Raw genomic sequence first — 56,625 nt, 5'->3', positions numbered from 1 at the left:
CCTGGTGGCGACCCTGTTCCTGGTGAACGCGCACACCTGGTCGGTGTGGCCGGCCACGGTCGCCCTGTCCCTGGCGAGCATGTGCCACCTGGGCGCGATCGTCTCGTACGGGCTCACCGTCACCTCCGGCGTCCCGGACGCGGAACAGGGCCTGGCCACGGGTCTGGTGACCTCGACCCAGCAGGTCGGCCTGACGGTCGGCATCCCGCTGCTGGGCGTGCTGGCCACCACCTCCGGCGACCTGCTGGCCGGGGCGCGCACGGTCATGGCCGCGGACGCGGCCGTCGTCCTCGGCGCCGCCGTCCTGATCGGTCTGGGCCTCAGGTCACGGGCGGTCGAGCCGCAGCCGCTGGGCGCGCGGTAGCCCGGCGACGACCAGGTCGTAGGAGTCCTCGACCAGCTCCCGGACCAGCCGGTCCGGGAGCCGCGCGTCGGCCGTCACGGTGTTCCAGTGCCGCTTGTTCATGTGCCAGCCGGGGACGACGAGCCCCTCGTGCTCGCCGCGCAGCCGGACCGCGTCGTCCGGATCGCACTTGAGGTTGACGGTCAGGGGCCGCGCACCGAGGTTCGTCAGCGCGAACATCCTGCCCAGCACCTTGAAGACCGAGGTCTCCGGGTTGAACGGGAAGTCCTCGACGGCCGCGTTGAACGACAGGCAGAAGGCGCGCAGCTCCTGGGGGGTCACTCCGGCTCGCTCTCCTCGGCGACGGGCACGGGGACCGGCTCCACCAGCACCGTGACGATCTTGTTCCGGCGGCCGGCGGCGGCCTCCGCCGTCAGCCGCAGGCGGCGTCCGTCGGGCAGGTCGACCGGGGCCGAGGCGCCGGCGATGGGGACCCGGCCGAGCGCCTTGGCGAGCAGCCCGCCGACGGTCTCCACGTCCTCGTCGTCGTACTCCTCCAGGCCGTACAGCTCGCCGAGGTCGGTGATGTCCAGACGGGCCGTGACCCGGAAGGAGCCGCCGCCGAGGTCCTCCACGGGCGGCAGTTCCCGGTCGTACTCGTCGGTGATCTCGCCGACGATCTCCTCCAGGATGTCCTCGATGGTGACGATGCCCGCGGTGCCGCCGTACTCGTCGATGACGACGGCGACGTGGTTGCGCTCCTTCTGCATCTCGCGCAGCAGGTCGCCGGCGTTCTTGGTGTCGGGCACGAAGACGGCCGGGCGCATGGCCGTGGACACAAGGTCGCCCTCCGCGTCCCGGCTGATGTGGGTCTTGCGGACCAGGTCCTTCAGGTACACGATCCCGACGATGTCGTCCTCGCTCTCGCCGGTGACCGGGATCCGGGAGAACCCGGAGCGCAGGGCGAGGGTGAGGGCCTGCCGGATGGTCTTGAAGCGCTCGATGGTGACCAGGTCGGTGCGCGGCACCATCACCTCGCGCACCAGGGTGTCGCCGAGTTCGAAGACCGAGTGCACCATGCGGCGCTCCTCGTCCTCGATCAGCGACTCCTTCTCGGCGAGGTCCACAAGGGCGCGCAGCTCCGCCTCGGAGGCGAAGGGGCCGCGCCGGAAGCCCTTGCCGGGCGTCAGCGCGTTGCCGATCAGGATCAGCAGGGACGGGACGGGCCCCATGATCCGGGCGAGCGGCAGCAGCACGTACGCCGCCGCGGTCGCCGTGTTGAGGGGGTGCTGGCGGCCGATGGTGCGCGGCGAGACGCCGACGGCGACGTACGAGACGAGCACCATGACGCCGATGGCGACCAGCAGCGCCTGCCAGGTGGCGGTGAACGCCTGGAGGCAGGCGTAGGTGACCAGCGCGGCGGCGGCCATCTCGCAGGCCACGCGGACCAGCAGGGCCAGGTTCAGGTAACGGGTGGGGTCGGCGGCGAGCTGGGCGAGCCGGGCGCCGCCCCGCCGCCCGGACTTCACGGCCTCCTCGGCGCGGAAGCTGGAGACGCGCGCGAGGCCCGCCTCCGCACAGGCGGCGAGCCAGGCCACGACGACCAGCGCGATCGCGCCGACCACGATCTGCATCGACATCGGCCCGCTACGAGACGGTCGGTGCCGGGGACGGCCCGGTCAGGCCGCGCTCGGCCCGCCACCCGTCCACGATGGCGGCCTGAAGGCCGAACATCTCGGCCTTCTCGTCGGGCTCCTCGTGGTCGTACCCGAGCAGGTGCAGCACGCCGTGGACGGTGAGCAGCTGGAGCTCCTCGTCCATGGAGTGCTGCGTGGGCGCCTCGGCCCCCTGCCGGGCTGCGACCTCGGGGCACAGCACGATGTCGCCGAGCAGCCCCTGCGGCGGCTCCTCGTCGTCCTTCGACGGCGGCCGCAGCTCGTCCATCGGGAAGGACATGACATCGGTGGGCCCCGGCAGGTCCATCCACTGGATGTGGAGCTGCTCCATGGCGTCGGCGTCCACGACGATCACCGAGAGCTCGGAGAGCGGGTGGATGCGCATCCGCGCGAGCGCGTAGCGGGCGATGTCGAGGACCGCCTGCTCGTCTACCTCGGTGCCGGACTCGTTGTTGACGTCGATCGACATGGTCGTGCTGGTCTACTTCCCCTTGGAGCCCTTGGCGCCGGACGTGCCGCGGCCGCCCCTGGGGGCGCCGTTCTCGGTGCCGTTCTTGCTGTCGTACTTCTCGTACGCGTCGACGATACGGCCCACCAGCCGGTGCCGTACGACATCCTGGGACGACAGCCGGGAGAAGTGGACGTCCTCGACACCCTCCAGGATCTCCTGCACCTGCCGCAGACCCGACTTGGTGCCGTTGGGCAGGTCGACCTGCGTCACGTCACCGGTAATCACGATCTTCGAGTCGAAGCCGAGGCGGGTGAGGAACATCTTCATCTGCTCGGGGCTGGTGTTCTGGGCCTCGTCCAGGATGATGAAGGCGTCGTTGAGCGTCCGGCCGCGCATGTAGGCGAGCGGCGCGACCTCGATCGTCCCGGCGGCCATCAGCCGCGGGATGGAGTCGGGGTCGAGCATGTCGTGCAGCGCGTCGTACAGCGGGCGCAGGTAGGGGTCGATCTTCTCGTAGAGCGTGCCGGGCAGGAAGCCCAGCCGCTCGCCGGCCTCGACCGCGGGACGGGTCAGGATGATCCGGTTGACCTGCTTGGACTGCAGGGCCTGCACGGCCTTGGCCATGGCCAGGTAGGTCTTGCCGGTGCCCGCGGGGCCGATGCCGAAGACGATCGTGTGCTTGTCGATCGCGTCGACGTACCGCTTCTGGTTGAGCGTCTTGGGACGGATCGTGCGGCCACGCGAGGACAGGATGTTCTGCGTCAGTACCTCGGCCGGGGTCTCCGGCCCGTCGCTCGTCCCGTTCTCGCTCGCCTTGAGCATGGCGATCGAGCGTTCCACTGCGTCCTCCGTCATCGGCTGCCCGGTGCGGAGCACCAGCATCATCTCGTCGAACACGCGCGCGATGAGGGCGACGTCCGAAGGGTCGCCCACCGCGCTGATCTCATTGCCCCGGACGTGGATGTCGGCCGCCGGGAAGGCCCTCTCGATCACACGCAGGAGGGAGTCGCCGGAACCCAGCACGGTCACCATGGGGTGCTGGGCGGGGACGGTGAACTGCGCTCTCGCCTGCTCCTGCGCGGGGGTGTGAGCTGTGGGTGTCTGTGTCATGGGCCGGCGCTGAAGGCCTGCGCTTCCTCCTCGTCACGGCCGCGCGCTGAGGGCGGCCTCGCACTGTCCAGAGTACGACGGGGGGCCGACAACATCGTAGGAGTTTTCGACGGGCCCCGCGCCGGTGGTCAGCCGGCCCGGCCGAAGCCGACGGTCGGCACCGCCCGCCGCAGCGGCCAGGGCCGGTCCAGCCGCTCCGGCACCAGCCCGTCCAGGAAGGCGTAGCGCCGCAGCGCCTTGCGGTCCTGGCCGGGCAGCGACTGCACGCGCCGCCACCACGCCCCGATCTCCGACCAGCCCGGCGCCGACAGCGACCCCCCGAACTCCTGCACCGACAGCGCGGCCGTCAGCCCCGCGAAGGCCAGCCGGTCCGCCAGCGGCCACCCGGCCAGCGAACCGGTCACGAACCCGGCGACGAACACGTCCCCGGCCCCGGTCGGGTCCAGCGCCTCCACGGCGATCGCCGGCACCTCGGCCGCCTCCCCGGTGCGCCGGTCCACCGCGTAGGCGCCCTCCTCGCCGAGGGTCACCACGGCCACCGGCACGTACTCGCTCAGGGCGTGCGCGGCCCGCCGCGGGCAGTCGGCGCCGGTGTACCGCTTGGCCTCCTCGGCGTTGGGCAGGAACGCCTCGCAGTGCTCCAGGTCGGCCAGGCCGGACAGGTCCCAGGCGCCCGTCTCGTCCCAGCCGACGTCGGCGAAGATGCGGGTGCCCGCGCGGGCGGCGTCGGCGATCCAGGGCGCGCTGCGCCCCGGGGTGAGGGAGGCGACGGCGGCCCGGGCGCGCGGCGGCCGGGCCGGGCCGCCGCCTTGGAGGAACGCGGTCCGGGGCGGCGGCTCGTGCCCGTGGGAGACCATGGTCCGCTCGCCCTCGTAGGCCATGGAGACGGTGACCGGGGAGTGCCAGCCGGGCACGGTCCGCGAGGCCGAGAGGTCGATGCCCTCCCCCTGCTCCAGCGCGTCCCAGCAGTACTCGCCGTAGTGGTCGTCGCCGAAGGCCGCGGCGAGGGCGGTGCGCAGGCCGAGCCGGGCCAGGGCGGCGGCCATGTTGGCGACGCCGCCGGGGCTGGAGCCCATGCCCCGGGCCCAGGACTCGGTGCCGCGGACCGGCGCCGAGTCCAGGCCGGTGAAGATGATGTCGAGGAAGACCGTGCCGGTGAGGTAGACGTCCCAGGGCGGATCGCCCGGGACGCGCAGCGCGGCGAGCGGATCGACCTGGGTCTGGCGGCGCCCTGCCCGCGTGAGGTGTTCCGGTTCCTCTCCGGTGAGGGTGTGCGACGACGTCACGGTGCGCTCCCTGGCGTGGTGCGGTTCCGGCCAGTGTGCACCAGGCCGGGCGCCGGGGCGCCGGGTGACGAGCCGTTCGTTCCGGCGGAGGGGGCGGCTCCGGAACCTGGTGGCCGAATCCGCTACCCGGCCCCGCCGGACGCAAACGCACACGTGATCCAGATCACCGTTCCCGATCTTCTGCCCGAACCCCGTGCTTGATACAACTTGCTCGCGCGTTCCCGTCCGTCGACGGCCGTCGCCCCTCCCCCCTTTCCGAGCCGCTCCTCGCGCCTGCCCTGGGAACGCCCGTGCCCGCCGTCCGCACCCTGCCCTGGCCCCTCGTCGCCCTCTTCACGGCCGGCTATCTCGCCCCGTACCTGCTGCCGACCACCGTCGGCCGGCTCGACAGCGGACTCCCGCTCACCGCCACCCAGGCCGGCGCCGTCGGCAGCGCCCTGCTGCTGGGGTCGGCGGCCGCGGGCTTCCTGCTGGCCTCCCGGGTCGACCGGATCGGCCCCCGGGTGCTGGCCCGTGCCGGGCTCGCGCTCGCCGCCCTCGGCTACGGCGGCGCGGCCCTCACCGGCTCCGTGCCGGCCGTCGTCGCGGGCGCGGTCGCCGGCGGCCTCGGCTCCGGCACGGTCACGGCGGTCGCCGCGAGCGGCATCGCCGCCCTGGGCGCGCCGTCGGCCCGGACGGCGCCGGGGACGCGGAGCTGGGACCCGCACCGGGTCACCACGCTCGGTCTGCTCGGCGTCTCCGCCCTCGCGGGCGCCCTGTACCTGACGATCCCCCACCTCGGTCCCGGTCACGGTCTCCCGCTGGCCGCCGTCGCGGCGACCGCGCTCGCCGTCTGGCCGTTCACCGGCCGGCTGCCGGGCCGTGCGGCACCGGTCCGCGCGGCGGCCGCGCACGACGGCCGGCTCCCGCACCGCGGGGCCGGGCTGCTGCTGGCCGCCGCGATGCCCTGCTGGTCGCTGGCGCAGAACGCCCTCTGGGGGGTCAGCGGCCGGATCGGGCTGGAGCAGGCCCGGCTCTCCGAGGTCACCGTGGGCGCGGTGTTCGCGCTCGCGCTCGGCGCCGGGCTCGTCGGGGTCGTCGGGGCGGGCGCGCTCGGGCAGCGGCTCGGCCGGGCGAGGCCGATCGGCGCCGGCACGGCGCTCATCGCGGGCTGCATCGCGCTCAGCGCCTCGGCGCGGGGCCTGCCGGCCTTCGCGGCGGGCGAGATCTCCTGGAACCTGCTGTACCCGGTCGTGCTGTCGTACGTCATCGGTCTCGCCGCCTCCCTCGACCCGCGCGGCCGCTGGGCGGTCCTGGTGGGCTCGGCGTCCTCGCTGGGGACGGCGGCGGGACCGCTGACGGGCAGCGTGCTGGCGGCGGGAGCGGGCTTCCCGGCCATGGGCCGGGTGCTCGGCGCCGGGCTGCTGCTGATCGCCGTGCCGATGACGGCGGTGGCGCTGCGGGCCGGCCGGGGCCACCCCTCCGCCGCGGACGTCCCCGTCGTGGAGATCTCCGTCGTGGAGATCCCCGTCGCCCGGGTCCCCGCCGCCGGGGCCGCCGGTGCGGAGGTCGCGGTCGCGGAACTCCCGGTCGTGGCGGTCCCGGTGGAGTCGCCGGCCGTGCCCGTCCGGCACGCCTACGACACGGCGTCCCCGAACACGTAGGCGTCGACCTCGGCGAGGTACCGGGCCCTGCGCTCCTCGTCGTCCTCCAGGAAGGAGGCGAGGAAGGAGTTGCGGGCCAGCTCGCGCAGCCGGTCCTCGTCCAGGCCCAGGGTGTCCCGCACCGCCCGGAAGTTGTCCCCCGCGTACCCGCCGAAGTAGGCCGGGTCGTCGGAGTTGACCGTGCACAGCAGGCCCGCGTCGAGCATCCCCGGCAGCGGATGGTCGGCCAGGGTCTCCACGGCCCGCAGCCGGACGTTGGACAGCGGGCACAGGGTGAGCGGGATACGCTCCCGCACCAGCCGCTCGACCAGCGCCGGGTCCTCCATGCAGCGCAGCCCGTGGTCGACCCGCTCCACACCGAGCACGTCGAGCGCCTCGGTGATGTACGCCGGCGGCCCCTCCTCGCCCGCGTGCGCGACCCGGCGCAGCCCGAGCGCGGCCGCGGCCTCGTACACCTCGCGGAACTTCGCCGGCGGGTGCCCGACCTCGGCGGAGTCCAGGCCGATCCCGGTGATCCGGTCCAGGTACGGCGCCGCGGCCTGGAGCGTCTCCAGCGCCGAGTCGGCGGACTCGTCGCGCAGGAAGCACATGATGAGCCGGGTGGAGACGCCGTGGTTCCGCTCGCTGTCGCCGAGCGCCCGCCACAGCCCCTCCACGACCGTACCCAGGCTCAGGCCCCGGGCGATGTGGGCCTGCGGGTCGAAGAAGATCTCCGCGTGCCGCACGCCCTGCGCGGCGGCCCGGGCGAGGTAGGCGTCGGCGAGGTCGGCGAAGTCCTGCTCGGTGCGCAGGACGGTCATCAGCTCGTAGTACAGGTTCAGGAAGGACTGGAGGTCCTCGAACCGGTAGGCCGTGCGGAGTTCCCCGGTGTCCGCGTACGGGAGGGTCACGCCGTTGCGGGCGGCCAGCTCGAAGGCCAGCTCCGGCTCCAGGGTGCCTTCGATGTGGAGGTGCAGTTCAGCTTTCGGGAGGGACATCACGGCATCGTACGGCGCTTTCACCGACGTTTCGGAAGCGGCACCCGCAGCAGGTCGTACGCGACGGTCAGCTCCCCCTCGAACCCGGCCGCCCGCGCCTGCCGCTCGAACTCCTCGGGATCGGTGTAGCGCTGGCTGAAGTGGGTGAGGACCAGGTGCCGCACACCCGCGTCCCGGGCCGCGGCGGCGGCCTGACCTGCCGTCAGGTGGCCGTGCTCGACGGCCAGTCCGATGTCGTCGTCGAGGAAGGTGGACTCGATGACGAGCAGGTCGCAGCCCTCCGCGAGCGCGTGCACGCCGTCGCAGAGCCGGGTGTCCATGACGAACGCGAACCGCTGCCCGCGCCGCACCTCGCTGACGTCCTCCAGCGTCACGTCCCCGAGCCGGCCCTCGCGCTGGAGGCGGCCCACGTCCGGGCCCGCGATGCCGTGCGCGGCGAGCCGGTCGGGCAGCATCCGGCGGCCGTCCGGTTCGGTCATCCGGTAGCCGAAGGACTCGACCGGGTGGGACAGCCTGCGGGCCTCCAGGGTGTACGACGGGGTCACCGCGAGGGGGCCGTCGGCGTCGACCGGCGCCTCGGTGATGCCGACCGTCTCCCGGTAGGCGGTCGCGTGGCGCAGCCGCTCGAAGAAGTGCCGCCCGGAGCGCGGGTAGTGCGCGGTGACCGGGTGCGGCACCTGGTCGAGGTTGATCCGCTGGATGACGCCCGCGAGGCCGAGGCAGTGGTCGCCGTGGAAGTGGGTGACGCAGATCCGGTTCAGGTCGTGGGCGGCGACCCCGGCGCGCAGCATCTGCCGCTGCGTGCCCTCGCCGGGGTCGAACAGGATGCCCTCGCCGTCCCACCGCAGCAGGTAGCCGTTGTGGTTGCGGTGCCGGGTCGGGACCTGGCTGGCGGTGCCGAGGACCACCAGTTCACGGACGGACACGGCCGGTTATCCGGGCGGCCACTGCAGGCCCCGGCCGCCGAGCACGTGGGCGTGCGCGTGCCAGACGGTCTGGCCGGCGCCGCTGCCGGTGTTGAAGACGAGCCGGTAGCTGTCCAGCTTCTCCTCGTCGGCGACGGCCCTGGTCTCCGCGAGGACGTCGGCTGCCAGCTCGGGCGCCCCGGCGGCGAGCTCCGCGGCGTTCTCGTAGTGGGCCTTGGGGATCACCAGGACGTGGGTGGGGGCCTGGGGGTTTATGTCCCGGAAGGCCACGGTCGTCTCCGTCTCGCGGACGATCGTCGCCGGGACCTCGCCCGACACGATCTTGCAGAACAGGCAGTCGTCCTGCGGTTCGCCGGCCATACGCTGCGCTCGCTTTCGCCGAAGATCGGTACGGGGGCATCGTAGTCGTTCGACCGCGCCCCGGTGGGGGGTTGGCGGCGGTGCCCCGCGGGGCCGCACGCCGGTGCGGCCCCGCGCCGGTCAGCCGGGCAGCGGCGGCGGCGTCCTGGCGGGGTCGCGCTCCAGCTCGCGCAGCGCGAGCGCGATCGCCGCGTCCAGCTGGGCGTCGGTGCCCGAGGCCCAGTCCTGGGGCCGCTGCACGACCTCCACGTCCGGGTCCACGCCGTGGTTCTCCACGTCCCAGCCCTGCCCCTCCAGCCAGATCGCGTACTTCGGCTGCGTGACCAGGGTGCCGTCGACCAGGCGGTAGCGGCTGTCGATGCCGACCACGCCGCCCCAGGTGCGGGTGCCGACGACCGGGCCGATGCCGAGGGCCCGGATCGCCGCGTTGACGATGTCGCCGTCGGACCCGGAGAACTCGTTGGCCACGGCGACGACCGGGCCGCGGGGCGCGTCCAGCGGGTAGCTGGTGGGGCGCATGCCGCGCGCGACGTCCCAGCCGATGATCCGGCGGGCCAGCTTCTCGACCACGAGCTGGGAGGTGTGCCCGCCGCGGTTCTCGCGGACGTCGACCACCAGCCCCTCCCGGGCCACCTCCACGCGCAGGTCGCGGTGGATCTGGGCCCAGCCGGGGGCCTGCATGTCGGGGACGTGCAGGTAGCCGAGCCGGCCCGCGGAGGCCGCGTGGACGTGGGCGCGGCGTTCGGCGACCCAGGCGTGGTAGCGCAGGGGTTCCTCGTCGGCGACGGGAACGACGACCGTGTGGCGCACCTCGCCGCCGGCGGCCGGGGAGACGGTCAGCTCGACGGGGTGGCCGGCCGTGCCGGCGAACAGCGGGCCCGGTCCGGTCACCGGGTCGACCTGGTGGCCGGCCACGGCGACGACCGCGTCGCCGGGGCGCACGGCGACCCCGGGCGCGGCGAGCGGGGAGCGGGCGTCCGGGTCGGACGTCTCCGACGGCAGGATCCGGTCGACGCGCCAACTTCCGTCCGGGTGCCGGGAGATGTCGGCGCCGAGCAGACCGTGCCGGGCGCCGCCGGCACCGCCGGGCGGGCTGACGTAGGCGTGCGAGGTGCCGAGTTCGCCGTGCACCTCCCAGAGCAGGTCGACGAGGTCGCTGTGGGTGGCGAGGCGGCCCAGGAGGGGGCGGTAGCGGTCGAGGACGGCCGTCCAGTCGACACCGCCGAGGTCGGGCCGCCAGAAGTGGTCGCGCATGAGCCGGCCGGTCTCGTCGTACATCTGCCGCCACTCGGCGGCCGGGTCGACGGTCTGGCGGACCCGTCCGAGGTCGACGGTGACGCTGGTGTCGCCGTCGTCGTCGGCGCCGGTGCGCCGGTCGGCGGGCACCACCCGGAGCCGGCCGTCGCTCCACAGCAGGACGCGCCGGCCGTCGCCGCTGACCTCGAAGTGGCCGGCGTCGGAGGCGAGGTGGTCCAGGCGGCGCCGGACGAGGTCGAACCGCTCCAGCTCGGTGTGCGGGTCGGGGTCCCCGGGGTGCGCGCGGGAGGTGCCGAGGACGCCCCGCACGGGGTGGCGCAGCCAGAGGACGCCGTCCCGGGCGGCGCGCAGGCCGGAGTAGCGGCCGGCCTCCACCGGGAAGGGCACGATCCGGTCGGCGAGCCCCTCGGGGTCGACGCGGGTGGTAGGGGTGCCCTCGCTGTCGGGGGTCTCGTCCTTGTCGGGCGCCTCCACGGGGCGGCCGTGGCGCTGCGGGCCGAACGGCGAGGGGGTGGTGGCGGCCAGTGTGATCAGGTGCGGGCGGGCGCCGGCCACGAAGGCGAGGTCGAAGACGTGCTCGTCGTAGACCGGGTCGAAGGCGCGGTGGGAGAGGAACGCGAGGTGCCGGCCGTCGAGGGTGAAGGCGGGCGCGTAGTCCTGGAAGCGCAGCGGGGTCGCCTCGACGACCGACAGGTCGGTGGTGTGGGCGATGCGCAGCTGGGAGAGCGGGCGCGGGCCGGGGTGGGCCCAGGCCAGCCAGGCGGAGTCGGGGGAGAAGGCGAGGCCGGAGACCTCGCCGTCGTCGCTGCGGTCCACCTCGCGGACCTCGCCGGTCTCCCGCTCGACCAGGAGCAGCCGGCCGTCGTGCGCGGCGACGGCGGCCCGGCTGCCGTCGGGGGCCACGGCCAGCTCCAGCACGCGGCCGAGCAGGCCCGCGCCCAGGCGGCGCGGGGGCGCGCCGGGCACGGTGCCGGTCGCGGGGGCGAACTCCAGGGAGTCGTCGCCCTCGGCGTCCGTCACCCACACCGCCCACTCCTCGCCCTCGGCGCGGAAGGCGCGCGGCAACCGGGCGCGCACGCCGGGGGTGGCGGCCAGGGCGCGGGCCGGGCCGGCGCGGTGGGTGACCCAGTGGACGCCGCCGCGCACGCAGACGGCGCTGCCGCGCCCGGTGTGGTCGGGGGACGCCTCGCCGAGCCAGCGGGCGGCGTCGAGCGGGTACGGCCGCAGGTCGACCCGGGGCCCGCCGAGCCGGATGTCCAGGCGGCGCGGCTCGGCGCCCTCCAGGTCGTCCAGCAGCCAGAGTTCACCGGCCACCGCGTAGACGACCCGGGTGCCGTCGCCGGCCGCGTGCCGGGCGTAGAAGCCCGGGCCGCTCCCGCCGAGGGGGGTGTGGCGGCGCAGGCCGGAACCGTCGGCGAGGGAGGAGTACAGCGCCCCGGTGCCCTCGTGGTCGCTGAGGAAGGCGATCCGGTCGCCGGCCCACACCGGGCACTCGATGTTGCCGTCGAGCCCCGCGTGCAGCCGGACGAACTCCCCGTCGCCGTCGCGGTCGATCCACAGCTTGCCGGCCGTGCCGCCCCGGTAGCGCTTCCAGTAGGCGGCCTCGCGGCCCATCGGCGCGGACAGCAGCACGGTGGCCGGTCCCGGGGCCACGCCGCCGACGGGGCCGTACGGCAGGGTCTCGGCCGGTCCGCCGTCCAGCGGGACGGCGTGCGCCCAGGTGTGCCGGGAGCTGGGCCGGCCGTGCGCGCCGAGCGCGAGCACCCGTCCGTCCGGGGTCCAGCCCCGCACCTCCGTGCGGTGGTGGCCCCAGTGGGTCAGGCGCCGGGCGGGGCCGCCGTCGACCGGGGCGACGTGCACCTCGGGGGCGCCGTCGCTGGTGGAGGTCCAGGCGAGGTGTCCGCCGTCCGGGGATATCCGGGGATGGGTCACCGGTGTGTTGTCGGCGCTGACCCGCCAGGCCCGGCCGCCGTCGAGCGGCGCGAGCCACACGTCGTCCTCGGCGACGAAGGTCACCAAGTCGCCGTGCAGATGCGGGAAGCGGAGGTATGCGGAGCTTTCCGTGGCTCCCGTCGAGGCACCCTGAGTCACGCGGTCACTCTACGCAGCGGCCGGGGCGGCCGCCCCGGTTTTTCGGTCACTTGCCCTGCACGGGCCAGACGGTCCGGGTGACGGTGACGGTCACGGTGGGCCGCGGCTGTCCCGTGGGCAGGCGGTACGTCGGCCCCGGCTTCGCCGAGCAGTCGCCGAGCCCGCTCACCCGGAACACCTGTCTGCCGCCGACCTCGGCCTTCAGGTCCCCGCGCACGCAGGCGCCGTCGACGGCCCGGGTCACCAGGCCGGTGACGGTGATCTTCCGGCCGTCGTCCGTCTCGCCCCGGCAGTCGACCGAGACGAGGGCGGTCTCGCCCGACGAGGGTGTGTCACCGCCGTCCTTGTCGCGGTAACTCCCCGTGCAGGTGAGCCACTTGACGTTCACGTCCCGGCGTTCCAGCGCGTCGGTCGCGGTCCGGTCGGTGGTGTACGCGACGGTCGCGGACCCGAGGCCGCCCGGTTCGCACGCCACCACGGCGCCTGCGCCCAGCACGGCGAGGCCCGCCACGGCCACCGCCCGCGGCCCGCGCCGTGTCCCTCTTCTCCATGCCCCCATGCCTGGCAGCGTGCCACCGGCCCGGACGGGACGGAAGGCCGGAAACGGCCACTCACCCGTTCGGGCGGACGGCGGGGGGCGGCGGAGGTCTGCCGCGCCGTCGGCCGTCAGCCGCGCAGCAGCAGCCATTCCTGGAGTTCGACCAGGTTGCCCTCGGGGTCCTTGAGGTGGGCCACGCGCATGCGGTCGGTCATGGCGGCCGGCCCGTGCAGCAGGCCGGCGCCGCGCGCGGCGATCTCCGCGCAGTAGGCGTCCAGGTCGTCGACGCGCAGCACGACCAGGGAGCGGTGACCGGTGGCGGTCCCGCCCAGCTCGTCCAGGATCCGGGCCATCATCGCGCGGTCCTGGAGCGCGATCCCGGCGGAGCCCGCGTGCGGGCTGAACTTCTCGTACGGGCCCTCGCTCGCGCCGGACTGCGGCCGGAGCCCGAGGACGTCGGCGTAGAAGCGGTAACAGGCGGCGAAGTCGGTGACCAGGAGCCGGACTTGGGCGAGTTCCACGGTGTCCCCCGGGTGCGGTGTCGTCAGGACCAGCGGCCGGTGCGGCCCAGCAGCAGGGCCACGGCGGCGGTGCCGGCGGTGGAGGTGCGCAGCACGGTGGGCCCGAGCACGCACGCCTTGGCGCCGGCCTCCTCGAAGAGGGCCAGCTCGTCCCGCGCGACGCCTCCCTCGGGACCGACGACCAGCACGATCCGTCCGCGGGCGGGCAGTTCGGCCGTCGCCAGCGGCAGGCTCTCGTGCTCGAAGTCGGAGTGCAACACGGCGGCGAAGTCGGCTCCGGCGAGGAGCGCGGCGACCTGCTTGGTGCTCGCGGCGTCCGCGACCTCCGGGAAGCGCAGCCGGCGGGACTGCTTGCCGGCCTCGCGGGCGGTGGCCCGCCACTTCGCGAGCGCCTTCAGTCCCCGCTCGCCCTTCCACTGGGTGATGCAGCGGGCGGCCTGCCAGGGCACGATCGCGTCGACCCCGGTCTCCGTCATGGTCTCCACGGCCAGCTCGCCGCGGTCGCCCTTGGGCAGGGCCTGGACGACGGTGATCCGGGGGCTGGGCTCGGGCTCCACCGGGAACGCGAAGGGCTCGACGACCATGTGGTCCTTGCCCGAGACGCTGACGACGACCCCGGCGGCACCCCGGCCCTCGCCGTCGGTGAGCACCACCTCCTCGCCGGGCCGCATCCGCCGCACGGAGACCGCGTGCCGTCCCTCGGGTCCGTCCACGTCGACGACCGAGCCGGGGCCCACGCCCGCCAGCGAGCCGACGACGAACACCGGCGCGGTCATCGGGCGCCACCCCCGGCCGACAACGCTGTCCTGGCGGTGTCGAGTTCCTCGGCCAGCACCTCCACCAGGCCGCCGGCGGGCAGCTCGCGGGCCAGCCGGTGGCCCTGTCCCGCCCACAGCGCCATGCCCTGGGCGTCCCCCGCCTTGGCGGCGGCCTTGCGCAGCGGCGCGGTGAGGTGGTGGATCTCCGGGTAGGCGGCGGGGGCGTAGGGGCCGTGCTCGCGCAGGAAGCGGTTGACCAGTCCGCGGGCCGGGCGGCCGCTGAAGGCGCGGGTCAGCTCGGTGCGCACGAACAGGGGGTTGGTGAGCGCCTGCTTGTGCTCGGCGCTCGCGCCGGACTCGTGGGCGGCGAGGAAGGCGGTACCGAGCTGGGCCGCATCGGCGCCCGCGGCGAGGACGGCGGCGATCTGGCCGCCGCGCATGATGCCGCCGGCGGCGACGACCGGGACGCGCACGGCCTCCCGGACCTGCGTGACCAGCGACAGCAGTCCGATGCCCGAGCCGTCGTTCTCCGGGATGTCCCGGTGGGTGCCCTGGTGGCCGCCGGCCTCGACGCCCTGGGCGACGACCGCGTCCGCCCCGGCCCGCTCGGCCGCGCGGGCCTCCTCCGCGGTGGTGGCCGTGACCAGGGTGAAGGTGCCGGCCCGGTGCAGCGCGTCGAAGACCTCCCGGTCCGGCACGCCGAAGTGGAAGGAGACCACCGGCACCGGGTTGTCGAGCAGGACGGCGAGCTTGGCGTCGTAGCCGTCGTCCCGGGCGCTGTCCGGGTCCCCCAGCTCGGTCTCGTACCAGGCGGCCTCCCCGGCCAGCTGGTGGGCGTAGACCTCGACGGCGCCGGACTCGGCGTACTCCGGCTGCGGCACGAACACGTTCACGCCGAACGGGCGGCCCGTGAGCGCCCGCAGCTGCTTGATCTCCTGGTACATCCCGTCGGCGGTCTTGTACCCGGCGGCCAGGAATCCGAGGCCGCCGGCCTCGCTGACGGCGGCGGCGAGCTGCGGAAGGGAGGTACCGCCCGCCATCGGGGCCTGCACGATCGGGTGGGGGAAGAGATCGGTCAGCGCGGAGGACATGAGCGCATGGTGTCACGTCCTCCGGACAAGTCCGAATCCGGGCTTCGCCCGCCCCGGACCGGTGGCGCGGGGGTGCCGGAGCACCCCGCGCGAGGCGCCCCGGCGCCCGGGGCGTCTCGCCGCGCGGCGGGGCGCGGCCGGGGGTGCCCCGGGCGGGCGGGCGGCGGGTCAGCGCCCGTTGAACGCGTCCTTCAGCCGGGAGAACAGGCCCTGCTGACCGGGCTGGAACTGGCCCGTCGGGCGCTCCTCGCCGCGGAGCTTGGCCAGCTCGCGCAGCAGCCGCTCCTGCTCGGGGTCGAGCTTGGTCGGCGTGAGGACCTCGACGTGGACGATCAGGTCGCCCCGGCCGCCGCCGCGCAGGTGCGTGACGCCCCGGTTGTGCAGCGGGATCGACTGGCCGGACTGGGTGCCGGGCCGGATGTCGACCTCCTCCATGCCGTCCAGGGTCTCCAGCGGCACCTTCGTGCCGAGCGCCGCCGCCGTCATCGGGATGGTGACCGTGCAGTGCAGGTCGTCGCCGCGCCGCTGGAAGGTCGGGTGCGGCAGCTCGTGGATCTCCACGTACAGGTCGCCGGCGGGGCCGCCGCCGGGGCCGACCTCGCCCTCGCCCGCGAGCTGGATGCGGGTGCCGTTGTCGACACCGGCCGGGATCTTCACGGTGAGCGTGCGGCGGGAGCGGACCCGGCCGTCGCCGGCGCACTCCGGGCACGGCGTCGGCACGACGGTGCCGAAGCCCTGGCACTGCGGGCACGGCCGCGAGGTCATGACCTGGCCCAGGAAGGACCGGGTGACCTGGGAGACCTCACCGCGGCCGCGGCACATGTCGCACGTCTGCGCGGAGGTGCCCGGAGCGGCGCCCTCGCCGTTGCAGGTGTTGCAGACGACCGCGGTGTCGACCTGGATGTCCTTGGTCGTCCCGAAGGCCGCCTCGTCCAGCTCGACCTCGATCCGGATCATCGCGTCCTGGCCGCGCCGGGTGCGCGAGCGCGGCCCGCGCTGCGACGCCGTGCCGAAGAACGCGTCCATGATGTCCGAGAAGTTGCCGAAGCCGCCGGCCCCGAAGCCGCCCGCGCCGGCGCCGCCGGACTGCGAGAGCGGGTCGCCGCCGAGGTCGTAGACCTGCTTCTTCTGCGGGTCCGACAGCACCTCGTAGGCGGCGTTGATCTCCTTGAACCGCTCCTGGGTCTTCGGATCCGGGTTGACGTCCGGGTGCAGCTCGCGCGCGAGCCTGCGGAACGCCTTCTTGATCTCATCCTGCGACGCGTCGCGGCGCACGCCGAGAACGGCGTAGTAGTCCGTGGCCACTTACGACTCCGCCAGGATCTGTCCGACGTACCGTGCCACTGCGCGTACCGCTCCCATCGTTCCCGGGTAGTCCATGCGGGTCGGTCCGACCACGCCGAGCTTGGCAACCGCCTCGCCGCCCGAACCGTAGCCCACCGACACGACGGAGGTTGAGTTGAGTCCCTCATGGGCGTTCTCGTGGCCGATGCGCACGGTCACGCCCGGGTCCTTGGCCTCGCCCAGGAGCTTGAGGAGCACGACCTGCTCCTCCAGGGCCTCCAGGACGGGCCGGATCGTGAGGGGGAAGTCGTGCCCGAAGCGGGTGAGATTGGCGGTGCCGCCGATCATCAGCCGCTCCTCGTTCTCCTCGACGAGTGTCTCCAGAAGGGTGGAGAGCACCGTGCAGACCGTACCCCGGTCCTCGGCCTCGAAGCCTTCCGGCAGGTCCTCGACCAGCTTCGGCACGTCCGCGAACCGGCGGCCCGCCACCCGGCTGTTCAGCCGCGCCCGCAGGTCGGCCAGCGAGGTCTCGCCGAACGGCGCCGGGCAGTCGACCATCCGCTGCTCGACCCGGCCGGTGTCCGTGATCAGCACGAGCATCACGCGCGCGGGGGCGAGCGAGAGCAGCTCCACGTGCCGCACGGTGGACCGGGTCAGCGACGGGTACTGGACGACGGCGACCTGCCGGGTCAGCTGCGCGAGCAGCCGCACGGTCCGCGCCACGACGTCGTCGAGGTCGACGGCGCCCTCCAGGAAGTTCTGGATCGCCCGCCGCTCCGGCGCGGTCATCGGCTTGACGCCGGCGAGCTTGTCCACGAACAGGCGGTAGCCCTTGTCGGTGGGGATGCGCCCGGCGCTGGTGTGCGGCTGGGCGATGTACCCCTCGTCCTCCAGGGCCGCCATGTCGTTGCGGACGGTGGCCGGGGACACGCCGAGGCTGTGCCGCTCGGTCAGCGCCTTGGAGCCGACCGGCTCCTCGGTGCCCACGTAGTCCTGGACGATGGCGCGCAGCACCTGGAGCCTGCGTTCACTCAGCATTCGCGCGCACCTCCAGCACGTCGTCCCCTCGTCATCGCCGTCGTTCTCCTGGCACTCCTCGCGGGCGAGTGCCAGCATTCCCCGGCCAGTGTACGGCCGAGGGGTACGCACTGGGCAAGGTCGGGCCGCGGCACCGGGCCGTACCGCTAGCGTCGCGGTATGACGGTGACTTGGGAAGACCTGGGGTGGGAGCGGCTGGCCGCGGGGGTCGGGCGGCGCCGGCTGCCCGGCTGGGACTGCACGGCCGGCCTGGTGCTCGGCGGGAGTACGACGCTGGTGGTGGACGCCGGTTCGAGCCTGGCCGAGGGGGCGCGGCTGCGCTCCGATGCCCAGCGGCTGGCCGGCGGACGTGTGACCCATCTCGCGCTCACCCATCCCCATTTCGACCACGTCTTCGGGGCCGCGGCGTTCGCCGGGACGGAGGTGTACGCGGCGGTGGGCACCGACTCGGTGTTCGCCCACGAGCGCGGGGCGCTGCGCGCGGACGCGGTGCGGTGCGGTCTGCCGGCGGCGGACGCGGACGAGGCGGTGGACGCGCTGGCGCCGCCCCGGCACCCGGTCTCCGGCGAGTGGACGCTGGACCTCGGCGGCGGCCGGCAGGCGCTGCTGGCCGACGTGGGGCCCGGGCACACCGCCCACGACCTCGTGGTCCTCGTCCCGGGCCCGCCCGAGGTGGTCTTCTGCGGGGACCTGGTCGAGGAGTCCGGCGAGCCGCAGGCGGGTCCGGACGCGGTCCCGTCGCGCTGGCCGGACGCGCTCGACCGGCTGCTGGCGCTCGGCGGCGAGGACGCGTTGTACGTGCCCGGTCACGGAGCGGTGGTGGACGCGGCGTTCGTACGGCGGCAGCGCGACGCCCTGGCGGCGCGCTTCGGCGTGTCGTGAGCGCCGCCGTACGGGTTTCCCTATCGTCATCCGAATGCGCCAGTACTCCGCCGACCTGACCCCGCCGTGGAAGAAGCCGAAAGCGGCGCCGGAGGTGCCTGCGGAGCCGGGCCTGGTGGTCGAGGAGCCCGGCACCGGGTTCTGCGGCGCGGTGATCCGCTGCGAGGCGGGCACGGTGACGCTCGAGGACCGCTTCGGCAGGCACCGGGTGTTCCCGCTGGAGCCGCGCGGCTTCCTGCTGGAGGGCAGGCCGGTGACGCTCGTACGGGCCTCGGCGGCGGCCCCCGCCCGGCCCGCCCGCACCGCGTCCGGTTCGGTCGCCGTGCCGGACGCACGCGCGCGCGTGGCCCGCGCCGGCCGCATCTACGTCGAGGGCCGGCACGACGCCGAGCTGGTCGAGAAGGTGTGGGGCGACGACCTGCGCATCGAGGGCGTCGTCGTGGAGTACCTGGAGGGCGTGGACGACCTGCCCTCCGTCGTCGCCGGTTTCGCCCCGGGCCCGGACGCCCGCCTGGGCGTCCTGGTGGACCACCTGGTGCCGGGCTCGAAGGAGTGGCGCATCGCGGAGTCGGTGACCAGTGAGCACGCGCTGGTGGTCGGCCACCCGTACATCGACGTCTGGCAGGCCGTGAAGCCGTCCGCACTGGGCATCCCGGCCTGGCCGGCGGTGCCGAAGGGGCAGGACTGGAAGACGGGCGTGTGCCGGGCGCTGGGCTGGCCGGCGGAGAACACCGGGGCGGTGTGGCAGGCGATCCTGAAGCGGGTGCACTCCTACAAGGACCTGGAACCGGAGCTGCTGGGCCGCGTGGAGGAACTGATCGACTTCGTCACGGGAGCCGGCGAAGCCTGACCCGGGGGCGGGCGCGGGTGCCGCGGTACCCCCGGCCGGGACCTGCGCCGGCCCGGCCCATGGCGGTTGCCGGACGGGGGCGGGGTCGCGCCCGGGGCAGGGTCGGCGCCCGGGGCGGTGTCCGCACGCCGAGTCGGGTACCGCACCCGCCGGTGACCGCGGACCGGGCAGGGGCGGGAGCCGCACGCGTGTCGGTGCCCGGTCAGCGCCTCCGCTCCGCCCTGGCCGGCGGCGGTCCTCAGACCGCGTGCGGGTGCCCCGGGTGGGGTACCGCGTTCACCGGTGCCCGGTCGGGACCTCCGGCCGCCCGGCCGACGGCGGCCCTCGGCCCGGATGGCGCCCAGGTCGGGGCGGCGCCCGCGGCGCGGATGCCACGTCCGCCGGTGACCCGTCGGTGGCCCTCCGCCCACCCGGCCGGCGGCGGCCCGCGGACCGGGGTCGGCGTCCGAACCGGACTCCCGGAGCGGGTGCCGCATTCGTCGGTGCCCGCTCGGCGCCTTGGCTCCGCCCGACCGACGTCGGCCCTCGACCGGGCCGACTCCGGGACCAGGGGCGGGTCCCGGGCCAGGGTCCCGAGGCCGGGTCCTGGCGGGCCCAGGGGCAGGTCCCGGAGGGCCCGGGGGCCAGGTCACAAGGCCGGGTCACCGAGGGTCCCGGAGGCTGCCCGGTCGTCGGGGGTGGTCAGTCCACCAGGTCTCGTACCACCGCGTCCGCCAGCAGGCGTCCGCGCAGGGTGAGCACCGCCCGGCCCTCCTCGTACGGCTCCTCCTGGAGCAGTCCGTCCGCCCGGGCCCGCCGGGAGGCCGCGAGGCCGTCCTCCTTCAGCAGGGCCAGCGGGACGCCCTCCCGCAGCCGCAGCTCCAGCAGGATCCGCTCCACCCGGCGGTCCTCGTCGGTCAGCAGCTCCCGGCCCGCGCCCGGGGAACGTCCCGAGGCGAGGGCCGCCGCGTACGCGCCGGGGTGCTTCACGTTCCACCAGCGCACCCCGCCCACGTGCGAGTGCGCCCCCGGACCCGCGCCCCACCAGTCGGCGCCCCGCCAGTACAGCTCGTTGTGCAGGCAGCGGCCCGCCTCGGAGGTGGCCCAGTTGGAGACCTCGTACCACTCGAAGCCCGCCCGGCCCAGCGTCTCCTCGGCGATCAGGTAGCGGTCGGCGTGGACGTCGTCGTCGGTCATCGGGACCTCGCCCCGGCGGATCCGGTGGGCGAGCCGGGTGCCCTCCTCGACGATGAGCGCGTAGGCGCTGACGTGGTCGGGGCCGGCGCCGAGGGCGGCCTCCAGGGACGCCCGCCAGTCGTCGTCGCTCTCGCCCGGCGTGCCGTAGATCAGGTCCAGGTTGACGTGCTCGAAGCCCGCCGCCCTGGCCTCCGCCACGCACGCCTCGGGGCGGCCGGGCGTGTGCGTGCGGTCGAGGACGCGCAGCACGTGCCGGCGCGCGCTCTGCATGCCGAAGGAGATCCGGTTGAAGCCGCCCTCGCGGAGGGTGGCGAGGTAGGCGGGGTCGACGGACTCCGGGTTCGCCTCCGTGGTGACCTCCGCGTCCGGGGCGAGCCCGAACTCGTCACGGACCACCCCGAGCATCCGGACCAGGTCGTCGGCGGCCAGCAGGGTCGGCGTGCCGCCGCCCACGAAGACCGTGCGGACCTCGCGCGGGTCGTCGCCCAGCACCTTCCGCGCCAGCCGGACCTCGTCCGCGAGGGTGTCCGCGTAGTTGTCCCGGGAGGCGAGCACGCCGCCGGTGCCGCGCAGCTCGGTCGCGGTGTAGGTGTTGAAGTCGCAGTAGCCGCAGCGGGTCGCGCAGTACGGGACGTGCAGGTAGAAACCGAGCGGGCGGCCGGCGGCCCCGGCGAGCGCGTGCGGGGGCAGCGCGCCGTCGGCGGGGACGGGCTCGCCGTCGGGGAGTGCGGAAGGCATGCCTTCCATTGTCCAGCACCCGGCGCGTCACTCCGCCTGGAGCACCAGCAGGGCCAGGTCGTCCTCGGGCAGGCCGCCGCCGAAGTCGTGGACCAGGGACCGGATCCGGTCCGCGATCCGCTCGGCGCTGAGCCCCGCGCAGCCGGACAGGGCGCGGGCGAGCCCGTCGCCGTCGTCGAACTGGCGGGAGCCGTCGCGCCGCTCGGTGACCCCGTCGGTGACGCAGAGCAGGCTGTCACCGGGCCGCAGCTCCAGGGTCTCGCTGGTGTACGTCTCGTCCTCCACGACGCCGAGCAGGGTCTGCGGGTGGGCGGCGGTGCACACGGTGCCGTCCGGGCCGAGGACGAGCGGCAGCGGGTGGCCTGCGGAGGCGAGGGTGCAGCGGACCCCGGCGCCGTGCGGGACGAGTTCGCCGTAGAGGAGGGACAGGAAGCGGGTCTGCGGGCCGTCGCCGGAGACCAGGGGCCGGCCGCCGGCGGCGACCAGGGCGCGGGCGGCGGCGTCGGCGGCCTCCGTGGCGTCGTCGAGGAGGAGCTGGTTGAGGCGGTCCAGGACGTCGGCGACCCGGTAGCCCTCGCGGGCGAGGAGTCGCAGCCAGGGGCGGGCGAGGCCGATCACCACGGCCGCCTCCGGGCCCTTGCCCTGCACGTCGCCGACGGCGAAGCACCAGCGGCCGTCACCCGCCGGGAAGAGGTCGTAGAAGTCGCCGCTGGGGCCGCCCTTGTCGCAGGGCTCGTAGACGAGCGCGCTGCTCACCCGGGGGATCTCGGCGACCGCGCCGGGCAGCAGGCCGCGCTGCAGGACGGCGCTGATCGTGGCCTGTCGGGCGTACTGGCGGGCCGCGCCGATGGCCAGCGCGACCCGTCGGCCGAGGTCCTCCACCAGCCCCGTGACCTCGTCGGGGAAGCCCGCCGGCCCGCAGCGGCCGATGACGAGCGTGCCGAGCGGCCGGCCGCCGGCGATCAGCCGGTACGACAGCGCCGTCCCGTGGGCGCCCCGCGGGCCGAGCGCGGGGCCGGGCCAGGGATAGGGCTCGGGGCCGGAGCGCAGTCCGTCCGGCGGGCCCGGCGGCTCCTTCTCCAGGGCGCACCGCAGCTCCTCGATGCGGGCCTCGCTGGCGTGCCAGACCCGGGCGGGTCCGCCGCCGGCGCCGCCGCGCACGGTCGCCTCGTCCTCCAGCCAGACGGCGCACCAGTCGGCGAGCCGGGGCACGATCAGCTGGCCGGTGAGCGCGGCGACCAGGTTCTCGTCGAGTTGCCCGGCGAGCAGGTCGGACGCTTCGGCCAGGAAGGACAGGGCGCCCCGGCCGAGCCAGTCCCGGTCGCCCTCCGCACGCTGCGGCTGCGGGGCGAGGTTCTCGGCGACCGCCAGGGCGGGGCCCGGTCCGGGGCCGTCCAGGGCCTCGCTGCCGGCCGGGGGCAGCCGCGCCCACACGGTCTTGGCACCGGCGCGGTAGGTGACGCCCCAGGACTCGGCGAGCGTGGCGACGAGCCGCAGGCCGCGGCCGTACTCGGGGGTGTCGCACGGCACCTCGCCGCCCGTGGCGTCCCGCGGGGCCCGGGAGGGGTGCTGGTCGCGGACCTCGATCACGAAGGCCCCGGTGTCCTCCAGCCGCCAGTCCACCTGGACGTCGGTGCCGGCGTGCACGACGGCGTTGGTGACCAGCTCGCTGACGACGGCCATGGCGTCGTCGACCAGCCGGGGCGCGGCGCCCGGCGGCTCGGTCAGCGCGGCGCGCACCAGCGCGCGGGCCGAGCCGGGGGCGACGGGGCTCCCGGGCAGCGTGGCGCCGCCCTGCCGCTCGCCGGGCCGGGCCCCGCTCTCCCGCTGCGTCGGTATGGCGGCCGTGTCCATGCCGCCAGGGTGACAGACCGGGGGCGTCCATAAGCGCTCGGTTATCGAAGTGGACGGAAAACAGCGGCTTTTGAGCGTCGGTGAGCACGAAGGGGCGCGGGAAGTCCCGTCCGGCCTGGCCGGATGCCCGCGCCGGAGCGCGGGGGCCCCGTCCGGATCAGGCCGGATCGCGACCCGCGCGCCCGGCCGGATACGGCCTGATCCGGTCTGGTGCGGCCGGATCGGACCTGCTCCGGTCCGATCCGGCCGGGAGGCGTCTAGTTCTCCCGGGTCCCGGCGTACATCCCGTCGATGAGGTGCCGGTACTCCCGCTCGACCACCGGCCGCTTCAGCTTCAGGCTCGGTGTGATCTCGCCGTGCTCCACGTCGAGGTCCCGCGGCAGCAGCCGGAACTTCTTGATCGTCTGCCAGCGCTGGAGCCCGGCGTTGAGCTCGCGCACGTAGCCGTCGACCATCTCCACCGTCTGCGGGGCGGCGACGATCTCGGCATAGGGCTTGCCCGCCAGGCCGTTCTCCTTCGCCCACTCCTGGAGCGCGAGCTCGTCCAGGGCGATGAGGGCGGTGCAGTAGTTCCGGTCGGCGCCGTGCACGAGGATGTTGGACACGTACGGACACACGGCCTTGAACTGGCCCTCGACCTCGGCCGGGGCGACGTACTTGCCGCCGGAGGTCTTGATCAGGTCCTTCTTGCGGTCGGTGATGCGCAGGTAGCCGTCGGGCGAGAGTTCACCGATGTCGCCGGTGTGGAACCAGCCGTCGGACTCCAGCACCTCGGCGGTCTTCTCGGGGAGCTGGTGGTAGCCGTCCATGATGCCGGGGCCGCGCAGCAGGATCTCACCGTCGTCGGCGATGCGGACCTCGGTGCCGGGCAGCGGCTTGCCGACGGTGCCGGTGCGGTACGCCTCGCCCGGGTTCACGAAGGAGGCCGCCGAGGTCTCGGTGAGGCCGTAGCCCTCCAGGATGTGGATGCCGGCGCCCGCGAAGAAGTAGCCGATCTCGGGCGCGAGCGCGGAGGCGCCGGAGATGCAGGCGCGCAGCCGGCCGCCGAAGGCCTCGCGGAGCTTGGCGTAGACGAGGGTGTCGGCGACCTTGTGCTTCGCGGCGAGCCCGAGGGGCGCGGAGGCGGTGCCGGTGCGGCGGAAGTTGTCCTGGGTGACCTTGGCGTACTCGCGGGCCACCTCGGCGGCCCACTGGAAGATCTTGTACTTGGCCGCGCCGCCCTCGCGGGCCTTGGCCGCGACCCCGTTGTAGACCTTCTCGAAGATGCGCGGCACGGCCGCCATGTACGTCGGCTGCACCACCGGCAGGTTCTCGATGATCTTGTCGACGCGGCCGTCGACGGCGGTGACGTGCCCGACCTCGATCTGGCCGGAGGTGAGCACCTTGCCGAAGACGTGCGCGAGCGGCAGCCACAGGTACTGCACGTCGTCCATGGTGACCAGGCCGGTCGCGGCGATGGCCTTCGCCATGTACGACCAGTTGTCGTGCGGCAGGCGCACGCCCTTGGGCCGGCCGGTGGTGCCGGAGGTGTAGATGAGGGTGGCGAGCTGGTCGCTGGTGAGTTCGCCGACCCGCTCCTTGATGAGCTGCGGGTGCGTCTCCAGGTGGGCGGCGCCGCGCTCCTCCAGTTCGGCGAGGCTGATCACCCAGTCGTCCGTCTCGACGCCGGCCGGGTCGACGACGACGACCTTGGTGAGGGCGGGCAGCTCGGCGCGCCGCTCCACGGCCTTGGCGACCTGGGCCGCGTCCTCGGCGATCAGCACCCGGCTCTCGGAGTCGGAGAGGATGAACGCGGACTCGTCGGCGTTGGTCTGCGGGTAGACGGTGGTGGTGGCACCGCCGGCGCACATGATGCCGAGGTCGGCGAGGATCCACTCCACGCGGGTGGAGGAGGCGAGCGCCACCCGCTGCTCGGGCTCGATGCCCAGTTCGATGAGACCGGCCGCGATCGCGTACACCCGGTCGGCCGCCTGGGCCCAGCTCAGCGACTTCCAGTCGTCGGGGCCCTCGCCCGCGGCCGGGGGGACCGGGTAGCGGTAGGCCTCGGCGTCCGGTGTGGCCGCCACGCGCTCCAGGAAGAGGGCCGCCACGGACGGCGGACGGTTCTCGATCAGGGTCTGTGTGTCGCTCACGACATCCTCCGGGGGCCCGCGACGGTGCGGCTGACTCGGTGCGGCTGGGTTAACTCACAGTGGGCGTGCGGTCTCTTGTTTAACTCGCGAGTAACTATCGAGCAGGGATCAGGGTAAGGCGCGACCGCCCGCTGCGTAAGGGGCATCGGCCTGTCACTTTCCACGCGGTGCGACGCCACGCGCGCGCGGGGCCCGCCGCGCTTGCGCACGGCGGGCCCCCACATGACCGGTTTGCGGACGTGACCGGTTGTTACCTCCGACTACTTCTTGCCCTTGGCCGATCCCGCGCTGTCATCGCTGGACAGGACGGCGATGAAGGCTTCCTGCGGAACCTCCACGGAACCCACCATCTTCATCCGCTTCTTGCCTTCCTTCTGCTTCTCCAGCAGCTTCCGCTTACGGGAGATGTCACCGCCGTAGCACTTGGCGAGGACGTCCTTGCGGATGGCACGGATGGTCTCGCGGGCGATGACCCGCGAGCCGATGGCGGCCTGCACGGGCACCTCGAAGGCCTGCCGCGGGATCAGCTCCTTGAGCTTGGCGACGAGCCGCACGCCGTACGCGTACGCCTGGTCCTTGTGGGTGATCGCGGAGAACGCGTCGACCTTGTCGCCGTGCAGCAGGATGTCGACCTTGACCAGGGAGCTGGTCTGCTCGCCGATGGGCTCGTAGTCCAGCGAGGCGTAGCCGCGGGTCTTGGACTTCAGCTGGTCGAAGAAGTCGAAGACGATCTCCGCGAGCGGCAGCGTGTAGCGGATCTCGACGCGGTCCTCCGAGAGGTAGTCCATGCCGAGCAGGGTGCCGCGCCGGGTCTGGCACAGCTCCATGATCGAGCCGATGAACTCGGTGGGCGCGAGGATGGTGGCCCGCACGACCGGCTCGAAGACATCGTTGATCTTGCCCTCGGGGAACTCGCTCGGGTTGGTGACCGTGTGCTCGCTGCCGTCCTCCATGACCACGCGGTAGACCACGTTGGGGGCGGTGGCGATCAGGTCGAGGCCGAACTCGCGCTCCAGGCGCTCCCGGATCACGTCCAGGTGCAGCAGGCCGAGGAAGCCGACGCGGAAGCCGAACCCGAGGGCGGCGGAGGTCTCCGGCTCGTAGACCAGCGCGGCGTCGTTGAGCTGGAGCTTGTCCAGGGCCTCGCGCAGCTCCGGGTAGTCGGAGCCGTCCAGCGGGTACAGGCCCGAGAAGACCATCGGCCTCGGGTCCTTGTAGCCGCCGAGCGCCTCGGTGGCGCCCTTGTGCTGGCTGGTGACCGTGTCGCCGACCTTGGACTGCCGGACGTCCTTCACACCGGTGATGAGGTAGCCCACCTCACCGACGCCGAGGCCGTCCGCCGACAGCATCTCCGGCGAGCTGACGCCGATCTCCAGCAGCTCGTGCGTGGCGCCGGTCGACATCATCCTGATGCGCTCGCGCTTGTTGAGCTGACCGTCGATGACACGGACGTACGTCACCACACCGCGGTAGGAGTCGTAGACCGAGTCGAAGATCATCGCGCGGGCGGGCGCGTCGGCGACGCCGACCGGGGCCGGGATCTCCTTGACGACCTTGTCCAGCAGCGCGTCCACGCCGAGGCCGGTCTTGGCGGAGACCTTGAGCACGTCGTCGGGGTCGCAGCCGACCAGGTTCGCCAGCTCCTCGGCGAACTTCTCCGGCTGCGCGGCCGGCAGGTCGATCTTGTTGAGGACCGGGATGATCGTGAGGTCGTTCTCCATCGCCAGGTAGAGGTTGGCGAGGGTCTGTGCCTCGATGCCCTGGGCGGCGTCGACCAGGAGGACGGTCCCCTCGCAGGCGGCCAGCGACCGCGAGACCTCGTAGGTGAAGTCGACGTGCCCCGGGGTGTCGATCATGTTGAGGATGTGCGTCGTGCCCTGGTCGGGGCCCTCCGTGGGGGCCCAGGGCAGACGCACCGCCTGGGACTTGATCGTGATGCCGCGCTCGCGCTCGATGTCCATCCGGTCGAGGTACTGAGCACGCATCTGCCGCTGCTCGACCACACCGGTCAGCTGGAGCATCCGGTCGGCGAGGGTGGACTTGCCGTGGTCGATGTGCGCGATGATGCAGAAGTTGCGGATCAGAGCCGGGGCGGTACGGCTCGGCTCGGGCACATGGTTAGGGGTCGCGGGCACGCAGGGTCCTGTCTCTTGAGGCGCCTTATGCCTCGGGTCGGATCGTTACGTAGTCTCCATGGTCCCACGGGCAGGGACCGGGGGCCGTTTTGGGCCGTCCGGAGGGCCACTGGTACTGTAGATGGCTGTGCCTCATGCCCTCTCAGCGCGAGGCGCGTCAGAGAAATTTTGGATCACCGGTACGGGAGTCTTCCCTGACCGGCACCTGAACCTGAAAAGGCTCCTTCGTGGCGAACATCAAGTCCCAGATCAAGCGGATCAAGACCAACGAGAAGGCCCGGCTGCGCAACAAGGCCGTCAAGTCCTCCCTGAAGACCGCGGTCCGCAAGGCCCGTGAGGCCGCTGCCGCGGGTGACGTCGAGAAGGCCACCGAGCTGCAGCGCGCCGCCGCGCGTGCGCTCGACAAGGCCGTCTCGAAGGGCGTCATCCACAAGAACCAGGCCGCCAACAAGAAGTCGGCGCTTGCTTCCCGGGTCGCGACCCTCAAGGGCTGAACACCTTTCTGATCTGACCGCCGGATGGACCCAGAGCGGGCCCTCTCTCATCCGCTCCCGTCCGGCACCCCGGCCTCGCACGCGGCCTGCGTTCGCCACGCGGGTGCGAGACCAGCAGCTTGAACCGAAAGACCCCGGCGCCTCTCCCTTCCCCAGGGCGAGCGCCGGGGTCTTCGCGTTCCGGTTCCGGGGGGCCTGGGTGCCGGTTCACCTGGCGTACCGGCGCGGGTGCGGCGGGGCGGGCCGGGTGCGCCGGTACGGGCGGGGGCATCGGTACGGGGCGGGCGCGTCGGTACGGGTGCGGGCATCGGTACGGGGCGGGTGCGTCGGTGCGGGTGCGGGCGTCGCCCGTGGACCCCGTCGACCGCCGGAAGCGGTGACCAGGCGGACCACCGCGGCCGTTGGGTGAACGAGGCTGGTGGGTGGAGGCGACGGGGCCTGGGACGAGGATGGAGCCCCCCGGCCGGGACGGTGTCCGGGCCCGGGACGGCGACCTGAGGTCGGCTGTCCGCGAACGGTCCGGGCGCCGGCTGTCCTCGGACGGGGCGGGCGCCGGCTGTCCTCGGACGGGTCGGTGCTTCGGGGGCCGGGACGGCGCCCCGGGACGGCTATCCGCGCCCGCGTGAACGAGCGGCCCGGGAGATCATCACGACGGCCTTCTCCAGGGCGTACCCGGGATCCTCGCCGCCCCCCTTCACCCCCGCGTCGGCCTCGGCGACGGCCCGCATCGCCACCGCCACACCGTCCGGCGTCCAGCCCCGCATCTGCTGCCGCACCCGGTCGATCTTCCAGGGCGGCATGCCCAGTTCGCGGGCCAGATCGGCCGGCCGGCCCCCGCGCGCGGAGGACAGCTTCCCGATCGCCCGCACGCCCTGCGCCAGCGCGCTGGTGATCAGCACCGGCGCCACCCCCGTCGCCAGCGACCACCGCAGCGCCTCCAGCGCCTCGGCCGTACGCCCCTCCACGGCCCGGTCGGCGACCGTGAAGCTCGACGCCTCGGCACGCCCCGTGTAGTACCGCCCGACAACCGCCTCGTCGACGGTCCCCTCCACGTCGGCGACCAGCTGCGAGACCGCCGAGGCCAGCTCCCGCAGGTCGCTCCCGATGGCGTCGCACAGCGCCTGGCACGCCTCCGGTGTGGCGGACCGCCCGGAGGAGCGGAACTCCCCCCGCACGAACGCCAGCCGGTCCGCCGGCTTGGTCATCTTCGGGCAGGCCACCTCCCGCGCCCCGGCCTTCCGCGCGGCGTCCAGCAGCCCCTTGCCCTTGGCCCCGCCGGCGTGCAGCAGCACCAGGGTGATCTCCTCGGCGGGCGAGCCGAGGTACGCCTTCACGTCCTTGACCGTGTCGGCCGACAGGTCCTGCGCGTTGCGCACGACCACGACCTTGCGCTCGGCGAACAGCGACGGGCTGGTCAGCTCGGCGAGGGTGCCGGGCTGGAGCTGGTCCGGGGTCAGGTCGCGTACGTCCGTGTCGGCGTCGGCGGCCCTGGCGGCGGCCACCACCTCCTGCACGGCACGGTCGAGCAGCAGGTCCTCCTGGCCCACGGCGAGGGTCACCGGGGCGAGGGGGTCGTCATTCGCAGTCTTCCTGGCCATCGCTCACAGCATCCCACGCCGCACCGACATCGGACCGGCCGCGGCACCCGGAGCGGTCCCGGAACCGTCCCCGAGGAGGGCTCGGGGTCACGGCTCCTCGCGCCAGCCGTCCCACTCCCCCGCGAACGCGTCCAGCGCGCCGGGGTCCAGCCGGTCGTGCTCGTCCCGCAGCACCACCAGCCACTGGGCGTCCTCGGCGTCGTCCTCACCGGCCAGCGCGTCACGGACGAGCCGGGGCTCCTCGTCGACGCCGAACCGCTCCCCGAGCGCCTCGGCCGCCTCCTCGGCGGCGTCGCGGTCGGGCAGCACCAGCACGTGTCTCACATCGCTCACGGCCCCATTCTCCGGCACCGCCTACACACCCCCGGCACCACGTTCGAGCCCGCGGACCAGGTCGGCCGGGGAGCACCCCGTCGGCCCTTCCGGACGATCCGCACGTCGAGTCCGACCCGGATGCCCGGCCCAACCACCGCGATGCCCCGCGCCGACATGGACTGCCAGCTCACCGTGAAGTCGTCCCGGGCAGTTCGGCCGATCGAGGAGTGCGCGGGCTCGAACTCCCAGTCGCCCGCGCGCGGGCGGCTCCGGCGGCTGCGCCACCTGAGAGGTGCCGCAGCCCAGCGAGGCGAGGGACCCGTCACCGACCAGCACGGTGGCCCGGTACGGCGCATAGCCCTCCGCCGACACCGCCAGCCGGTACTCCCCCGCCGGCAGGGGGCCACGAACGACCCGTAGGGGGCCGTCTCCCCGGCGACCACACGGCGGCCCGCGGCATCGCTGACCGCCGGCTCCGCGCCCATCACCGGCTCGTTGACCGGATCGACCACGCGGCAGCCGAGCGCGCCGCCTCCGGGCGGTGTCCGCACCGCCGCCAGGGGACCCATGCCTTGCGACCAGTTCGTCCGGTCAGCCGGCCAGCGGCCGGACATCCACGACACCCACGACACCTCTGTACGCCTCGACCTCACCGGTTGCCGAAGGTCCGTTCGATCGCCGAGGCGGCTTTCGCCGCGACACGGTCCCACATCGCTGGAATGCGGAGCATGCGCCGGGACTGGGCCGAATCAGTCGCCCGGGTCGGGATTCCGCACGGTCGGCAGGGCCTCCAACTCGATGCCGAAGCAGTTCCGGTAGACCTTCAGCACCTCCTCGTCCGTCGCCAGTTCCCGCGTCTCCTGCGTGCCGTCCGCGGCGGTCGTCTTCAGCTTCCGTCCGCTCAGCGTGATCCGCCCGCCGTCCGCGGTGACGCGCGAGCAGACCAGCGACCGGGTGAAGTGCGACCGCGGCGAGGTGCTGTGCCACCAGGCACCGGCCGCGAAGTCCCCGAGCACCCGGGCCCGGGTCTCCAGCCGGTAGCGCGGCTCGCCGTCCCGTTCGACGTCGAGGTCCCCGGCGTCCGGGCCGCCGGCGCCGGACGCCCCGGCCGGGCCGGCCCCGGCCGGGCCGGCCCCGGCCGCCGCCACCCGGAAGGTGCCGCCGGGGTCGTCCTGCGCACCGCGCTCCGCGTAAGCCAGCGGGTAGTGGCTGTGCGTCCCGAACCCGACGTCGGCGAGCCAGGTGTCCCCCTCCACCGTCCGCACCCGCAGCGCGAGATGGTCGTAGGGGATCCCGAGCCGCCCCTCGTCGTCGTACACCCGTCCCGCGAGCAGTTCCACCTCGTAGCCGAGCGCGGTGAGCAACGTCCCGAACGCGCCGTTCAGTTCGTAGCAGAAGCCGCCGCGCCCACGCCCGGTCACCTTCTCCAGCAGGTCCGTCTCCTCCAGCGTGATCTCCTCCCCGAGGTGGACCGACAGGTTCTCGAAGGGGACGGTGCGCAGGTGGCGCAGGTGCAGCTCGCGCAGCGCCTCGCTGGTGGGCTGCCGCGGACGCGTGCTGCCAAGGGTGCGGAGATAGGCGTCGACCTGTGCTGATGTCATGGCCCCAGTCTCACCCGGCGCATGGGGCCCGCCTGCCCCACACCATCGGCCCAGCCCCGCCGGCCCCAGGCGTCTCCGCGCCGTCCCGCTCCCTTCCGGGCCCGTCTATTTCGCGCGTGTGACGCGTATCTCCCCCTTCCCTCCTCCGGTTCCGGTGATCGCGAGTGCGCCGTCGCGGTCGGTGCGCAGCACCGCGGCCCCTCCGTTCCGCAACGCGGCCACGGTCGGCGGTGCCGGGTGGCCGTACGGGTTACCGGCCCCCGCGGACAGGAGCGCCACCCGGGGCGCGGCCAGCCGTATCAGGTCCGGGTCCTGGTGGGCCGAGCCGTGGTGGGCCACCTTCAGGACGTCGACCCCGACCAGGCCGGCCGCCGCCGGGGACCGCAGCAGCGCCCGCTGCGCCGGTGGTTCGAGGTCTCCGAGCAGGAGCAGCCGGAGCCCGCCCGCGCGTACGAGCAGCACCACGCTGGCGTCGTTCGGTCCGTCCGGCTCGAAGAGGACGCCCGGCCGGGCCGGTTCGAGGAGGCCGCCCGGCCGGGCCGGGAACGCCGGGGTGCCGGCCGGCGGCCATGCCGGGGTGCCGTTCGACGGCCATGGCGGGGTGCTCCGCGCCGGTGGCCACAGGACGCGCCAGCTGAGCGGGCCGGTGCGACGCTCCTCCCCGGCGACGGCCACGGTGACCGGGATGTGCCGTTCGGCTGCCTGTCTCCGGACGAATTCCGCCTGGTCCGGCGGTTCCGCGAACCCCGTTGTCTCGATCGCGGCCACCGAGCGGCCCCGCAGGACACCGGGGAGTCCCGCCACATGGTCGGCGTGGAAGTGCGTGAGGACGAGAAGCGGGACGCGGGTGACGCCCAGCCGTCTCAGGCAGTCGTCGACCAGCGCCGGGTCGGGTCCGGCGTCCACGACCACCCCGGCTCCCGCGCCCGCCGCCAGTACGGTCGCGTCGCCCTGTCCGACATCGCACATCGCGTACCGCCAGCCCGGCGGCGGCCAGCCGGTGATCACCCGGGTCAGCGGCGCCAGCCGGGTCACCAGCAGCACGAGCAACACTGCCAGCAGCCCGCACCAGCCCGGGTGCCGCAGCAGCCGGCGGCCGGCCAGGATCCCGGCCGCGACGAGCCCCGCGAGCGCCAGGGCACCCGGCCAGGTCCCCGGCCAGTCCAGACCCGCACCGGGCAGCGCCGCCCCGGTCCGGGCGACCACGGCGATCCACCGCGCGGGCCAGCTCGCGCACCAGGCCGCCGCCTCGGCCACCGGCATCGCCACCGGCGCCGTCACGAGCGCCATGAACCCCAGCACCGTTGCCGGTGCCACCGCCACCTCGGCCAGCAGGTTGCACGGCACCGCGACCAGGCTCACCCGGGCCGACAGCACCGCCACCACCGGCGCGCAGACCGCCTGTGCCGCGCCGGCCGCCGCCAAGGCCTCGGCGAGCCGCGGAGGCACCCGGTGCCGGCGCAGCGACTCGCTCCAGCCGGGCGCCAGCACCAGCAGCGCGCCGGTGGCCAGCACCGACAGCAGGAATCCGTAACCGCGTGCCAGCCACGGGTCGTACAGCACCAGCAGCAGGACCGCCGTGGCCAGCGCCGGGAGCAGGGATCTGCGGCGCCCGGTGGCCAGGGCGAGCAGCGCGACGGCACCGCAGGCCGCGGCCCGCAGGACACTGGGGTCGGGCCGGCAGACGACCACGAAACCCAGTGTCAGCACCCCCGCGAGCAGGGCCGTCGCCCGCAGCGAGAGTCCCAGGCGCGGGGCCAGGCCACGGCGCTCGGCCCGCCGGGCCAGACCGGGCGGTCCGATGAGCAGGGCGAGCAGGATGGTGAGGTTGCCGCCGGAGACGGCGAGCAGGTGCGTCAGGTCCGTCTCGTCGAAGGCGTGGTCCAGTTCGGGGGTGATCCGGGAGGTGTCCCCGACCACCAGGCCGGGGAGCAGCGCCCGCGCGTCGCCCGGCAGGTCCTCGGTCGCCTCCCGCAGGCCGGCCCTGAGCCGTCCCGCCAGCCGTTGCGGCCCGCTCGGGCCGGCCACGATCCGGGGCTCCGGCCGGGCGCGCACCCGCAGTACGGCCGCTGTCCGGTCACCCCCCGTCAGAGCGGGAGCCAGCCGTCCGCGGACTCGTAACCGCGTGGAGGGCAGCAGCCCGAGCCACGCGTCCCGCCCGCCCGTAGGCCGCCCGGCTCGCAGGCCCTTTCCCGTGCCTCCTCCGCTCCCGGAACCTCTTTCGTCATCGGAGGCGCCGTTCTCCGCACGGCTCCCCGCGCCGGTGCCTCCCGCCCCGGTGACGGTCCCTCCAGGTGCCGGGACGTCCGCGTCGACGACGAGCAGCACGGGTGTCCGGGTCCGCACCCGGCTCCCGTCGGGCTGCTCCACACCGCGCAGTTCGGCCCGTACCAGCACCGCCGCGGGCGCCGCGCGATCACCGCGCACCCGCGGCCTGCTCAGCCAGGGATCGCCGGTCACCTCGGCCTCGGCGGTCACGGTCGCGAACCGCCGGGCCAGCTCGGGTACCGGTCCGCGCCGCACGTCCGCCCCGTGCAGCCCGGCGGAGGCCGCCGCCGCCGCGGCACAGAGCAGCACCGCGGCGCCACCGGCCCGCGCCCAGCGGAACCGGCTAGGCATCCGCCCGGCCCGCCTCGACCACGCGCCCTGCCCGGCCGCGGTGATCCGAGGGGTGCGCGCGAGCCGTCCCGGTCGCCGGACCGTCAGCAGGAGGAGCCCGCCGAGCAGGCAGACGACGGCGGTCGTCACGGTCCAGGCCACCGGCGCGTCCACGGTCAGGGCCGCCGTGCCCCAGGCCGCGAGTGCCGGCGGTACCAGGCGCAGGTCCATGGGGCCCGTCCGCTCGGGGGCCGTGCTTCCGCCTTCCCCGGGCTCGGTTCGTGCGGCCTGGAGCCGCACGATGGTCATGGCCGCACCAGGTCGCGCAGGTCGGTGAACCGGCGATCACCGATGCCCTCGACCTCGCGCAGTTCGTCCACCGAGCGGAAACCGCCCTGCCGGGTGCGGTAGTCGATGATGTGCCGGGCCAGCACCGGGCCCACCCCGGGCAGGGTGTCGAGCTGGTCCGCGGTGGCCGTGTTGAGGGAGACGGGTGCCGCCGGGCCCGTGCCGGTGGCACCGGTGGAAGCGGAGAGCGGGCCGCCCGCCGGATCCGGCACGGCGGCGGGACCGGCGGGACCCGCGGGAGCACCGACGACGATCTGTTCGCCGTCGACCAGGAAGCGGGCGCGGTTGAGCCCTTCCGCGCTCACGCCGGGCCGGATCCCGCCCGCGGCGCGCAACGCGTCGGCCACCCGGGCGCCCGCGGGCAGCCGCCGGATCCCGGGTTCGCGGACCTTGCCGCTGACGTCCACGACGATCTCCGCGCCGGGTGTCGCCGAGGCGCCCACGACCGCGCGGGCCGCGGCTCCCCCCGCCGTCCCGGCGAAAGGCGCCCCGGAGTGGACCACTCGGGGAGCGCTCACGGACTGGGGCCAGCCCGACCAGAAGTGGTGCACGGCGAAGACGGCGGCGGCCACCAGCACCACGGAGAGCGCCACGACCCCGCGCCGGTCCACCGCGCACCGTTCCTGGAGCCACAGCGGCATCCGCTCCCGCAGCGCCAGTCCGGCCCGTGCCCGCCAGTCGGGGCGCACGGCGTCCTCCGGCCCCGCCGGCTCCCGCGAGGACTCCGGCGTCGACCGCTCCGTGGGCGCCGGCGCCGGCACCGGTTCAGCGGTGGCGTCCTTCCTCCTCGCCGCGCGCAGACCGGGCGCCGTGCCCCCGACCGTCGCTGTCGCCCCCGCTGTCTTCCTGGCTGCCGTCTCGGCTGTCGCCAAGCTCACCGGTGACGCCGTCCCCACCGTCACCGACGACGGCGGCAGGGACGGGGACGGCGATGCGCCGGCGGACCCCTCCGGGTCCGGCGGGGCGTTCCCCGACTCCCGCCACAGCTCGGCCCGTTCACCGAAGAGGAGTTCCGCTCGACGGCGCAGCTCCTCCTCGGGCGCCGACGGACGGCGGTGAGCCCGGCGATGTCCGAAGGTCCGGCGCTGTCCGGCGGCTTGACGGTGCCGCATGCGGCCGTCGGAGGCGGGGCCCCGGCCGGGGCCGCTGGTCGGAGTCACGGTTCGTGGACGGGATCGAAGTGCCATGCGACGAGGATGGGGCAATCCGCCGGACTTTGGTGATCTTGGTGAATTTCCGGGGATCACCGCCTACTTGTGGACAACTCCGTCACCCGAACGAGCGACACCTGCCGGCCCCGGCGGATCAAGTGGCAGTGAACGCGCGGAAGTCGCGAGGTCGGCAGAACCGGCGAAGCCAGCGAGGTCAGCGAGGTCAGCGAGGCGAGACGACCGTGCCGAGCAGCCCGGGCCCGGTGTGCGCGCCGATCACCGCTCCGACCTCGCTGACGTGCAGGTCCGCCAGGCCCGGGACGCGTGCCCGCAGCCGGCCGGCGAGTGCCGCGGCACGGTCGGGCGCGGCCAGGTGGTGGACGGCGACATCGACCTCGGCGTTGCCCGCGCGCTCGGCGGCTAGCTCCTCCAGGCGCGCGATGGCCCTGGACGCCGTACGGACCTTTTCAAGCAGCTCGATGCGGCCGCCGTCCAGCTGGAGCAGGGGCTTGACGGCGAGGGCGGACCCCAGCAGCGCCTGTGCGGCACCGATGCGGCCGCCGCGGCGCAGATAGTCGAGGGTGTCGACGTAGAAGTAGGCGGACGTGCCCGATGCCCGTTTCTCGGCGGCCGTGACGGCTTCGTCGATCGTGCCGCCCGCCTCCGCGGTCTCGGCGGCGGCGACCGCGCAGAAGCCGAGCGCCATCGCCACCATGCCGGTGTCCACGACCCGCACGGGCACCGGCGACTCGCGCGCCGCGAGAACCGCGGCGTCGTGGGTGCCGGACAGTTCGGCGGACAGGTGCAGGGAGACGATGCCGGTCGCGCCGGACTCGGCGACCTTGCGGTAGGTCTCGGCGAACACCTGGGGGCTGGGCCGCGACGTGGTGACCGGGCGCCGCTTCTGCAGCGCCTGGGCCAGGGAGCGGGTGGAGATCTCGGTGCCCTCTTCGAGGGCCCGGTCGCCGAGGACCACGGTCAGCGGAACCGCGGTGATGCCGTGGCGCTCCATCGTCCGGTGCGGCAGGTAGGCCGTGGAATCGGTGACGATCGCGACATGGCGGGACATGAGCTGGAGGTTACCTGGCGTAGTGCCCGCACGGCAGCCCGGCCCCTGCGGCGGGGGCCCGGAGCGGCTCGCTCATGTGGTGCTCTCGGGGCGGGGTTTCTTCTGCCACGGGTAGGCGGGGCGCCAGGTCGGCGGGGCGATCGCGTCGGGGGCGGCACCGGAGGCGGTGCGTGACCCCGCCGGGCCCGGCCCCGTACGCCCCTCGGCGTCGGCGGGGGCGGCCGGCTCGGGCCACTCCTGGGCGGCATGTCCGGGCTCGCCGCGCGTCCAGTGGCGCAGCGCTCCCGCTTCGATGTCGATCTGGGCGCTGAGGCTGTCCAGGTCGTCGTCCGCGAAGCGCCGGGCCCGGTCTCGGGCGGCCCAGCGCAGGGACTCGGCGGACTTGGTGATGCGCTCGGTACGGAGGCGCAGTTCGGGCAGCCGGGCGGCGAGCGTTTCCCGGTCCGGGTCGCTCTCCAGACGCTTGAGGTCGTCGTCCAGCTCGTGCCCGTGCACGCTGAGCCGCTCGAAGAGACCGAGGGACTCCTTCAGCGATGCGTCCTCGGCCACGCCCGCGTGCAGCGCGTCCTGTGTGGCGCGCATGGAGGTGCGCAGCGCGAGCCGCAGCTGGGCGATCTCGCCGGCCGGCCCGGGCTGGGCGAAGGACTTGGCGCGCAGCGTGTGGTCCTCGACCGTGCGGCGGGCCTGCGCGATCGTGCGGTCCACACCGCGCTTGGCGGCACCGACCGCTCTGACGGTGGCGTAGGCGCCCAGGCCGACGAAGACCAGGAAGAGCAGGGCGAACACGGTCAGCACTACGTCCATGGCGCTCCTTCTCCGGCCGACGGCACGAAACCGCTGTCCTCTCCACGGTAAACGCAGCGGGCAAGCCCGGAGTTCCGCACGAACCCCGAACCTGCCCGTAGGGGACCACCCCGAGACCGGCTGCCCCGGCACCGGCCGCCCGTCACATGGCGCCCGGTGCCCGGCCGTCACGCGGGGACGATGTTCACCAGCTTCGGCGCCCGCACGATCACCTTGCGGATGCCCGCGCCGCCCAGTGCCGCGACGACCTTCTCGTCGGCCAGCGCCACCTTCTCCAGTTCCGCCTCGGAGATCGTGGGCGGCACCTCCAGCCGGGCCTTGACCTTGCCCTTGATCTGCACGACGCAGGTCACGCTCTCGTCGACGACGTAGGCCGGGTCGGCGACCGGGAAGTCCCGGTGGACGACCGAGTCGGTGTGCCCCAGCTTGCGCCACAGTTCCTCGGCGACGTGCGGGGCCAGCGGGGCGATCATCAGCACCAGCGGCTCGGCCACCGAGCGCGGCACCGGGCCGCCGGCCTTGGTCAGGTGGTTGTTCAGCTCGGTGACCTTGGCGATGGCGGTGTTGAAGCGCAGCCCCTCCAGGTCCTGGCGGACGCCGTCGATCGCCTTGTGCAGGGCGCGCAGGGTGTCCTCGCCGGCCTTCGTGTCGGTGACGGTGATCTCGCCGGTGTTCTCGTCGACGATGTTGCGCCACAGCCGCTGCAGCAGCCGGAACTGGCCGACCACCGCGCGCGTGTCCCACGGGCGGGAGACGTCCAGCGGGCCCATGGCCATCTCGTACAGGCGCAGCGTGTCGGCGCCGTACTCGGCGGCGATCTCGTCCGGGGTCACCGCGTTCTTCAGGGACTTGCCCATCTTGCCCAGCAGGCGGCTGACCTGCTCGCCCCGGTAGGAGAACGTGCCGTCCTCGCGCTCCTCGACCTCGGCGGCGGGCACCGCGATGCCCCGGCTGTCCCGGTAGACGAACGCCTGGATCATGCCCTGGTTGTACAGCTTGTGGAACGGCTCCGCGGAGGAGACGTGTCCCAGGTCGAACAGGACCTTGGACCAGAAGCGCGCGTACAGCAGGTGCAGCACGGCGTGCTCGGCGCCGCCGACGTACAGGTCGACACCGCCGTGCGGCCGGTCCTCGCGCGGGCCCATCCAGTACCGCTCGATCTCCGGGTCGACCAGCTCGCGGTCGTTGTGCGGGTCCAGGTACCGGAACTCGTACCAGCAGGAGCCGGCCCAGTTGGGCATGGTGTTGGTCTCGCGGCGGTACTTCTTCGGCCCGTCGCCCAGGTCCAGGGTGACGTGGACCCACTCCTCGTTCCGCGACAGCGGCGTCTCGGGCTGGGTGTCGGCGTCGTCCGGGTCGAAGGTGCGCGGGCTGTAGTCCTCGACCTCGGGCAGCTCCAGCGGCAGCATCGACTCGGGCAGCGCGTGCGCGACGCCGTCCTCGTCGTAGACGACCGGGAAGGGCTCGCCCCAGTAGCGCTGGCGGCTGAAGAGCCAGTCCCGCAGCCGGAAGTTGACGGTGCCCTCGCCGATGCCCTCGCGCGTCAGCCACTCGGTGATCCGCGCCTTGGCGTCGGCCACGCCCAGGCCGTTCAGCCGCACGTCGTCACGGTCGGAGTTGACGATCTTCGCGTCGTGCGCGACGAAGGCGTCGTCCCAGGTGGACGGGTCGGTGCCGCGGCCGTCGGTCGGCTCGACCACACAGCGGATCGGCAGCTCGAAGGCGCGCGCGAAGGCGTAGTCACGGGTGTCGTGGCCCGGAACGGCCATGATCGCGCCGGTGCCGTAGCCCATCAGGACGTAGTCGGCGATGAAGACCGGGACCGGCTCGCCGTTGACCGGGTTGGTCGCGTAGGCGCCGGTGAAGACGCCGGTCTTGTCCTTGGCCTCGGCCTGCCGTTCCACGTCGGACTTGGAGGCGGCCTGGGCGCGGTAGGCGGCGACGGCCTCGGCGGGGGTGGCGTGGCCGCCGGTCCACACCTCGTGGGTGCCCTCGGGCCACGCCTGGGGGGTGAACTTCTCGACCAGCGGGTGCTCGGGCGCCAGCACCATGTAGGTGGCGCCGAACAGGGTGTCCGGACGGGTGGTGAAGACCGTGATGCGCTCGCCGTCGATCGGGAAGTCGACGCGGGCGCCCTCGCTGCGGCCGATCCAGTTGCGCTGCTGCAGCTTGATGGCCTCGGGCCAGTCCAGCTCCTCCAGGTCCTCCAGCAGCCGGTCGGCGTAGGCGGTGATGCGCATGTTCCACTGGCGCAGCTTGGCCTTGAAGACCGGGTAGTTGCCGCGCTCGGAACGGCCGTCGGCGGTGACCTCCTCGTTGGCCAGCACGGTGCCCAGGCCGGGGCACCAGTTGACGGGCGCGTCGGAGGCGTAGGCCAGGCGGTACTCGCCGAGGACCTCGGCGCGCTCGTGGGCGCTCAGCTCGCCCCACGCGCGCGTGGTGCCCGGAACGGCGCGCTCACCGGACTCGAACCGGGCGATCAGCTCGGAGATCGGGCGGGCCGTACCGGCCTCCTGGTCGTACCAGGAGTTGAAGATCTGCAGGAAGATCCACTGGGTCCACTTGTAGTACTCCGGGTCGATCGTGGCGAACGACCGGCGCTTGTCGTGGCCCAGGCCCAGCCGGCGCAGCTGGGACTTCATGTTGGCGATGGCGGCCTCGGTGGTGATCCGCGGGTGCTCGCCGGTCTGCACGGCGTGCTGCTCGGCCGGCAGGCCGAAGGCGTCGAAGCCCAGGGTGTGCAGGACGTTGTGGCCGGTCATGCGCTGGAACCGGGCGTAGACGTCGGTGGCGATGTAACCCAGCGGGTGACCGACGTGCAGGCCCGCACCGGACGGGTACGGGAACATGTCCATGATGAACTTCTTGGGCTTGGCGACCAGCTCGGGGTCACCCGCCAGGTCGCCCGTCGGGTTCGGCGTCGCGTAGGTGCCGTCGGCGTCCCAGAAGTCCTGCCAGCGTGCCTCGATGTCGGCCGCCATGGCAGCCGTGTAGCGGTGCGGGGCGGCCTCCGCCGACGTAGCAGCAGCGGCAGCGGAATTCGTCTCGCTCATGATCCTCAAAGCTCCATCGATCGTCTCTGCCTGCGGAAATGAAAAAGCCCCTCGCACAGGAGGGGACGCCGCGCCGATGTCGACCTCACGGCTGGGCCGGGGTCGGTACTGATCAGCGCGGCCCGCTAAGCAGAAGGCGTACGGCACGCATGGCGCTAGGGTACCGCAGGCCCCGAGCGAGCGGCGACGCGCTTCCGCGTCGCCGGGGACACGCCGGAAGTCCGCCGGGACCGCATCGAGATCAAGTCACACCGGGGGCGGCGCGGCATCCGAGGAGGCCGGCGGCCGACGGAAGATCCACGCCGATCGGACACCCGCCGGGTCCCCCGTCGGGGCTCAGGTGCCGTCGCACGCCTCCGCGGGGTCTTCCCCCGGCTTTCCCTCAGGGCCCCCAGAGGCTCCCTCGGGGGCTCCCCGGGATTACCCCGGGCCTTTCCCGCAACACACCGAAGGCGGACCATCCATCGGATGGTCCGCCTTCGATTTCTGTGGAGCTAAGGAGAATTGAACTCCTGACCTCCTGCATGCCATGCAGGCGCTCTACCAACTGAGCTATAGCCCCTTGTTCTTTTGTTTCACCCGGTTCCCCCGGCGACGACGTAAACATTACAGGCCTGTGGGCGTAGCTCCAAATCGGTTTCGGCTTCGCGGTGGTACGGCCGCTAATGTCGCTTTCATGGCCATGATCGCGTCGTCCGCAGCCCGTCGCCGGACCACGCTCGCCGTGGGGGCGTGCCTGGTGTCGTTCACGGTGTTCTGGGCCGCTCAGCGGGCCGCGCGCGTGTCGATGATCGACCTGATGGTCTACCGGGCCGAGGGCGCCGCGGTGCTGGCCGGCGGCGACCTGTACGCCCTGCGCGCGACGGCGGCGCATCTGCCCACCACCTACCCGCCGTTCGCGGCCCTGCTGTTCACCCCGCTGCCGCTGCCGGACCCCGCCCTGCTGCACGCGCTGGCGACGGTCGCCAACCTCGCGCTGCTGGTGGCGTTCGTCCGGCTGTCGCTGAAACTCGTCGGCCACGCGCGCGTGGAGACCGTCTGCTGGGTCGCGGCGGCGGCGGTGTGGTGCGAACCGGTGTGGACGACCCTGCGCTACGGCCAGATCAACCTGCTGCTGGCGGTCCTGGTGCTGTGGGACCTGACCCGCCGCCCCGCCGGCGGGTACGACCGGTGGACGGGGGTGGGCCTCGGGCTGGCCACGGCGGTCAAGCTGACGCCGGCGCTGTTCCCGGTGCTGCTGCTGGCCACGGGCCTCGCGGACCGCTGCCGCGGCGGTGGCGGCGGGTCCTGGCTGCGGCACGCGCGCGGGGCCGCCGTCGTGTTCGCCGGGGCGACGCTGCTGGCGGCGGCCGTGCTGCCGTACGACTCCCGGCGGTTCTGGACGGAGGTGGTGTTCCGCCCGGACCGGGTCGGGCCGGCCGAGGACACCGCCAACCAGTCGCTGCGCGGTGTTCTGGCCCGCCTGCTGCACACGCCCGACCCGGGGGCCGTCTGGGTGCTCTGCGCGGCCGCGGTGGCCGTCCTGGGTCTCGCGGTGGCCGTGCGGGCGGAGTTGCGGGGGCTGCGGGCCTGGGCGGTGTGCGCCTGCGCGGTCACCGCCCTGCTGATCAGCCCGGTCTCCTGGACCCACCACTGGGTGTGGTGCGTGCCCGTGGTGGCGCTGCTGTGGACCCGCGGCCACCGGGCGGCCGCCCTGGGCACCCTGCTGGTCTTCTGCGTGTACGTCCCCTGGTGGGTGCCGCACGGGAGCGGCCGGCCCGGACTGCACCTCGGGCTCGCCGGGTTGACGCTGTCGGCCGCCTACGCGGGAGCCGGCGCGCTCTTCCTCGCGCGGACCCGGGTGCCGTCGCCCGGGCCGGCCAGGGACCGCGTCACGCGGTGACGAACTGGTAGAACCGCTTGAGCGTGCAGTGCTCCTCCAGGAGCCGGCCGTAGATCGGCTCCCCCTCCAGTTCCCGGTACGTCTCGATCGGGTCGCCTTTTATGATCAGCGCCCGCGCGCATTCCTCGCACCAGTACTGGTAATCGGGATTGACCGGCTCCATGTCCCGCACGATCGGCGTCCCGCTGCCGCACCAGTCGCATTTCCGCCTGTGTGCACCCATCGATCAGCTCCAGCTGTGGCCGCAGGCCGTGCACACGTAGGAGATTCCGCCGTTGTCGCCGAGAACTTGCGCCACGTGCGCGGAACCGCAGGAAGGGCAGCTCAGCCGGGTGGTCGTGTCCCGTATCACAGCCGCACCGAGGAGGTGGCCGACCTCCTCGAGGATGCTCGCAGGCATCGCCACTCCCTCCCGTCGGGCCGCGCCCCCTTCCGGCCGTTTGATTCTGCCACGCCCTGACCAATACGGTCAGCGACGCCTCAGTACCAGTCCGGCCACGGCACCCGCCGCCGCCGTCGCGGCCAGCGCCCAGGCGCAGATCGAGAGCGCCTGCGCGGAGGTGTCCGGCCGCAGGGCCCCGAACGACTCCAGCCGGTTCAGGAACAGGGTGCCGAAGAACGCCACGCCGATCAGCTGGCCCAGTTGCGTGACCGTCGCCAGCAGGCCCCCGGCGTCCGCCGCGTCCTCGGGCCGCACGGTCGCCAGGGCGCCGGTGAGCGTGGGACTGAAGGCGAGTGCCAGCCCGGTACCGGTACCCGCGTACCCCGCGTACAGCACCGCTCCCCCGTCGCCGCCGCCGTGGAAGGCGAGTCCCACGACGGCGACGGACACCGCGGTGAGCGCGAACCCGGCCGGGGCGAGGGCCCGCTGCCAGGCGGCCGGCCACCTGCGCCAGGTGAGGCTGGTCGCGCCGAAGAAGGCGGCGGTGGGCGCGAAGCCCAGCCCGGCCCGCAGCGCGCTGTGGCCGAGGCCGCCCTGGACGTGCAGGGTCAGCGCGAACAGGAAGCCCGCGTTGACCGACATCACGGCGAGGAGCAGGAACACGGCCCGGCCGATGCCGGGATGGCGCAGCACCCGGGGCGTGATGAGCGGGGCGCCGCCGCGCCGGGCCAGCCGGCCCTCGTGGCCGAGGAACACGGCGAAGACCACCACGGCCCCGGCCAGCGACAGCCACGACCACAGCGGCCAGTCCTCCTCCTGGCCGAGCACGAGCGGGACGGTCAGCAGCGTCACGGCGGCGCCGAGCAGCACCAGACCGGGCAGGTCGAGCGCCCGGGACCGGTCCCGCCCGCTCGCGGCGCCCAGCGGCAGCACCCGCGGGCCCAGGACGAGCAGGACGGCGCCCACCGGCACGTTGACCAGGAACACGGGCCGCCAGCCGGTGCCGAACAGGTCGGCGCTGACCAGTGCCCCGCCGACGACCTGGCCGGCCACGGCGCCGACGGCCAGGACCGCCGAGTAGGCGCCGAGCGCCCGCGCCCGGGCCTCCCCGGTGAAGGACCGTTGGATGAGGCTGAGCACCTGCGGGACCATCAGCGCGGATCCCGCGCCCTGCGCCAGGCGGAACACGATCAGCCCGGTCGACCCCGGGGCCAGGCCGCAGGCGAGCGAGGCCGCGGTGAACAGGGCCAGTCCGGCGAGGTGGACCCGGCCGTGGCCGAGGCGGTCACCGAGCCGGGCGCCGGTGATCAGCAGCACGGAGTAGGTGATGGTGTAACCGGCGATCACCAGTTGCAGGTCGCCGCCCGAGGCGTGCAGCTCGGACCCGATCACGGGGGCCGCGACGTTCACGATGAAGACGTCGAGGGCAGCCATGAACAGGGCGGCGAGCAGCACGCCGAGGAGCATCCGGGACCGGTTGTCAGTGGCGGGTGCTTCACTGTGCGTGACGGATTTTCCGGCCCGGTGACCCTCCGGGGCGTCACTGTCAGTGGTGGGTGCTTCACTGGTCGCAGGATTCGGGACGGGCGCGGTGTCCGGCCCGGTCCGGGAGGTCGTCGTCATGGCGTCGAGCCTGACGGCGGGCCGGTACCCGTGCGGAGTGCCCGCCGATGCTGGTACTGCCAGTACCTGGCGGGGGCGGGTCCGGGTGCCGACGATGGACGTTCGACGGGGGCGACGGGGACGACGGGGGTTGGACGATGACGATGGGGACGAGGACACGGCGGCGCAGGCCGGAGCTGGCCGCCTTCCTGCGCGGCAGGCGGGCCCGGGTCACCCCGGCCGACGTGGGGATGCCGCCGGGCCTGCGGCGGCGCACGCCGGGGTTGCGCCGGGAGGAGGTGGCCCAGCTCTCGGGGGTGGGTGTGACCTGGTACACCTGGCTGGAGCAGGGCCGGCCGATCAACGCCTCGCCGCAGGTGCTCGACGCGGTAGCGCGCACGCTGCGGCTGGACCCGCCGGAGCGGGAGCACCTGTACCGGCTGGCCGAGGTGCCGTTCGAGGCGGACCCCGAGGGCCTGATCCGGAAGGTCAGCCCGCAGCTGCGGGGCATCGTCGACGCCCTCGACCCGCTGCTGGCCGTGGTCTACAACTCGCGCTACGACGTCCTGGCCACCAACGCGGCCTACCGGCACCTGTTCCGGGTGCCGAAGACGTCCGGGAGCGGCCTGCCGAACGTGCTGTGGACGCTGTTCACGCTGCCGGACGACGTCTGTCCGCTGGTGCGCCGGGAGGAGGAGTTGCCGCTGATGGTGGCGACGCTGCGGTCGTCCTACGGCAGACACGTGGGCGAGCCCGTCTGGGAGGAGTACATACGCGGCCTGTCGGCGGCGAGCCCCTGGTTCGCGGAGCTGTGGGCGAGCGGGGAGGTGGTGCGCCCGGGGCCGCGGGTGAAGACCTTCCGGCACGCGGCGGTCGGTGAAATGCGCATGACCTCGCAGTCGCTGTCCGTCGACGGGATGCCCGATTGCCGGATCGTGGTCTACAGCCCGGACGACGAGGAGGCGCGGACGAAGATCGCGCTGCTCCGGGAGTGCCGGGACCGAGGGTGGCCGCCGGTGCACGAGAGGGAGGAGCTCCCGGAGATCGTCCGCCGTTGAACGCGAAAGATCCCGCCCCCCGAAAGGGACGGGACCTTCATCACCGATCTTTGACAACTCAACAGAGTGTCGATCTGTGGAGCTAAGGAGAATTGAACTCCTGACCTCCTGCATGCCATGCAGGCGCTCTACCAACTGAGCTATAGCCCCTCGCGTTCCTCCCGCTCGGCGGGGCGAACAAGAAGAACTTTAGCCTGTGACCTGCCGGAAAGTGAAATCCGGCGTCGGCGGGCCCCGGGGCGGTCAGTCGTCGTCGCCGAGGACGGGTTCCGGGAGGGTGCCCGCGTTGTGCTCCAGCAGACGCCAGCCGCGGGCGCCTTCACCGAGCACGGACCAGCAGCAGTTGGAGAGGCCGCCGAGGCTCTCCCAGTGCCGGGCCTCCAGGCCGAGGAGCCGGCCGATCGTGGTGCGGATGGTGCCGCCGTGGCTGACGACGACGAGGGTGCCGTCCTCGGGCAGCTTCTCGGCGTGCCGCAGGACCACGGGGGCCGCCCGGTCGGCGACCTCGGTCTCCAGCTCGCCGCCGCCGCGGCGGACCGCCTCACCACGCTTCCACGCGGCGTACTCCTCGCCGTGGCGGGCGATGATCTCGTCGTGCGTCAGCCCCTGCCAGACGCCCGCGTAGGTCTCGCGCAGGCCCTCCTCGCGGGTGACGTCGAGGCCGGTGAGGGCGGCCAGCTCGGCGGCCGTGTGCGCGGCCCGCTGAAGGTCCGAGGAGACGATCGCGTCCGGCCGCAGGGACGCGAGCAGCCGGGCGGCGCGGCGGGCCTGGCCGACGCCGGTCTCGGTCAGCTCGACGTCCGTGCTGCCCTGGAACCGGCGCTCCACGTTCCACGAGGTCTGACCGTGCCGCCACAGGATGATGCGGCGGCCCCGGGCCGTGCGGTCGGTCACCTCGCCGGTGGCGCTCATCACCACTCCCCGTCCGGCTCCTGGTCGGCCTCGGCGGCCTTCAGCTTGGCGTGCTCCTCGGCCTTGCCGCGGGTGGCGGCGGCGTCGGCGGGCAGCTCCAGCTCGGGGCAGTCCTTCCACAGCCGCTCCAGCGCGTAGAAGACCCGCTCCTCACTGTGCTGGACGTGGACGACGATGTCGACGTAGTCGAGCAGGATCCAGCGGGACTCGCGGTCGCCCTCACGGCGCACCGGCTTGGCGCCGCGCTCCTTCAGCAGGCGCTCCTCGATCTCGTCGACGATGGCCCTGACCTGGCGGTCGTTCGGCGCGGACGCGAGCAGGAAGGCGTCAGTGATCGACAGGACGTCGCTCACGTCGTAGGCGATCACATCGTGGGCGAGCTTGTCGGCCGCCGCCTGCGCGGCGGTGTGGATGAGCTCAAGGGAACGGTCGGTGGCGGTCACTACATGGCTTTCCGTCGGCGGTCTGTTGACGTCAAGGGTCTCACGGACCGCCGGGCACGCCCCACGCGATGACCGCCGCACGCGGGGTGCCGGGGCCGTGCCCTCCCGGGAGGGCACGGCCCGGGCTCAGGACGAGGACGGGCGGTAGTCGCCGCCCAGGACCACCGAGACGTCTGCGCCGGAGGAGACGTCTCCCTTGGTCACGGAGCCGGCGGGCAGGCCCAGCGTCTTGGCGACCTCGGCGGCGTCCGTCTTGTGGTCCGCGTCCGCGTAGACGACCTTCGACGCGGTCTCGGTGCCGGAGGCGCTGCCGCCCTCCAGGAAGGTGAAGCCGCCGTTGAGGAGCACGACGCGGGCCTTCTCCGTGTCTCCCTTCGTGCCGGTGGCGTTCTGGACGGAGACCCGGATCGCGGAGCCCGCGACGGGGCTCTTCGCGGTGCCGCCGAGGATGCCCTTCACCACGCTGTCGCTGGTCTGCGCGCTCAGCGTGCCGTCGGGCTGCACGGGCAGCAGGGCGGTCTTGTAGTCACCGCTCTTGGCGAGGTCGGCGAGGCCCGCGAGGAAGGCGCCGAGGTCCTTGTCGGTGAGCGGCGGGTCCAGGATCTGCGCGAGGGTCTGCACGGTGACGGTGGCGGACGACGGGTCGGAGGACAGCTTGCGCAGCACGCCCTGCATGACCTGGCCGAACCGGTTCAGCTGGGCGTTCTCGGACTCGCCGGCGGCCCGGTGGGTGGCGTAGGCGACGGCCATCCTGCCACTGAGGGTCTGGCCCCGGCCCTTGTGGACGAGCGGCTCGGTGCCCTTCTTCTTGGCGTCCGGGTCGGGCACGTCGGCGTCGGTGTCGATCTCGATGTTGCCGACGAGGTCGACGAGGTTCTGCAGGTAGGGGGTGTCGAGCCGCCAGGTGCCCTGGATGCTGGTGCCGAGGACCGTGTCGAGCTGGTCGCGGGTGCCGGAGGTGCCGTCGTCGTCCACGGACTTGGCGAGGGTCGTCGCGGAGCCGTCGTCGCCGCTCAGCGCCAGGGAGTTGGGCAGCAGGACCGTGGTGCCCTGCTTGGTGGTGGTGTTGTCGACCAGCAGCGCCGTGGAGGTGCCGCCCTTGGCGGTGTTGTGCAGGTGGACCACGAGCACGTCGCGTTTCTGGGCGGCCGCCTGTGCGGAGCTGTCGCTCCCGCCGCCGGAGGAGGACAGGCCGGGCAGCTTCCCCGCGAACCAGAGGTAGCCGACACCGCCGGCCGCGACGACGGCGAGGACGACCACCAGGGCGATGAGCCGGCCGCGGGCGCGGCGGCGGGCCTCCTCGCGGCGCTCGGTGCGGTTCTCGGTGAACTTCAGCCAGTCGATGACGTCCTCGGAGTCACCGTCCGGCTCCTCGACGAAGGCGAACTGCTCGGTGCGGTAGTCCGGTTCGGCCGGCCCGGTGCCGGACGCGGGGTCGGCTGGGTCCGCGGGCGCGGTGCCGTATCCGGCATCGGCGGGCGCGGTGCCGTATCCGGCGTCGGCAGGCGCGGTGCCGTATCCGGAGTCGGCGGGCGCGGTGTGGTGGTCCGGTTCGGCCGGCGCCGAGCCGGTCGCGCCGCCGGCCCGGGTGTGCTCCGCGGGGCCGGCCTGCTGCGGGATGTGGGCGGTCTGCTCGGCGGCCCGGGGCTGCCGGCCGCTGCTCGCGGCCTGCCCGTAGGGGTCGTAGCCCGTGGCGTCGTGGGCGCCGGTGGTGTACGGGTCGTACGCGGCCCCGGTGCCGTAGGGGTCGTAGGCGGGTGGCTGCTCGACGGAGCCGTAGGGCGGGACCGGCGGCTCCTGGCCGGTGGTGTACGGGTCGTAGCCGTAGCCCTGCTGCTGGGCGTACGGGTCGTACGCCGTCTGCGGCGCCTGCTGCGTCTGGGGAATCTGTTGTGCCGGAACCTGCTGGTACACGGGCCGGCCGTACTCGTCGTAGCCGACGAGTTCGTACGGGCCGTCTCCGTAGCCCGCGTCGTATCGCTCGTTCACCGGTGCCCCTCTCGGCTCACTCGCCGCGGTACAGCTCGCGCTTGTCGATGTAGCGCACGACTCCGTCCGGCACCATGTACCAGATGGGGTCTCCCTTGGCGACCCTCGCCCGGCAGTCCGTGGAGGAGATGGCGAGCGCCGGCACCTCCACGAGGGAGACGCCGCCCTCGGGCAGGCCCGGGTCGGCCAGGTGGTGGCCGGGGCGGGTGACGCCGATGAAGTGGGCGAGGGAGAACAGTTCCTCCGAGTCGCGCCAGGTCAGGATCTGGCCGAGCGCGTCGGCGCCGGTGATGAAGAACAGGTCGGTGTCGGGGTTGAGCGCGCGCAGGTCGCGCAGGGTGTCCACGGTGTAGGTGGCGCCCCCGCGGTCGATGTCGATGCGGCTGACGGAGAACTGCGGGTTCTCGGCGGTCGCGATGACCGTCATCAGGTAGCGGTCCTCGGCCGGGGAGACCCTGCGGTCGGACTTCTGCCACGGCTGGCCGGTGGGAACGAACACCACCTCGTCCAGCTGGAACTGCGCGGCGACCTCACTGGCCGCCACGAGGTGCCCGTGGTGGATCGGATCGAACGTTCCGCCCATGACGCCGAGACGCCGCTTGCCCGTGTGGGCAGGGCCGTTGCCCGGTCCGTACTGAGGGTGCTCCCCCGCGTCGTCGGCCTTCTCGCGCGCCGGACCGGTAGGCATGTCCTGCTCTCCCATGCGTGCAGACCCTACCGGCCCGGTCTCGGACGTCCGGCCGGGGACGGGGTCCCCGCTCAGCGGTCGCGGTTGAAGCGGGTGGTGATCCACAGGAGCAGGAGCAGGATGATCAGGGCGGCACCGCCGGTGACGGCCGGGTTCAGGCTGTCGTGGTTTCCGCCGTGCGTCTCGCCCTCGGCGGCGAGGGTGACCAACTGGGCTGCGGCGCTGTGGAAGCTCATCTTCGGCAGGACCTATCGCGTGTGGGCGGAATAAAGATGTCGGCTCATCGTAAGCGGGCGACTCCGCGGCGATCACGCCGACTCCGCCGTTGGGGACGGCGGGCACCGGCGGGACACCTGTGACGGAGATCATTCACCGCCCGGGGCGGGGAACTTCCGCCGCTCGTCAGTCGTCCTTGCGCTTGTAGCCGCGCAGCAGGAACCACGCGGTCAGTACACAGCCGAGGACCATCACGATCAGGACGATGCGGAGCAGGTTCCCCGATCCGGGCTGCTGGACGGTGGTGGCGGCCTCGGTCAGCCAGGCGGCTGCGGGGTGGTGCTCCATGGCGTGGACTCCTTCGCGTGTACTGCCTGTCCACGGTATCTCCGCCTAGGCTGGGCCTCGCCTCGGGGGGCGCAGTGGGCACTCATACGCACATGGGGGAAGACATGTCCGACGACGGTCACCGGCAGACAGGGCGCGAGCACGTACCGAGCAGGCAGCGCAGGCGCTTCCCGGGCATCTCCTCTCGGGCGTACGAGCACCCGGCGGACCGCTCGGCCCTGGTCGCGCTGCGCAAGCTGAGCGGGTTCGACACCGTCTTCAAGGCGCTCAGCGGGCTGCTGCCGGAGCGGAGTCTGCGGCTGCTGTTCCTGTCCGACTCGGTGCGGGTCTCCGAGCGGCAGTTCGCGCACCTGCACGACATGCTGCGGGACGCCTGCTACATCCTGGACCTGGAGAAGGTCCCGCCGATGTACGTGACGCAGGACCCGCAGCCGAACGCGATGTGCATCGGTCTCGACGAGCCGATCATCGTGGTCAGCACCGGGCTGGTGGAGCTGCTCGACGAGGAGGAGATGCGGGCGGTCGTGGGGCACGAGGTGGGGCACGCCCTGTCCGGCCACTCGGTGTACCGCACGGTCCTGCTGTTCCTGACGAGCATCGCGCTGAAGGTCGCCTGGATACCCCTGGGCAACATCGCGGTCATGGCGATCATCACCGCGCTGCGGGAGTGGTTCCGCAAGTCGGAGCTGTCCGCCGACCGGGCCGGCCTGCTGGTGGGCCAGGACGTCCAGGCCTCGATGCGGGGCCTGATGAAGATAGCGGGCGGCAACCACCTGCACGAGATGAACGTGGACGCGTTCCTGGAGCAGGCCGAGGAGTACGACTCGGGCGGCGATCTGCGCGACTCCGTGCTGAAGATCCTCAACGTGCTGCCCCGCTCGCACCCGTTCACCACGGTGCGGGCCGCCGAGCTGAAGAAGTGGTCCGAGTCCCGGGACTTCCAGCGGATCATGGACGGCCACTACCCGCGGCGCAGCGAGGACGGGGACACGTCGGTCGGCGACTCCTTCCGCGAGTCCGCGGCCAGCTACGCGGGTGACGTGAAGGACTCCAAGGACCCGCTGATGAAGCTGGTCTCGGACCTCGCGGGGGGTGCCGGCGACCTGGGCGGCCGGGTCCGGCGGGGCTTCGACGGCTTCCGCAGCCCGCCGCCGGCCAAGGGAGACGCCCCGGGCGGGAACGACGAGGGCGGCAACGGCGGCAACGGCGGCAACGAGGTGTAGGACACCGCGCCCCGCACGCCCCCGGCCCCGAACGTGCCCCGCACTGTTCAGAGGGCCGGCTGGGCCTTGGCGGACAGGGTTCCGCACAGGGCCGTGGCGCTGCCCGGGTCGTAGGGATCGGTGCCCGCGGGGCCGCCGGACCCGGCGGTCTGCCCGGTCAGGAGCGGGCGGAAGTAGGCCGAGGCGTCCCCGGCGCAGGCGAGGGGACCCGCCTGGACGTGGGAGGTGACCAGCTGCGCCTGGTGGGTGCGCAGGTCGTCGCGGTCGAGGTGGAAGGTCAGCGCGCGGCGGACCGTGAACAGGGAGGCGAGGGCGCCCGCGGGGGCGCGGGCGGGACGCAGGGCGTAGACGAAGACGTGGTCGGAGGAGACCTCCAGCGTCGCCGCGTCGGCCTCGGCGGCCCGCAGGCTGCCGGAGACACGGATCCCCGCGTCCGCCAGCCGGGCCCGGGCGGGGTCGAAGCGGACCACCCAGCCCGTGGGCGTGTGCCGGCCGTCCGCCGCCGGATGGTCGAAGCTCCGGTCGAACTGGGCGAGCTGCTCGGAGGTGACCATGGCCCGGGCGGCCCGCACCTCGCGGCCGTCGAGCACCTCCGGGTAGAGCGAGGAGCGGACGAGGTAGTCCTTGACCGTGATGAGGGCGGCCACCACCTGGCTCTCGGAGAAGTGGTCCGTGCCGCGCGCGGCCGGCAGCGGGATGCCCTCGGCGCCGGTCTCGAAGTGCGCGGCGGGGCTGTGCGCGAACAGGCTCTCCGCGTCGGCGGCGCCGGGCACCTTGCCCGGCGGGGCGAGCGGGACGACCGTCGTCCGCAGGGCCTCCACGGTGCGGCGGGCCTGCGGTGAGCCGTAGGGGTGGCGGATGCCCAGGTAGATCGCGGTGCCGAAGGCGACGACGATCAGCATCAGGAGGATCAGGAGCTGCCGGGTGAGTCTGCGGTGCAGGGGCGGGCGGCGGCGCACGGCGGGGGCGTGGTCGACCATCCGCTCCTCGGCGGAGAACTCCTGGAGGCGGGCAGCGCGCACGAACGACTCGTCGAAGACGACGGATCGGTATTCGTCCTCCGCACCTCCGGGGCCGCCCTCGGGTGTCCCCTCCGGTGGGTCTCCAGGCCCGCCCATACTTTCAGAGTAGGTCTCGCGGGCTCCGGGTAAACGCCTCGGCGAGCCACAAGTTCTGACAGGTTCTCACCAAGCCGGAGCACTGCGGTCAGGGGAGGCGCGGGATGGCCGGAACGGCCGGTTCGGAGTGCTCGCCGGAGGCGGCGGGAGCGGTCGCGCCGCCCTGTTCCGGACCGGTCGAGGCAGGAGCGGGGACCCGGTCGCGGCTGCCCGAGGAGCCGCCCCGGTAGACGGCGGCGAAGGCCAGGGCGACCATGCCGATGCCCATCACGACGGCGAGGATCCAGGCCACCGGCCGGTGCCAGCGGACCTGCCGGCCGTAGGGGCCGAAGGGGCCGTCGCCGAGGACGTAGGTGTCGTCCGCGTCGTCGTCCCCGTCCCGGTCGAACCCGGTGCCGTCGGAGCCGTGGCCCTCGTCGTAGCGCTCGCCGCGGGCGTGGGCGCGGCGGGCCTCCGCCTCGGACGCCTCCGCCCTGGCCTGCGCGGCGGCCAGCAGGCGCTCGACGGCGGTCGGCTCGTGGAACGTGGCCGCCCGGACGAAGGCCTCGTCGAAGACCACGGAGGCGAACTCTTCGTCCGACACCCCGCGGTCGTGGTCGTCGTCGGGATCCCAGCCGTCCGGGAACGGCGTGCCCCCCACGTCCTCCGGCACGGGTCCAGCGTAGACCTGGGGGGTCGTTTTGGGCAGACGGTGCGGAGTTTCGCCTGCCGGATGGGGCGCCTTCCGGCCGCGCGCCCGCACGGTACGCGGAGGGCCGGGCGCGCTGGGCCGAACGGGTGAATGTCAGCGGCGTACGTGCCCGTCGCCGGTGACGATGTACTTGGTACTGGTCAGCTCCGGCAGGCCCATGGGGCCGCGGGCGTGCAGCTTCTGGGTGGAGATGCCGATCTCGGCGCCGAAGCCGAACTGGCCGCCGTCGGTGAAGCGGGTGGAGGCGTTCACGGCGACGGTGGTGGAGTCGACCAGCTGGGTGAAGCGGCGGGCCGCCTGCTGGGAGGTGGTGACGATGGCCTCGGTGTGCCCGGAGGTCCACAGCCGGATGTGCTCGACCGCCTTGTCGAGGGAGTCGACGACGGCGGCGGCGATGTCGTGCGAGAGGTACTCGGTCTCCCAGTCCTCGGCGGTCGCCTCGACCACGGTGGCCTGGGAGTCCTTGGCGTAGGCCATGACGCGGTCGTCGGCGTGGACGGTGACGCCGGCCGCGGCGAGGGCGTCCAGGGCACGGGGCAGGAACTCGGCGGCGATGTCCTGGTGGACCAGGAGGGTCTCGGCGGCGTTGCAGACGCTGACCCGGTGGGCCTTGGAGTTGATCAGGATCTCGACCGCCATGTCGATGTCGGCCTGGGCGTCGACGTAGACGTGGCAGTTCCCGGTGCCGGTCTCGATCACGGGGACGACGGACTCGTTGACCACGGTCTGGATGAGGGAGGCGCCGCCGCGCGGGATCAGGACGTCGACCAGGCCGCGGGCGCGCATCAGCTCGCGGACGGAGTCGCGGCTCTCGCCGGGCACGAGCTGGACGGCGTCGGCGGGCAGCCCGGCGCCGCCGACGGCGTCCCGGATCACCCGGACGAGGGCGGTGTTGGAGTCGTAGGCGGAGGCGGAGCCGCGCAGCAGGACGGCGTTGCCGGACTTCAGGCAGAGGGCGGCGGCGTCGACGGTGACGTTCGGGCGGGCCTCGTAGATGATGCCGACCACGCCGAGCGGGACGCGGACCTGGCGCAGGTCGATGCCGTTGGGGAGGGTGGAGCCGCGGACGACCTCGCCGACCGGGTCGGGCAGCTTGGCGACGTCGCGGACGTCGGAGGCGATGGCGCGGATCCGCTCGGGGGTGAGGGTGAGCCGGTCGACGATGGCCTCGCTGGTGCCGTTCTCCCGGGCCTTGGCCACGTCCTTGGCGTTGGCCTCGACGATCTCGGCGGTCCGGACTTCCAGGGCGTCGGCGATGGCGAGCAGCGCGTCGTCCTTCACGGCGCGCGGGAGCGGCGCGAGGTCCGCGGCGGCGGCCCTGGCCCGGTAGGCGGCCTGGGTGACCGGGGACATCGAGTCGTACGGCGAGAACGTGGTCATGGGGGAAGCGTAGTGCGCGGGGCGGCGCGGTTCAGCGGTCGTCCCACACCCCGAGACGCCGCAAAAGGGGTGAACCCCCGTGGTCGGCGCTGCGGTCGGCGCGTCCCCGGCCCCGGCGCCCGGCCCGCGCCCCTCCCCCGGCCGGGCCGGATCAGAAGGGGTGCACGCCGACCGGGGTCGCCGGCCGGGGGCCGTAGCCCTCGGCGATGCGCTGGTGGTAGGTCTCGCGGTCGATGACCTCCAGGCCGACGATCTCCCAGGGCGGCAGGCCGGCGCTCTGCCGGTGCTCGCCCCACAGGCGCAGCGCCACGGCGGCGGCGTCGTGCAGGTCGCGAGCCTCTTCCCAGTACCGGATCTCCGCGTGGTCGGTCGCGTATCTGCTGGTCAACAGGAAGGGGTGGTCGTGGGCGAGCTGTTCGAGGGCCCGCCGCAGCTCGGGCAGCGCGACGTTCCGTCCGGAGACGCTCAGGGTGACGTGCCACAGCCTGGGCAGGTCCCTCGGCTCCTCGTAGGTGTCCCCGGCCGCGACGCTCGTCAGTGCACCGCGGGACGCCGCCCCAGGACGCGCTCGCCTCACGACGGCCTCCTTCACGCTTGGCCGGCGAGGCCCGCAAGGCTCGCCCGGCCCCTTGACGGAACTTGTCCGCTCAACATGTCTCCCGAGACAAAGTTGAGCAGGCCGCGGGGCTCCGCGTGGGGGTTTTACGGAACGTCCCCCGCCGGGGGCGTTCCGTACGCCCTGATTTACGAGCGGTTCTGAGACAGTTACCCGTGCAGAAGCACCAGGTCGTCCCTGTGTACGACCTCGCGCTCGTACGCGGGGCCCAGTTCCCGTGCCAGTTCACGGGTCGAGCGGCCGATCAGCCGCGGGATCTCCTTGGCGTCGAAGTTGACGAGTCCGCGGGCCACCGCGCGGCCCTGGGCGTCGCGCAGTTCGATGGGGTCGCCGGCGGCGAACTCCCCCTCGACGGAGGCGATTCCGGCCGGGAGCAGGGACTTGCGCCCGCGCACGATCGCGTCGACGGCGCCGTCGTCCAGGGTCAGGGCGCCCTGCGGGGTGGAGGCGTGCTGGAGCCACAGCAGCCGGTCGGCGGAGCGCTTGCCGGTGGGGCGGAAGTAGGTGCCGGTGTCGCCGCCGGCGAGGGCCTCGGCCGCGTGGACGGCGCTGGTCAGCACCACCGGGATGCCGGCGGCGGCGGCGATGCGGGCGGCCTCCACCTTGGTGACCATGCCGCCGGTGCCGACGCCGGCCTTGCCCGTGCTGCCGATGTCGACGCCGGCGAGGTCCTGCGGGCCCGTGACCTCCGCTATGCGCGAGGTGCCGGGGCGGCTGGGGTCGCCGTCGTAGACGCCGTCGACGTCGGAGAGGAGGACCAGCAGGTCCGCGTGGACGAGGTGGGCGACGAGGGCGGCGAGGCGGTCGTTGTCGCCGAAGCGGATCTCGTCGGTGGCGACGGTGTCGTTCTCGTTGACGATCGGGAAGGCGCCCATCGCGAGCAGTTTGTCGAGCGTGCGGGAGGCGTTGCGGTGGTGGGCGCGGCGGCTCATGTCGTCGCTGGTGAGCAGGACCTGGCCGACGCGGACGCCGTAGCGGGCGAAGGAGGCGGTGTAGCGGGCCACGAGCAGGCCCTGGCCGACGCTGGCCGCGGCCTGCTGGCGGGCGAGGTCCTTGGGGCGGCGGCGCAGGCCCAGCGGGGAGAGCCCGGCGGCGATGGCGCCGGAGGAGACGAGGACGACCTCCTTCTCCCCTCCGCTGCGGATCTTGGCGAGGACGTCGACCAGCGCGTCGACCCGGTCGGCGTCCAGGCCGCCCGCGGCGGTGGTCAGGGAGGAGGAACCGACCTTGACGACGATTCTGCGGGCCTCGCCCACGGCTTGCCTTGCCTCTGTCACCTTGCCCGTCGCCCCTCGACTCGGTCCGCTGCGCCGCTCGGAAATCTACGGGAAGCGGACCTCCCGCCGCACCCCGGTTCCAGCCCCCGGACATCGCCCCCCGTGCGCCGACGGGGGTGCGGGGAGCCGTCCGGGGCCCGGCAAGCGGCTCCCGCGCCCCGCTGCGCTGTCCGGAAGTCGCGCGCCGGTCGGCTCGGTCCTCCGCGCGGGACCGGGGCTCTCCGCGCCCTGCCGGGACCGCGGAGGTGGAGGGTGAGCCGGATACGGAGAGGCGGGCGTCCACGGACGGGGCCCGCACGGCCCGGCAAGCGGCACCGGAGGGGTCCGGCCGCACAGGCCCGGCACAGGTCCGCCGCAGCGTGGCCTCCGGCTCGGGTACGCGGCCCGAGTGCCCTCGGCCGGGCGGCACGAGGCAGGCGAACACCGCGACCAGGAAGGTGCGATGACGGTGCATCAGGCGCGCCCTGCCCCGCACAGGTACCCCGGGAGCCGGAGCGGGCGCCTGCCCGGGGCCCGAGGAGCGAAGGGAACGGAGAAGCGGGGGGGGGGGGGGGGGGGGGGCGCCCGGGGGCCCCCCCCCCCCGGGCCCGGCCGGGCCCCCCCCCCCCGCCCGGCGGGGGGGGGGGGGGCGGGCCCCCCCCCCCCGGCGGGG

General features: G+C 73.8%; 48 protein-coding genes, 2 tRNA genes and 1 pseudogene (1 of these 51 running past the window's edge). 8 read left to right on the top strand and 43 right to left on the bottom strand.

The genetic code is table 11. The annotated features are described in order from the left end of the window. Positions 1–364 carry the end of an MFS transporter gene (locus ACZ4K2_RS28455; RefSeq protein ID WP_467477262.1) on the top strand. The gene continues 1,082 nt to the left of window position 1, outside the view, so only the last 364 of its 1,446 coding nucleotides appear in the window; the start codon falls outside the window, past its left edge; the stop codon is at positions 362–364. Here the strand turns inward: ACZ4K2_RS28455 and ACZ4K2_RS28450 are convergent. From ACZ4K2_RS28450 to ACZ4K2_RS28430, 5 genes are all read right to left on the bottom strand, one after another. Beyond that, entirely contained in the window at positions 326–685 is a 360-nt protein-coding gene (locus ACZ4K2_RS28450) for an MmcQ/YjbR family DNA-binding protein (RefSeq protein ID WP_467477258.1), read from the bottom strand. The two genes, ACZ4K2_RS28455 and ACZ4K2_RS28450, sit on opposite strands and share 39 nt — an antisense overlap. Beyond that, positions 682–1,983 (bottom strand): hemolysin family protein, encoded by a 1,302-nt coding sequence (locus ACZ4K2_RS28445; protein ID WP_467477255.1) that lies wholly within the window; start codon positions 1,981–1,983, stop codon positions 682–684. Before ACZ4K2_RS28445 ends, ACZ4K2_RS28450 begins: the two co-directional genes overlap by 4 nt. Positions 1,984–1,990: 7 nt before the next feature. Further along, entirely contained in the window at positions 1,991–2,488 is a 498-nt protein-coding gene (gene ybeY, locus ACZ4K2_RS28440; protein WP_467477251.1) for an rRNA maturation RNase YbeY, read from the bottom strand. 12 nt (positions 2,489–2,500) lie between these two features. Next, positions 2,501–3,580, bottom strand: a complete 1,080-nt coding sequence (locus tag ACZ4K2_RS28435; RefSeq protein WP_467477247.1) for a PhoH family protein — start codon at positions 3,578–3,580, stop codon at positions 2,501–2,503. Positions 3,581–3,708: 128 nt separating this feature from the next. Then, positions 3,709–4,866 (bottom strand): carbohydrate kinase family protein, encoded by a 1,158-nt coding sequence (locus ACZ4K2_RS28430; protein ID WP_467477244.1) that lies wholly within the window; start codon positions 4,864–4,866, stop codon positions 3,709–3,711. Positions 4,867–5,156: 290 nt separating this feature from the next. Between ACZ4K2_RS28430 and ACZ4K2_RS28425 the strand changes: the two genes are divergently transcribed. After that, positions 5,157–6,509 (top strand): MFS transporter, encoded by a 1,353-nt coding sequence (locus ACZ4K2_RS28425; protein WP_467477241.1) that lies wholly within the window; start codon positions 5,157–5,159, stop codon positions 6,507–6,509. On the opposite strand, the gene ACZ4K2_RS28420 is transcribed toward ACZ4K2_RS28425, so the two are convergent. The 10 genes from ACZ4K2_RS28420 to hrcA form a co-directional block, all read right to left on the bottom strand. Continuing rightward, on the bottom strand, positions 6,482–7,486 hold the full coding sequence (locus tag ACZ4K2_RS28420; RefSeq protein WP_467477237.1) for an adenosine deaminase: 1,005 nt from the start codon (positions 7,484–7,486) through the stop codon (positions 6,482–6,484). The two genes, ACZ4K2_RS28425 and ACZ4K2_RS28420, sit on opposite strands and share 28 nt — an antisense overlap. 20 nt (positions 7,487–7,506) lie before the next feature. Next, the gene (locus ACZ4K2_RS28415) at positions 7,507–8,412 is read right to left on the bottom strand and encodes a ribonuclease Z (RefSeq protein WP_467477232.1); all 906 of its coding nucleotides are present in this window, start codon (positions 8,410–8,412) and stop codon (positions 7,507–7,509) included. 6 nt (positions 8,413–8,418) lie between these two features. Further along, on the bottom strand, positions 8,419–8,772 hold the full coding sequence (locus ACZ4K2_RS28410; RefSeq protein WP_467477229.1) for a histidine triad nucleotide-binding protein: 354 nt from the start codon (positions 8,770–8,772) through the stop codon (positions 8,419–8,421). Positions 8,773–8,892: 120 nt separating this feature from the next. Beyond that, entirely contained in the window at positions 8,893–12,120 is a 3,228-nt protein-coding gene (locus ACZ4K2_RS28405) for a S41 family peptidase (RefSeq protein ID WP_467477227.1), read from the bottom strand. A 46-nt stretch (positions 12,121–12,166) separates the two neighbouring features. Next, entirely contained in the window at positions 12,167–12,679 is a 513-nt protein-coding gene (locus ACZ4K2_RS28400; RefSeq protein WP_467477223.1) for a hypothetical protein, read from the bottom strand. A gap of 107 nt (positions 12,680–12,786) precedes the next feature. Then, positions 12,787–13,179 (bottom strand): VOC family protein, encoded by a 393-nt coding sequence (locus tag ACZ4K2_RS28395; RefSeq protein WP_467477220.1) that lies wholly within the window; start codon positions 13,177–13,179, stop codon positions 12,787–12,789. 23 nt (positions 13,180–13,202) lie between these two features. Further along, on the bottom strand, positions 13,203–13,955 hold the full coding sequence (locus ACZ4K2_RS28390; RefSeq protein WP_467477217.1) for a 16S rRNA (uracil(1498)-N(3))-methyltransferase: 753 nt from the start codon (positions 13,953–13,955) through the stop codon (positions 13,203–13,205). Then, positions 13,952–15,028 carry a nitronate monooxygenase gene (locus tag ACZ4K2_RS28385; RefSeq protein WP_467477213.1) on the bottom strand — a complete coding sequence of 359 codons (1,077 nt, stop codon included), beginning with the start codon at positions 15,026–15,028 and terminating at the stop codon, positions 13,952–13,954. Before ACZ4K2_RS28385 ends, ACZ4K2_RS28390 begins: the two co-directional genes overlap by 4 nt. Positions 15,029–15,196: 168 nt before the next feature. Beyond that, entirely contained in the window at positions 15,197–16,333 is a 1,137-nt protein-coding gene (gene dnaJ / locus ACZ4K2_RS28380; RefSeq protein WP_467477211.1) for a molecular chaperone DnaJ, read from the bottom strand. Then, entirely contained in the window at positions 16,334–17,350 is a 1,017-nt protein-coding gene (gene hrcA / locus ACZ4K2_RS28375) for a heat-inducible transcriptional repressor HrcA (protein ID WP_467477209.1), read from the bottom strand. Positions 17,351–17,509: 159 nt separating this feature from the next. On the opposite strand from hrcA, the gene ACZ4K2_RS28370 reads away from it, so the two are divergent. Together ACZ4K2_RS28370 and ACZ4K2_RS28365 are read left to right on the top strand one after the other, a co-directional pair. Beyond that, positions 17,510–18,232 carry an MBL fold metallo-hydrolase gene (locus ACZ4K2_RS28370; protein ID WP_467477206.1) on the top strand — a complete coding sequence of 241 codons (723 nt, stop codon included), beginning with the start codon at positions 17,510–17,512 and terminating at the stop codon, positions 18,230–18,232. A gap of 34 nt (positions 18,233–18,266) precedes the next feature. Then, on the top strand, positions 18,267–19,082 hold the full coding sequence (locus ACZ4K2_RS28365; RefSeq protein WP_467477203.1) for a DUF3097 domain-containing protein: 816 nt from the start codon (positions 18,267–18,269) through the stop codon (positions 19,080–19,082). 681 nt (positions 19,083–19,763) lie between these two features. On the opposite strand, the gene hemW is transcribed toward ACZ4K2_RS28365, so the two are convergent. The 4 genes from hemW to lepA form a co-directional block, all read right to left on the bottom strand. Beyond that, positions 19,764–20,996, bottom strand: a complete 1,233-nt coding sequence (gene hemW / locus ACZ4K2_RS28360; RefSeq protein WP_467477201.1) for a radical SAM family heme chaperone HemW — start codon at positions 20,994–20,996, stop codon at positions 19,764–19,766. Positions 20,997–21,023: 27 nt separating this feature from the next. Beyond that, positions 21,024–22,850, bottom strand: coding sequence for a SpoIIE family protein phosphatase (locus ACZ4K2_RS28355; RefSeq protein WP_467477198.1), 1,827 nt, complete (start codon positions 22,848–22,850; stop codon positions 21,024–21,026). Between the two features lie 257 nt (positions 22,851–23,107). Then, on the bottom strand, positions 23,108–24,982 hold the full coding sequence (locus ACZ4K2_RS28350) for an AMP-dependent synthetase/ligase (RefSeq protein ID WP_467477196.1): 1,875 nt from the start codon (positions 24,980–24,982) through the stop codon (positions 23,108–23,110). A gap of 260 nt (positions 24,983–25,242) precedes the next feature. Then, positions 25,243–27,117, bottom strand: a complete 1,875-nt coding sequence (lepA, locus tag ACZ4K2_RS28345) for a translation elongation factor 4 (RefSeq protein ID WP_467477192.1) — start codon at positions 27,115–27,117, stop codon at positions 25,243–25,245. Positions 27,118–27,344: 227 nt separating this feature from the next. Here lepA and rpsT point away from each other — a divergent pair, with 227 nt between their 5' ends. Beyond that, positions 27,345–27,611 (top strand): 30S ribosomal protein S20, encoded by a 267-nt coding sequence (rpsT, locus tag ACZ4K2_RS28340; protein WP_467477188.1) that lies wholly within the window; start codon positions 27,345–27,347, stop codon positions 27,609–27,611. 608 nt (positions 27,612–28,219) lie between these two features. On the opposite strand, the gene holA is transcribed toward rpsT, so the two are convergent. The 10 genes and pseudogenes from holA to ACZ4K2_RS28290 form a co-directional block, all read right to left on the bottom strand. Then, positions 28,220–29,209 (bottom strand): DNA polymerase III subunit delta, encoded by a 990-nt coding sequence (gene holA, locus ACZ4K2_RS28335; RefSeq protein WP_467477184.1) that lies wholly within the window; start codon positions 29,207–29,209, stop codon positions 28,220–28,222. Positions 29,210–29,296: 87 nt separating this feature from the next. Beyond that, positions 29,297–29,542 (bottom strand): hypothetical protein, encoded by a 246-nt coding sequence (locus tag ACZ4K2_RS28330; protein ID WP_467477181.1) that lies wholly within the window; start codon positions 29,540–29,542, stop codon positions 29,297–29,299. Positions 29,543–29,727: 185 nt separating this feature from the next. After that, positions 29,728–30,093: pseudogene (locus ACZ4K2_RS28325) on the bottom strand (carboxypeptidase-like regulatory domain-containing protein); the annotation flags it as partial. Positions 30,094–30,273: 180 nt separating this feature from the next. Continuing rightward, complete coding sequence (locus ACZ4K2_RS28320; RefSeq protein ID WP_467477178.1) at positions 30,274–31,125, bottom strand: arylamine N-acetyltransferase family protein; 852 nt, start codon at positions 31,123–31,125, stop codon at positions 30,274–30,276. Positions 31,126–31,230: 105 nt separating this feature from the next. Beyond that, the gene (locus ACZ4K2_RS28315; RefSeq protein WP_467477431.1) at positions 31,231–33,744 is read right to left on the bottom strand and encodes a ComEC/Rec2 family competence protein; all 2,514 of its coding nucleotides are present in this window, start codon (positions 33,742–33,744) and stop codon (positions 31,231–31,233) included. Positions 33,745–34,028: 284 nt separating this feature from the next. Beyond that, a complete protein-coding gene (locus tag ACZ4K2_RS28310) occupies positions 34,029–34,760 on the bottom strand; it encodes a ComEA family DNA-binding protein (protein ID WP_467477174.1) in 732 nt (243 codons plus the stop codon). 685 nt (positions 34,761–35,445) lie between these two features. Beyond that, complete coding sequence (locus ACZ4K2_RS28305; protein ID WP_467477171.1) at positions 35,446–36,291, bottom strand: DegV family protein; 846 nt, start codon at positions 36,289–36,291, stop codon at positions 35,446–35,448. Positions 36,292–36,363: 72 nt separating this feature from the next. Further along, positions 36,364–37,095 carry a hypothetical protein gene (locus ACZ4K2_RS28300; protein WP_467477167.1) on the bottom strand — a complete coding sequence of 244 codons (732 nt, stop codon included), beginning with the start codon at positions 37,093–37,095 and terminating at the stop codon, positions 36,364–36,366. A 167-nt stretch (positions 37,096–37,262) separates the two neighbouring features. After that, positions 37,263–40,148 carry a leucine--tRNA ligase gene (gene leuS / locus ACZ4K2_RS28295; RefSeq protein ID WP_467477164.1) on the bottom strand — a complete coding sequence of 962 codons (2,886 nt, stop codon included), beginning with the start codon at positions 40,146–40,148 and terminating at the stop codon, positions 37,263–37,265. A 489-nt stretch (positions 40,149–40,637) separates the two neighbouring features. Beyond that, positions 40,638–40,710, bottom strand: a tRNA-Ala gene (locus tag ACZ4K2_RS28290). Between the two features lie 114 nt (positions 40,711–40,824). On the opposite strand from ACZ4K2_RS28290, the gene ACZ4K2_RS28285 reads away from it, so the two are divergent. Next, on the top strand, positions 40,825–42,030 hold the full coding sequence (locus tag ACZ4K2_RS28285) for a glycosyltransferase 87 family protein (RefSeq protein ID WP_467477162.1): 1,206 nt from the start codon (positions 40,825–40,827) through the stop codon (positions 42,028–42,030). Here ACZ4K2_RS28285 and ACZ4K2_RS28280 read toward each other — a convergent pair. Next, a complete protein-coding gene (locus tag ACZ4K2_RS28280) occupies positions 42,020–42,253 on the bottom strand; it encodes a hypothetical protein (RefSeq protein WP_161298305.1) in 234 nt (77 codons plus the stop codon). The two genes, ACZ4K2_RS28285 and ACZ4K2_RS28280, sit on opposite strands and share 11 nt — an antisense overlap. 246 nt (positions 42,254–42,499) lie before the next feature. Then, positions 42,500–43,879: an MFS transporter gene (locus ACZ4K2_RS28275; RefSeq protein ID WP_467477157.1), complete on the bottom strand. Its 1,380-nt coding sequence runs from the start codon at positions 43,877–43,879 to the stop codon at positions 42,500–42,502. A gap of 299 nt (positions 43,880–44,178) precedes the next feature. Here ACZ4K2_RS28275 and ACZ4K2_RS28270 point away from each other — a divergent pair, with 299 nt between their 5' ends. After that, complete coding sequence (locus tag ACZ4K2_RS28270; protein ID WP_467477154.1) at positions 44,179–45,072, top strand: helix-turn-helix transcriptional regulator; 894 nt, start codon at positions 44,179–44,181, stop codon at positions 45,070–45,072. Between the two features lie 77 nt (positions 45,073–45,149). Here the strand turns inward: ACZ4K2_RS28270 and ACZ4K2_RS28265 are convergent. The 7 genes from ACZ4K2_RS28265 to ACZ4K2_RS28235 all read right to left on the bottom strand — a co-directional run bounded on the left by ACZ4K2_RS28265 (position 45,150) and on the right by ACZ4K2_RS28235 (position 49,668). Continuing rightward, positions 45,150–45,222 (bottom strand) — tRNA-Ala (locus tag ACZ4K2_RS28265). Between the two features lie 93 nt (positions 45,223–45,315). Further along, positions 45,316–45,984, bottom strand: a complete 669-nt coding sequence (locus tag ACZ4K2_RS28260) for a histidine phosphatase family protein (protein WP_467477151.1) — start codon at positions 45,982–45,984, stop codon at positions 45,316–45,318. After that, positions 45,984–46,427, bottom strand: a complete 444-nt coding sequence (rsfS, locus tag ACZ4K2_RS28255; RefSeq protein WP_467477148.1) for a ribosome silencing factor — start codon at positions 46,425–46,427, stop codon at positions 45,984–45,986. Before rsfS ends, ACZ4K2_RS28260 begins: the two co-directional genes overlap by 1 nt. Positions 46,428–46,553: 126 nt before the next feature. Beyond that, a complete protein-coding gene (locus ACZ4K2_RS28250) occupies positions 46,554–48,416 on the bottom strand; it encodes an LCP family protein (protein WP_467477146.1) in 1,863 nt (620 codons plus the stop codon). Between the two features lie 16 nt (positions 48,417–48,432). Next, positions 48,433–49,119 (bottom strand): nicotinate-nucleotide adenylyltransferase, encoded by a 687-nt coding sequence (gene nadD / locus ACZ4K2_RS28245; RefSeq protein WP_467477142.1) that lies wholly within the window; start codon positions 49,117–49,119, stop codon positions 48,433–48,435. Positions 49,120–49,175: 56 nt separating this feature from the next. Further along, a complete protein-coding gene (locus ACZ4K2_RS28240; protein WP_467477139.1) occupies positions 49,176–49,340 on the bottom strand; it encodes a hypothetical protein in 165 nt (54 codons plus the stop codon). 166 nt (positions 49,341–49,506) lie between these two features. Next, entirely contained in the window at positions 49,507–49,668 is a 162-nt protein-coding gene (locus ACZ4K2_RS28235) for a hypothetical protein (RefSeq protein ID WP_467477136.1), read from the bottom strand. 104 nt (positions 49,669–49,772) lie between these two features. On the opposite strand from ACZ4K2_RS28235, the gene ACZ4K2_RS28230 reads away from it, so the two are divergent. Beyond that, the gene (locus ACZ4K2_RS28230) at positions 49,773–50,891 is read left to right on the top strand and encodes a M48 family metallopeptidase (RefSeq protein WP_467477132.1); all 1,119 of its coding nucleotides are present in this window, start codon (positions 49,773–49,775) and stop codon (positions 50,889–50,891) included. A gap of 47 nt (positions 50,892–50,938) precedes the next feature. On the opposite strand, the gene ACZ4K2_RS28225 is transcribed toward ACZ4K2_RS28230, so the two are convergent. The 5 genes from ACZ4K2_RS28225 to proB form a co-directional block, all read right to left on the bottom strand. Further along, complete coding sequence (locus tag ACZ4K2_RS28225) at positions 50,939–52,009, bottom strand: SCO2583 family membrane protein (RefSeq protein ID WP_467477127.1); 1,071 nt, start codon at positions 52,007–52,009, stop codon at positions 50,939–50,941. A gap of 88 nt (positions 52,010–52,097) precedes the next feature. Beyond that, positions 52,098–52,661 (bottom strand): SCO2584 family spore wall biosynthesis protein, encoded by a 564-nt coding sequence (locus ACZ4K2_RS28220; RefSeq protein WP_467477124.1) that lies wholly within the window; start codon positions 52,659–52,661, stop codon positions 52,098–52,100. Positions 52,662–52,793: 132 nt separating this feature from the next. Continuing rightward, positions 52,794–54,080, bottom strand: a complete 1,287-nt coding sequence (locus ACZ4K2_RS28215; RefSeq protein ID WP_467477121.1) for a glutamate-5-semialdehyde dehydrogenase — start codon at positions 54,078–54,080, stop codon at positions 52,794–52,796. Between the two features lie 151 nt (positions 54,081–54,231). Then, complete coding sequence (locus ACZ4K2_RS28210) at positions 54,232–54,657, bottom strand: hypothetical protein (protein ID WP_467477118.1); 426 nt, start codon at positions 54,655–54,657, stop codon at positions 54,232–54,234. A 188-nt stretch (positions 54,658–54,845) separates the two neighbouring features. Next, the gene (gene proB, locus ACZ4K2_RS28205) at positions 54,846–55,952 is read right to left on the bottom strand and encodes a glutamate 5-kinase (RefSeq protein WP_467477427.1); all 1,107 of its coding nucleotides are present in this window, start codon (positions 55,950–55,952) and stop codon (positions 54,846–54,848) included. Positions 55,953–56,625 lie beyond the last annotated feature (673 nt).

This window comes from Streptomyces sp. NPDC025833 (assembly GCF_055558055.1).
Note: the sequence above shows the minus strand (reverse complement) of the source record. Positions and strands in the feature narration are given on the sequence as shown.

What these genes read in the sequence shown, in the direction of transcription:
- ACZ4K2_RS28445 (WP_467477255.1), bottom strand. Translation starts at nt 1,983, where the DNA reads ATGTCGATGCAGATCGTGGTCGGCGCGATCGCGCTGGTCGTCGTGGCC.
- ybeY (WP_467477251.1), bottom strand. Translation starts at nt 2,488, where the DNA reads ATGTCGATCGACGTCAACAACGAGTCCGGCACCGAGGTAGACGAGCAG.
- ACZ4K2_RS28435 (WP_467477247.1), bottom strand. Translation starts at nt 3,580, where the DNA reads ATGACACAGACACCCACAGCTCACACCCCCGCGCAGGAGCAGGCGAGA.
- ACZ4K2_RS28420 (WP_467477237.1), bottom strand. Translation starts at nt 7,486, where the DNA reads ATGTCCCTCCCGAAAGCTGAACTGCACCTCCACATCGAAGGCACCCTG.
- ACZ4K2_RS28410 (WP_467477229.1), bottom strand. Translation starts at nt 8,772, where the DNA reads ATGGCCGGCGAACCGCAGGACGACTGCCTGTTCTGCAAGATCGTGTCG.
- ACZ4K2_RS28400 (WP_467477223.1), bottom strand. Translation starts at nt 12,679, where the DNA reads ATGGGGGCATGGAGAAGAGGGACACGGCGCGGGCCGCGGGCGGTGGCC.
- ACZ4K2_RS28390 (WP_467477217.1), bottom strand. Translation starts at nt 13,955, where the DNA reads ATGACCGCGCCGGTGTTCGTCGTCGGCTCGCTGGCGGGCGTGGGCCCC.
- ACZ4K2_RS28385 (WP_467477213.1), bottom strand. Translation starts at nt 15,028, where the DNA reads ATGTCCTCCGCGCTGACCGATCTCTTCCCCCACCCGATCGTGCAGGCC.
- hrcA (WP_467477209.1), bottom strand. Translation starts at nt 17,350, where the DNA reads ATGCTGAGTGAACGCAGGCTCCAGGTGCTGCGCGCCATCGTCCAGGAC.
- ACZ4K2_RS28370 (WP_467477206.1), top strand. Translation starts at nt 17,510, where the DNA reads ATGACGGTGACTTGGGAAGACCTGGGGTGGGAGCGGCTGGCCGCGGGG.
- ACZ4K2_RS28365 (WP_467477203.1), top strand. Translation starts at nt 18,267, where the DNA reads ATGCGCCAGTACTCCGCCGACCTGACCCCGCCGTGGAAGAAGCCGAAA.
- hemW (WP_467477201.1), bottom strand. Translation starts at nt 20,996, where the DNA reads ATGCCTTCCGCACTCCCCGACGGCGAGCCCGTCCCCGCCGACGGCGCG.
- ACZ4K2_RS28355 (WP_467477198.1), bottom strand. Translation starts at nt 22,850, where the DNA reads ATGGACACGGCCGCCATACCGACGCAGCGGGAGAGCGGGGCCCGGCCC.
- holA (WP_467477184.1), bottom strand. Translation starts at nt 29,209, where the DNA reads ATGGCCAGGAAGACTGCGAATGACGACCCCCTCGCCCCGGTGACCCTC.
- ACZ4K2_RS28320 (WP_467477178.1), bottom strand. Translation starts at nt 31,125, where the DNA reads ATGACATCAGCACAGGTCGACGCCTATCTCCGCACCCTTGGCAGCACG.
- ACZ4K2_RS28315 (WP_467477431.1), bottom strand. Translation starts at nt 33,744, where the DNA reads ATGCCTAGCCGGTTCCGCTGGGCGCGGGCCGGTGGCGCCGCGGTGCTG.
- ACZ4K2_RS28305 (WP_467477171.1), bottom strand. Translation starts at nt 36,291, where the DNA reads ATGTCCCGCCATGTCGCGATCGTCACCGATTCCACGGCCTACCTGCCG.
- ACZ4K2_RS28300 (WP_467477167.1), bottom strand. Translation starts at nt 37,095, where the DNA reads ATGGACGTAGTGCTGACCGTGTTCGCCCTGCTCTTCCTGGTCTTCGTC.
- leuS (WP_467477164.1), bottom strand. Translation starts at nt 40,148, where the DNA reads ATGAGCGAGACGAATTCCGCTGCCGCTGCTGCTACGTCGGCGGAGGCC.
- ACZ4K2_RS28285 (WP_467477162.1), top strand. Translation starts at nt 40,825, where the DNA reads ATGGCCATGATCGCGTCGTCCGCAGCCCGTCGCCGGACCACGCTCGCC.
- ACZ4K2_RS28280 (WP_161298305.1), bottom strand. Translation starts at nt 42,253, where the DNA reads ATGGGTGCACACAGGCGGAAATGCGACTGGTGCGGCAGCGGGACGCCG.
- ACZ4K2_RS28275 (WP_467477157.1), bottom strand. Translation starts at nt 43,879, where the DNA reads ATGCTCCTCGGCGTGCTGCTCGCCGCCCTGTTCATGGCTGCCCTCGAC.
- ACZ4K2_RS28270 (WP_467477154.1), top strand. Translation starts at nt 44,179, where the DNA reads ATGGGGACGAGGACACGGCGGCGCAGGCCGGAGCTGGCCGCCTTCCTG.
- ACZ4K2_RS28260 (WP_467477151.1), bottom strand. Translation starts at nt 45,984, where the DNA reads ATGAGCGCCACCGGCGAGGTGACCGACCGCACGGCCCGGGGCCGCCGC.
- nadD (WP_467477142.1), bottom strand. Translation starts at nt 49,119, where the DNA reads ATGGGAGAGCAGGACATGCCTACCGGTCCGGCGCGCGAGAAGGCCGAC.
- ACZ4K2_RS28240 (WP_467477139.1), bottom strand. Translation starts at nt 49,340, where the DNA reads ATGAGCTTCCACAGCGCCGCAGCCCAGTTGGTCACCCTCGCCGCCGAG.
- ACZ4K2_RS28235 (WP_467477136.1), bottom strand. Translation starts at nt 49,668, where the DNA reads ATGGAGCACCACCCCGCAGCCGCCTGGCTGACCGAGGCCGCCACCACC.
- ACZ4K2_RS28230 (WP_467477132.1), top strand. Translation starts at nt 49,773, where the DNA reads ATGTCCGACGACGGTCACCGGCAGACAGGGCGCGAGCACGTACCGAGC.
- ACZ4K2_RS28225 (WP_467477127.1), bottom strand. Translation starts at nt 52,009, where the DNA reads ATGGGCGGGCCTGGAGACCCACCGGAGGGGACACCCGAGGGCGGCCCC.
- ACZ4K2_RS28215 (WP_467477121.1), bottom strand. Translation starts at nt 54,080, where the DNA reads ATGACCACGTTCTCGCCGTACGACTCGATGTCCCCGGTCACCCAGGCC.